The sequence below is a fragment of the Pseudomonas sp. COR18 genome (assembly GCF_048568395.1).
Classification (GTDB): Bacteria; Pseudomonadota; Gammaproteobacteria; order Pseudomonadales; family Pseudomonadaceae; genus Aquipseudomonas; species Aquipseudomonas fuscovaginae_B.
The window spans coordinates 2,389,843-2,440,000 of the sequence record NZ_CP183808.1; the positions used below are offsets into that span (position 1 = coordinate 2,389,843).

The following is a 50,158-nucleotide window of genomic DNA, read 5'->3' on the forward strand; positions in this document are numbered from 1 at the left end:
AGGCTGATGAGCCAGAACACCAGGGGGTACCAGATCACCCAGAACATGATCTTCCACAGGTCCCGTTCATAGCGGCGGTCGATCAGCACACTGACCGCGAACTGCCCCAGGCAGACCACCGCCAGCAGCAACCCGGTAAAGGCCGGGGCAGGATGCGCTGCACGTGGATCGCCTCCGGCAGTTCGATGAACAGGCCCAGGCAGTAGAAGATGATCGACAGCACGAAGGTGAACGCCCAGCCGGTGGACAGGCAGTACTCGAACAGCAGTGGCCACAGGTAGCGATGGCGCCAGTGCCAGATACCGCGCACGTTCTTGAACAGCACTTCCGCCCCGCCCCGGGCCCAGCGCAGCCGCTGCTTCCACAGCCCGCGCAGGGTTTCCGGCATGAGGATCCAGCACAGCGCCCGAGGCTCGTAGAACACGCTCCAGTGATCGAGCTGCAGCTTCCAGCTGATGTCGATGTCCTCGGTGATCATGTCCGGGCTCCAGTAGCCCACCCGGTCGAGCGCCGTGCGGCGGAAGGCGCAGACCACCCCGGAGACCGTGAAGATCCGCCCGAACACCCGTTGCGTGCGCTTGATCAGGCCGATGATCGAGGAGAACTCGCCGACCTGGACCCGCCCGACCAGGGTCGAGCGGGTGCGGATCCGCGGGTTGCCGGTGACCGCGCCCAGCCGCGGGTTCTGCAGCAACGGTGCGACCAGGTAGGCGGCGGTATGCGGCGCCAGCAGCGCGTCGCCATCGATGCACACCAGGTACTCGCTGCGAGCCGCCACCGCGCCCATGCTCAGGGCCACCGCCTTGCCCTGGTTCTGAGCCAGGTGAATGACCCGCAGGCGCGGGTCCTGCAGCGCCAGCTCGTCGAGCATCTGCCCGGTGTTGTCGCTGGAGCCGTCGTTGATGGCGATCACTTCGATGTTCGGGTAATGCTGGGCCAGTGCCGCGTCGATGGTCTCGGCAACATTGTCGCCCTCGTTGAAGCAGGGGATCAGGATCGAGATCAGCGGCTCGCCCGGCAACGGCGGCGGCAGGGTATCGGCCTCCCAGGGCCAGTGCCGCTCCCAGTGCAGCCAGAAGTACAGGCCGCCGGCCATCCACAGGCCCGACATGAACAACGGGTAGAAGAACACGAAGTCCATCAGGAATTGCCCGGTGACCAGGAAAATCACGCCCAGGGGAAAACCGAGGACGAGCGCCAGGACGATCAGTGCCACGATTCGATCCATCATGATCTTAAGGATTCCACTTGTTGGAAAGTGCCGGACGCACCACCTGCACGGCTGGGCGGCCATCGAGGAAGTTGTCCGGGTAGTAGCCGAAGCTGGTGGCGCCCTTGCGCTTGAGCTGGCCCATCCATTGCACCAACTGTTCGCCGTCCAGATCCTGCGCCGGCTGGCTGCGCCAGTCCCGCGCCTGCAGTTCGAACACCGTGCGCTTGAGGGCACCGGGGCGCTGCCCGACCTTTTCGACCACCGCCTGCAGCCAGTCGGCCGCGTGCCGCTCGCTCTGCCCTTCCATCAAGGGCATGGCCATCGGCGCGGTCCAGTCGTAGTTGGCGAGGAAGTCATCGAGATTCTGCGCGAACCAGGCCTCGCTCTGCGGGTTCAGTACCGGTTCGGCGAACAGGTTGCGCGCGGTCTGCACCTGCGGCCCGCGAATGGCCCGGACCTTGGCGGTCAGCTCATGGGTGAAGTCGATCAGGTAGCGGCTCTTGAAACGCGCCCAGCGTTGCAACGTGGCCGGATCGTCGCGCAAGGCACCGATACTGCCCGGCAGACCGGCGGCGGCATAGGTGCGCAGCGCCTGCGGGCTGGCATCCTCGAAGTCGGACAGCACGGCATCGTCGTGATAGAGGATGCCGTCGACCGAGGTCAGCCGGGCCAGGTCCTCGTAGATCTCGCCGACCACCCGGCGTACCTCGGGGTCGAACGGCGACAGGCGCCGATACTGTTGTGGATCGACCGCAACCTGCCCGGTGGCCGGGTCCCAGCGGCTGACCCGCGGCAGCTTTTCATCCAGGGCGAAGCTGAGCACCGGCATCCAGGCGAACACCTGGACATGGGCGCGGGTGCGCAACTGCCAGGCGACCCGGTCGAACAGGTCGGCACGCACCGGCAGGTGCCGGTTGGGGAAGTACAGTGAGCGGGCCAGGCCGTCGCCCGTCGGGTCGGCGAAGGCCTGCAGGAATACGGTGCTGGCGCCCAGGTCGGCGATGCGCTGCACCAGCCGGCCGAGGTTGGCTTCCTGCTGGCCCGGATCCGGGTCGTAGACGTTGTCCAGGTCGACATGCACCACCCGCATCGGCACGTGGTCCTGCATCGCCACGACGCTGCTGGCGAAGTGCACCAGGTCCGGGTCGGAAGACACCAGCAGGCGCGGGCTGCTCAGCAGTTGATCGAGGCTGTCGATACCGTCATCCAGGGTCAGGGCAACCTGGTAGCCCTGGCTTTCGATCACCTTCAGCGCCGTGCCATCGGCGACGCCGTAGGGCCAGACCCAGACCCGTGGCGAGTACCCGGTGGCCGCGCGGATCTTCGCCGAGATCGCCTGCACGTCGGCCCGCAGGCGCGCCTGGAACTCGGCCTCGCTTTCATAGCGGCCGGTCTTGGCGTCGTAGCGGCGGGTCGCCGCCGCCGGTTGCAGGTTGCCCTGGGGGTTGGCGAGCACGCCCTGGTGGCTGGCATTGGTGTGGGCGGCGATTTCCACCAGTCCGGAAGCCGCCACTTCGCGGATCTGGGCCCAGGTCAGGAACTGCGAGCGCGGGCGCAGTTGGCCGGCGAAATCCACCGGTTTGTCCGCCGGGGTGTCGATCCAGACGCCGACCGGCGCCAGCACCGCCGGCCAATGATAGCTGCGCAGCAGCGGCATCACCCGGGTGTAGAAGCTCGAGTAGCCATCGTCGAAGGTCAGCAGCACCGCCTTGGGCGGCAGCTCCGGGCCGCCGTTGCGCGCCGCCAGGATCTGATCCACGCTCACGGGCCGGTAGCCGTTCTCGCGCAACCAGGCCAACTGGTCGACCAGCCGTTCGGTGCGCACCGCGACGACTTCCTGGTCGGGGTCGCGGTCCTGGACATCGTGGTAGGTCAGGCTCAGGAAGTGGTTTTTCGGCCAAGGCGCCTCGTTGGCCGGCACCGGCCGCTGCGCCGGCGCGACGAACTCGGCCGGAGCCTGCGCGCAGGCTCCGGCCAGCAAGGCTCCCAGCAACAGGACGCAACGCGTGATCAGAAGCATCATCCACCTCGGCTAGAAGCGGTAGGTAAGGTCCAGGAGCAGGCGCACGTCGCGCTCGCGTTCACCGTCATAGGGTCTGCTGATCCAGCTGAGGTTGGCCCCGGCCTCCAGCACATCGTTCCAGATCACCCGCTGGCCATAGCCCAGCAGGGCAATCGCACCGGTGGAATGATCGCGCTGGCTGTAGCTGCCGGCGCCGACCTGGAACTGCTGGCTCCACTGGGTTTCGTAACGGTGGTACAGCACATGGTTGATATTCACCGTCGGCAGCACGCTGAAGTCGGACTTGGGATTGAAGTACGGCACGTCCTCGTTCTTGCTGTTGTGGCTGGCGCCGACTTCCAGGCCCAGGTCCACTTGCACGTGGGCGGTGCTGTAGAGGCCCTCGCGCCCGGTGAGCAGGTATTCGGTGCGATGGTTGCCGTCGCTGAAATGCGACGGGGTGATCGCCAGTTTCCATTCGCGGCTTTCATTGGCCCGCCAGCGCAGGAAGGCGCTGGCCGAATTGGCGCTGATGTCGTTCTTCAGGGCGCGCAGCGGTGTCGCCGCCGCCAGGCGTTCGAGGCTGCCGCCGTACTGCCAGTGATCGTCGATGTCGAAGGCGGCCGATAACCGGGCGCCGAGCTTGTTGCCATAGCCATAGGACTGGTTGGAGATCTCGGCCTGCAGGGTCATGTCGCGGGAGCGGTTTTCCACCCCCAGCCGCTGCCAGCGGCGCCGGGCATCACCTTCGGTGAAACGGCCGAAGGCATAGCCGGCGCCGGCGAACAGCCGCCAGTCTTCGTTGATCGGCGGGCTGTAGAGCACGCTCTCGATACCATAGTCGCGGCTGCCGGTGACCGCGCCGGCGCCACTGCTGCCACCCCCGAAACTCCGGCCGGTGTAGCCCTCGACCCGCAGTTCGGCCATGTCGTGGACCTCCCGCTGCCGTGCCAGGCGCTGGACCTGCTGGTTCTCCGGGAAACGCGCGACGACGTCATCGGTCAGCACATCGAGCTGGCGCCACTCCTGCAGCGCCAGGGCGGTATTGGCCTGGGACAGCTCGAGGCCCAAGTTGCGTGGCAGTACGCTTTCGGTCTCCTTGTTGAGGGCCTCGGCACGTCGTGGCCAGCCACGGGCCAGATAGGTGTCGGCCTGGGCAACCCGCACGCTGACGTTGCCCGGGGCCTTGCTCGCCAGGGCCTCCAGACCCTGCTCGCTGGCGGGCAGGTTACCGTTGTGCTGGCCCATCTGCGCCGCCAGTTGCTGGGCGTCGATCCACTCGTCATTGGGTACGCCGATGGGTTGGCCCTTGAGCTCGAGGCGGGCCTGGGTGGTCCTGGCCAGGTTTTCGGCGACCTCAAGGGCCTCTTCCGGCCGATCGCTTTCGATCAGTGCGTAGGCCAGTGCCGAGGTATCGTCCACCCGGTCGGCCGGATCGGCATCGGGTGACGCCAGCTCCTGACGGTACAGTTGCGCCGCGTTCTCCGGCTGCCTAAGCGCCAGGTAGGCCGCCGCCACCCAGCGCTGGGCGTAGGTCGGAAGCGTCACGCCGTCATCGAGCAGCTTTTGCTGCTCGGTCAGCACCTCGGCATTACGCGAACGGGCCTTGAGCGCCCCCAGACGGTCGATGCGCCAGCGCACCAGGTCGTCATGGGCCTGCGGGTCCGCCGACCAGGTGGCAAACAGCCGGTCGTAGTCGGCCAGGGCCCGATCGGCCACCTCAAAACGCTCCCGCTCGGTGCGGCTCGGCCGTTCCGCCAGGCGCACCCGCTCAGCGGCCAGTTCGCCTTCGAGACGACGAGTCGCGGCCGCGTCGAGCAGCCCGGGATGCCGCTCGGCCAAGCGCAGGGCCGGCTCCGGCAGGCGTGCCCGTTGCAGGGCGAATACGTATTCGCGCAATACCTGGGGCTTGTCTGGAGCGCGGGCAAAGGCCTGGTCGTATTCGAACAGGGCATCGCTGTCGGCGCCCGAGCGGGTCAGTGCATAACCCAGCGCCATGTGGCCCGACGGGTCGCCGGGGCGCCGTGCCACCTGCTCGCGGGCGCGGCGTATCGCGTCCTGGGGATTGCCGTCATCGGCCTCGGTCACCGCCAGCCCCAGTTGCAGGTCGACATTGCCCGGTTCGCGCTCCAGTGCCCGGCGATACAGGCGCTCGGCATCGTCCCAGCGTTTCAGGTTGCGATAGGCCCGGGCCACGGCGCCCAGGGCCTGGGAGGGCAGGACGCGCTGCACGCCCTGGGTTTCGTAGACGCTGACCACTTCGGTATCCAGCCCGGCCCAGCTGGCGATCTGCAGATGGTCGCTGACCTGCCCGGCCGATTGCCGGGTCGCCGGCAGTTGCCGCAGGAACGTCAGTGCCGGCGTATAACTGCCGTCACGGGCCTGGCGGATCAGTTGATCGTAGGAGGTATCGGCCTGCGCGGCGAGTGGCCACAGCAGTTGGCTGCACAGCGCCACACCGAGCAACGGGCGCAATCTGCCGCCTGGGCAGAACAGGGTATTACGCGGCATATCGTCCAATTCCCGAAGGCAGCCGGAGTCCAATGCTCCCGCCTGTTCCAGACGGGCAGGACGGGGCCTCATGACAGCAGGCGGAACCCATGGTTCCGCTGTCTTTCAGGAAGGGTAGACGAAAAAAACGGGGGCAGGATCCAGAGTGGAAGGGCATCGGCCAGGACGGCCGATGCCGCGTTCGAAACGTTACTCGGCCGCTTCCGCGCCGCCCAGGCCACCGGCCTTGGACATGATCAGGGCAATGAAGTCTTCCACCGGCATTTTCTGCCCGTTGAAGTCTACCTGGCCTGCGGCATAGTGCAGCTTGGACACGATATCCATGCCCTCGATGGTCGCCATCTCGGTGGACAACGCCATGGTTCCGGCCATCTCACTGGTCATCGACGCCTGCTGGGCGATCAGCTTGGGATCGGTCTGGCCTTCGAGCAGCGCCTGTACGCCGGCCAGGTCGGCGATCATCGGCTTGGACAGCGACAGCTTGGCGTCCAGCTGCGAAACCAGTTGCTTGCCCAGTTCCAGCGGCGGCAGTTGCGTGGACGACGGGTTGTCCAGATTCACCTGCAGGTTGAAGCGGCTTTCACCATTGGCGGTCTTGAACGACAGGTTCTCCACGGCGATCTGCGGCTTGCCGGCCAGCAGTTTCTTGATGTCGGCCTGGGCCTTGATCTGCTGCTCGGCGCTCAGCTCGGGCACCGCCGGGGCGTCTTCACCCTGGGTGGCGGCCTGTTGCATGGCCTTCAGTTCGGCCCGGTACATCTCGGTCAGCGAACGCACCGCCGGGATATCCAGGTTCTTCGCGCTCAGGTTCAGTTTGGCGCTGCCCACCGACTTGCCGTTGTAGCCGATGTCGCCGACGGTGTAGTCCAGACGACCGGACAGCACGTTGCCGTTGGCCTCCAGGTTGTCTTTCTGTTCGAAGTCCTTGACCGTCACCACCACCGGTTGCTCACCATAGGTGACCTTGGCACTGCTCAGTTCCAGGGTGTTGCCGCCCAGGTAGAAGCCGAAGTCGCTGCGGGTCAGGTCGCTGGCCACGGTGAAACCGCCGAGTTCGACCGACACCGGGCCGTCCTCTTCGGACTGGCCGGTAATCTTCACGCTGTCCATGTAGCCGTTGGCCTTGATCTTCGCACCCTTTGCGGTGCCGGCCACGTTCAGGTTGAGCCCGGAAAACTTCACCGTGCTCTTGTCGTCCGGGGCGAAATCCAGCGGGATCAGTTCGATGTTGCCGTCGACCGAACGGTCGTAGCCCAGCGCGACCATACCCTTGAGCGGTGCGGCGCCCTTGGCGGCATCGAACCATTTGGCGGTCAGGTCATTCTTCTCCAGCTCGTAGTTGCTGTTGAACATCACCGGCGCCAGCTTGAACGACTTCAGGCGCGACCACGGCAGCGGACCGTGCTCGATGTGATCGACGAACAGCAGCTCGATGTCCTGGTTCTCTTCGCTCAGTTGCAGGTTCTGCAGCTTGAGCCGGTAGTGCGCGGTGCTGGTGAACAGGTTGCGCTCCAGCGACACCAGTTCGATGCTCGCATTCGCCCCGCCGCTGTTCAGGGCTGTCTTGAGTTGGGCGTTGGCTTCCTGGATGGAGCTGTTCAGCGCTCCTTCCAGCTGATTGCCGGTGTACCAGGCACCGGCGGTGCTCAAGGCACCCACCACGACGACAACCCCCAACAGCAAGCCTGCTGATTTATTCATGAATGACCCGATCAGATATCCGTTGTGTTGAAAAATGCTGGTCTTCCCTGAACCCTTGACCGGGTTCGGCTCGACGGCGCCCCGAAAGCGCGCAGAGTAGCATTTGCACCAGGATGGACGCACCTGCCGACCTCGCCTCGGCATGTGACGCAGAAAGCAAAATGCACGCAAAGATGCCGCTCGCCCGGCGGACACGCCGGGCGACGGTGGATGAACCCCGGGCCCAAGACCCGGTGGCGGACAGGCGAAGACTCAGGAGTATTGCAGTTCCATCTCGTCCAACTGGTGATCGAAGGTTTTCAGCCGGGCGGTCCAAGTATACACCAGCACCTCGAAGTCGCGGTTGATCACCACCCCGTCCGGCGAGTCGTTACGCGGGTCGCAGACGTCCAGCTGATAGCGCTCACGGGCCATGGCACTGGCCACGTCCGCCAGCTCGCGGGCGTTTTTCAGCCAGTGGCGCTCGTCGTGGGCCACTTCCCGGTCGAGTTTCAGGCATTGGCTCTTGAGGGTCTCCAGGCTTTTCTCCAGCGGCGTGCCGGTCAGCTCGCCCATGACCTCCTGGAAAGTCCGCCCGGGCTGCCAGTAACTGCCCCAGAAATAGCGGTCGAACACGGTTTCGACCCGGCGCAGGGCAACCTTGGTGTCCCAGACCAGCACCAGGGTCTTGCTCTGCGACAACTGTCGCTTCCTGATCTGTTGGGTCTGGTAGCTGGCCCAGGCCACTACCACGATGGACATCACGGCGATCAGGGCACAGACGCTGTCGAGGAACACCAGCGCCTTGTCGATCTGGTGGGCGAGCATCACGCCATAGAAGTACGCCGCCGACAGCAGCACCAGGGCGACTACCGCACACCAGAAACCGGGAGCATAAGGGTTTTTCATTATTAGAATCCCCATCAGGCCACGCCGGCCGCGCCAGGGGATTCACCCGAAGCCCCGAACCAGCGGCGGCCAGCCGCTAATTCAGAGCATAGCAATGGACTTGGCGTATCGACGGGCGACCGACGCTCGTTCGTCCGAAGTTCTTCTACCGGGCCGGAAGTGGGTTCATGCACACACGGGGATGAGAACTTTCTGCGTGTTCTCATTGCTCGCGGCGTCTTTCATGACGAACTCCAGCTCATGTTCGTGGCCGGAATCGGCAGGTATCAGCACCTGGCAGTGCATGTACTTGGCAGACGTCCCATCAACCGGAATCACCTTCCCTCCCGACCGGACAAGAACCCCCTGGGGGACCGGGAAGTTGATCCCGTCATCATCGACCCGGAATAGCACTCCAACCGTCTGGCCCGCCTTGATCACGCGCGAATCGAGACGCAGCTCACCCAGCCGGGGGATATCCGATTGCGCGGCAGGTCGCGGTGGAGTCAGGTCCAGCACGTCTTCAGAGGCAAAGAATCCTGGATGGCGCTCCGTCATCAGCAGGTCTTCCACCTGCTCCTTGATGTGATGCCCCAGCCACTCCTGCATTTCGAGCATCCGGGTCTGCATATCCTGCTGATTTCGCAGCAACGCGGTGCGCAAGGCGTTCAACTGCTGGAGCTCCAGTCCCCGCTCGATCCGCTGGCTGTCCAGCGCCGAGATCGTCTCCTTCATTTCCCCATCACGCTTCTGGATGAGATAGACGCACCAGGCGATAACACCGGAGGCGATGATGCTGATGACCGTACAAACTACCGAAAGAGTATCGGAATCCATGTTCTGCTGATTTCCCGAGAGTGGCTGACCCGACAACGATTATACGGGGTCGTCATACCGGATCCCGATTCACTTGCCAGCGGTTGCGGATGTACTTTCCCACCCCCCGCCCAGCGCCAGGAACAGCTCGATCTGACTCATCGCCACCTGGGTGTTGGCAGAGGCCAGTTGCGCGCGCATGTCGGTGTAGGTGCGGGTGGCCTGCAGGTCGGCGAGGAACGACGCGCGGCCGGCGGTGAAGAAGCGGTGCGTCTGCTCCGCGGCCAGCTTGGCCGACTGCTCGGCATCGGCCAGGGCATCGCGGCGGTCGAGTTGCGCGGTGTACTGGGCCAGGCTGGTCTGGGTCTCGCGGATGGCGTTGAGCACCACCCCGTCGAAATGCGCCAGCACACCTTGAGTGGTCGCCTCGGCTTCGCGGATACGGGCCCTGGCACCATTGGTCGGTACCGTCCAACTGATCGCCGGGCCGAACCCCCAGCGGTTGGTCGAGGGTTCGCCAAGGTCCTTGGCGAAGCCGACCGTGCCAAGGGTGGCGCCAATGCTGATGTTCGGATACAGCTCACCCGTGGCGACGCCAATCCCGGCGGTCGCCGCCGCCAGCCGGCGTTCGGCCTGGCGGATGTCCGGACGGCGCTTGAGCAGTTCGGCACCGTCGCCTACCGGCAGCAACTGGGCGATATGCGGCAACTGGGCGCAATCGGCGACACCGGCCGGCAACTGATCGACGGGTTTGGCCAGCAGCATCGACAAGCGGTACAGGCCGGCCTGGCGCGCCGCCGTGTAGCGCGGCAATTCGGCGCGCAGGGACTTGAACTGGGTCTGCGAGCGGGTGACCTGGGTTTCGTCGCCGCGCCCGGCATCGCGCAGGCGCTTGGTCAGCTCGGTGCTCTGGGCCTGCAGATCGAGGGAGTGTTCGGCGATCTCACGCTCCTCGTTGGCCGCGCAGATCTGCGTATAGGAACGCACCACGTCGGCCACCAGGGTGATCCGCGCCACGTCGCCCGCCGCCTGGGTGGCATCGGCATTGGCCTTGGCCGCCTCGATGCCACGCTGCAGGGTGCCCCACAGGTCGAACTGGTAGGAAGCGGACAGCGAGATATCCGCGACGTTCGCCACCGGCACCTTCTCCGCCAACAGGAAGGCCTGCCCGGATTCCTGCAGGCGTTGCGCGCCGGCCTTGATGCCGGCACTGAAACCACCGGCGGCCTCGGCCTCATCCACCTGGGCCCGAGCCCGCGCCAGGCTGGCCGCGGCGACCCGCAGGTCGGTGTTGGAAGCCAGCGCCTGGCGAACCAGCTCGTTCAATCGCGGGTCCTGGTAGAGCCGCCACCAGTCGGCAGGTACCGGCGCCGAAACGACGTTGTCGCTCTCACCGGCGATCGAACCTTGCAAGTCCTTGCGCTGCATCGCCGCGTCAGCCGGCAGGTGATAGTCCGGGCCGACCATCGAGCACGCCGACAGCAACAGGCCCAGGCCCAGGGTCGTTACCTTTGCCAGCGGTTTCATTTCGAGGCCTCTGGCTTGGCCGAGTCCTTCGCGGCGTCGTCGATGATCGATACGGTCGCCGTCCGTCCGGCGATCATGCGGAAGTCCTCCGGTACCTCGTCGAAGGCGATCCGCACCGGGATACGCTGGGCCAGGCGCACCCAACTGAAGGCCGGGTTGACGTTGGGCAGCAGATTCGAGCCACTGGTGCGGTCACGGTCCTCGATGCCGGCGACGATGCTCTCGACATGACCGCGCAGGCGGGCATTGTCGCCGATCACGCGGATATCCACGCTCTGGCCGACATGAATGCCGTCGAGCTTGGTTTCCTCGAAATAGCCGTCGATATGGAACGAGGCGCTGTCGACCACCGACAGCACCGGACGGCCGGCGGTGACGAATTCCTGCTCGCGCGGCGCGCGATCGTTGACGTAACCGTCCACCGGGCTGCGGACCACCGAACGGTCGAGGTTCAGTTGCGCGGCATCCACCGCAACCCGGGCTTCGGCCAGGGCCGACTCGGCCCGCGCCACTCGGGACTGGCTTTCTTCCAGTTGCTCGCCGGGTACCAGGTTGCCCAGGCCACGGTTGCGCTTGTTCTCGCGCTGCGCCTGGGCCAGGGTCTCCTGGCGATCGGCGACAGCCGCCTGGGCCTGGCGCAGGGCCAGCCTGAAGCGGTCCTGGTCGATGCTGAACAGCACCTGGCCACGCTTGACCGGCTGGTTGTCGCGCACCTGGACCTGCTGGATCAGCCCGGAGACATCCGGGGCGATCTGCACGATATCGGCGCGGATATGCCCGTCGCGGGTCCAGGGGGCGAACATGTAGTACATCACCATGCGCCAGATCACGAGACAGGCGAAGGCCACCACGAGCAAGGTCAGGACCACGCGGCCGATGGTCAATATAGGTTTTTTCATGTCATCAGGTATCGACTGAACGAATCCACAACGCCCAGCAACAAAGCGTAGAGACCGACGTTGAACAAGGCCCGGTGCCAGACCAGGCGATAGAAGTGGATGCGCGTCAACAACTCGTGCACCACGAGGTACAAGCCATAGGTGATGCCCATCAGCACCAGTAGCGTGGGCAGGAACACCCCGCTGATATCCACGTCACCGATCATAACGGCACTCCATTGATCCCATAGGGCACGTTGTCCGGCTGATCGCCACTGTCGACGAACTCCACGCCGGGCAGCAGCGCCAGGCGCAGTCCGCTCAGGGCGTGCAGCAGGTGTCGACGGGTTTCGCCGTCGTCCAGCCCCTGGGAACTCAGGGCCCGACGCGTGCGGTCCAGCGTCATCAGCAAGGGCGCGGGCGCCGGCAGGCGCTCGCGAGCCTTGAGGCAGGCGCGGAAATACTCACCGACCTCCTCCACCACCTGCTTGAGCAACACGTTGCCCACACCGAGCACCCGCGGGGTGTAGGCCAGCAGGTCGAGCAGGTTGAGCGCGACCCGCAACTCGCGCAGCGCGGCCCCGGTGTCCTGGCCGGTCAGGGCCAGGCGCGGCAGGTGCTGCATCAGCCGGTCGAGCATCTTCACCCCCATGTGCCGGTGTTCGGCCAGGGTCGCAGGCTCGGTCAGACGGACGATGTCGCGCCAGCTGAAACGGGTCAGGCGCTTGCTCGCCAACTCGGCGCCGAAGGGCCGGACCACCAGGGTCCAGACGAAGGCGAACAGCAGGCCCACCGGCCCCGCCAGGTTGGCGTTGGTGAAGTTCAGGAAGTCCGCGTCATAGGCACCGGAAATGCTGATGAAGGACGAGGTGTTGACGATGGTCAGCAGGGTCCCGAGGTAGAACGCCGGCTGCAGCGTCAGGGTGCCGACGCAGATGAACGGCACGGCGAACGCCAGCACCAGCATCGGGAAATCGTGCAGATTGGGCAGCACCACGAACAGGTAGAGGCTGGCGAAGATCACCGACATCGCGGTCCAGAAGAAGAACCGGTAGATCTGCGGTGCAGGGTCGTCCATCGCGGCGAAGAAACTGCAGGCCACCGCGGCGAGGATCACCGCACTGGCACCGTCGCTCCAACCGGTCAGGATCCACAGCACCGAGGCGACGGCGATCGCCAGTACGGCGGTGCCGGCCGAATAGAGCATCAGGCCACGGTCGATGAACGGCGACAGCCGCGCCAGCCGCCAGTGACGGTAGACCGCACGCCAGTTGTCCTGGCTGTCGCACTGGATGGCCTCCTGCAGGCTGCGCAGGTCCTGCCAGAGGTCGATCCACTCGCCAAGGCGATAGAGGGCGTTGGAGAACAGCAGTTGTCGGCGGTCATCGAGTTCGACAGCGCTCGGCTGCAGGCTGTCGACCTGGGCGCGCAGGGCCTGCCAGTGTTCGTGCGGTGCGCCCCGGGCGGTGCTCTCCAGCCAGGCCTGGGCCGCCGCCAGCAACGGCTGGAACCGTGCGACCAGTTCCGGCGTGCGCCGCTCCAGGGCATACAGTGCATCGTCGAGGGCATCGACCACCGGCAACAGGTGGATCATACGCCCGCGCAGTTCCTTGGCATTGCGCACCATCTGCGGCCGGGCGCCCTCGTGGCGCAACTGGCCGATCATCAGTTCCAGGCTGTTGAAGGTCGCGACCATGGCCGAGCGCAGGGCGCTGACTTCATCGGTCTGCACGTTGCGCGCGAGGAACTTCTGGCTGTAGCTGGAGGCCGAGCCGAAACACTTGCCGGCGGCATCGAGCAGCACCGGCGCCAGCCGACGCGGCCAGAACAGGCTGCCGACCACTGCGGCGACGACGATGCCGAGGAAGATTTCCTCGGTCCGCGACACGGCGATGTCGAACACGTTCAGCGGGTTGTCCACCACCGGCAGGGCGATCATCGGCATGGTATAGCCGGCCAGCATCAGCGCGTAGCTGTTGGCGGTGCGCAGGTGCAGCGAGAGGAACAGCAGGGTGCCGGTCCAGAGCGCGACCACGATGGCCAGCAGGAACGGGGTCTGCACGAACAGCGGCACGAACAGCACCGCCGCCGCCGCGCCGAGGAAGGTCCCGACCGCCCGGTACAGCGCCTTGGAACTGGTGGGGCCGACGAAGGGGCTGGAAACGATGTACACCGTCGCCATCGCCCAATAGGGCCGCGGCAATTCCATCAGCAGCGCGATGTACAGCGCGATCATCGACGCCGCGAAGGTCCGCACACCATAGAACCAGTCGCGGGCCGGCGGCATGCCTGTCCAGAAACCTTTCAAGAGTCTGCCACTCCCGACGCCTGCCCGGCGGCCTCGAAGGCGCGAATCACCCGCAGCGCGGCTTCCAGGTCGGCCAGGGGCAGGTCGCCCAGCACCTCATGGCGCAGGCGGACCAGCTGCTTTTCGATGTCGTGGAACAGGCTTTGGCCGGCCTCGGTCAGGCCGAGGGTCTTGGCCCGCCGGTCGCTGGGGTCCTCGGTACGCTGCACATAGCCGGCACCGCACAGTTGATCGAGCAGGCGCACCAGCGACGGACTCTCCATCCCGGCGATCTGCGCCACGGTGACCTGGCGCACGCCGGGGCCCATGCGGCCGATGATCAGCAGCGGCATGGCGCAGGCCTCGGAGATGCCATAGTTGGCCAACGTGGTCTGGCAGACCCGCCGCCAGTGGCGCGAGGCGAGCACCATGCCGGTGCAGATAGTCTGCTGAAGCTGTTCGAGGGGCTTGGACACAGGAGGATTCGCATAATGTTAGTTTGCTAACTATCAATATCGCGCATCGATCAGGATTTCGTCAAGCTTTGAAACAAATTTGTGATTTCAGCCGCCGCGCCCCTTCCTCAGCAGCACATTCAACTGATCGATCACTTCGGCCCAATCGGCGTCCTTCAGCACTTCGTTGCGCAGGAAGTCGGCCTGGGCCTGGCTCCAGAAAAACGCATCGGCCAAGTGCAGCTCCGGCTTGAGGGGGGAATGGGCGGCGATGAATTGGTCGATGCTCACCGCGTCGCTGGGCAGGCCCAGTTGCTCGAACAGGGCGGTGAGGCTGTGGGTCGGGGAATCCATGGACATCTCCAGTTGTCGGGAGGAAGTATCGGGCACGGCGTTGCGACAGGCCCGCACCCATCAATGGAGGGGACCAGAAACGCAAAGGTTCAGTGGCCTGTCTTGAGCGCCGGGGAACAGGGCGCCATGGCCAGCCATGAATAGAAGTCTAGGCCGTCCGGCGCCGGGTGCATCTGAAACCGGATCGGGGCAGGCGCGCTTGTGTCCTTGAGCGGACTTTCGAGGGGATTCGTACCGCAGATCAGGCCAGGCGCAGCCGCTCCAGGGCCTGGTAGGGCGCATCGGCCCAGAAGGACACGCGTTGCCTGAGCCGCTCGGAAGCCTCCCGGTGCTTGTCCTGGCTGTCGGGCACGAAGGCCTGGTCCGGTTGCTTGGCATGCTGCCCGGTCACGGCAAACACCCGGCGGCGCTCCCGGGCATCGAGTCCGAAGAACTCGCCCAGATACCCCTCCAGCGCCAACGGCAGTTCGCGGTAGTTGACCGGCAGCCCGCCCAGGGCCTGGCAATGCTGCGCCGCCCACTGGAACATCCGCCCCAGGCGCGCGGCGATGTAGTCCTCCCGCGAGTCGTCCTGGCCGGACGTCTCCAGGCAGCTTGCGCCAATCATCCCCGGCACCATGTGCATGCCTGCCCGGCGCCAGTGGGAGACGGCAATTTCCAGGGGGTCGCGGTACACGAACAGCCACGGCGTCTGGGGAAAACACTCGCGCAGCAGCGGCAGTTCGCCGATGTTCCAGGCATCGAGCTTGATCACCAGCGCCCGCTCGTCGCCATGCCGACGCTGCCCATAGGCCGCCAGCAGGCCACGCAGTGCCGCACGACGCTCCTCGGCATCGAGTTGGCCACGCAACAGGCTGTCCAGCGGCGGCGGTTCGCTGACCACGATGTGCTCGTCAAGCTGCGCCAGCATCTGGCAGAGCAGGGTCGAGCCGCAGCGCGAGGCGTGGTAGATGAAGGCCGTCGGCGCGACAGCCGGCATCCGCCATTCGCTGAGCGCCGCCAACGGGGTTTCCCGACGGAATGCCTGGTTGAACGGCAACCGCAACGCCTCGTCCACCGCATCACGAAAGAACGGCTGGGTCAGCCTGCGCTCACCGAACCAGCACCAGTCCACCCGCCAGTCGCCGGCCTGCTGCCAGATTCGGATCGGCAGCCAGTGCTTCAGAAGCTCCATTGTCGACTCCAGGCGTTACGCCCCTGGCGCATCGCCGCGCGCAGGTCCGCGCGGCCGAAACGCAAGCCGCGTTCGGCCGCCAGTGCCAGTGTGCAGGCGATGAAGGCTTCGGTGTCTTCCAGGCCCTGCAAGGCCTCGCACAGCGCCGGCTCGCTCTCCAGCAAGGCCCGGAACCGCGCAAGGTCGCCGGCCGCCCGGCCAATTCCGGCGGCCGGCGTGGTCGCGAGGCCGGCGGCGATCTGCTGATCCAGCCAGGCCTCGGGGCGACAGTCGAGCACCAGGTGAATGCGTTCGCCTTCCCCCCAGTTATCGACGCTGTGGGGCCGGGCCAAGTCGAGGAACCAGCACTCGCCGGCATTCATCGGGATACGTTGCCCGTCGAGCATGAAATCCACGCCGGGCGGACTGAGCAACGGAATATGCAGGCGCCGGTCCGCGTCCGGTGCGCCCAGGTCGTAGTCGCGATGCTCATGGATGCGCCCACCCGGCCCGAGCCGCAGCAAGCGGGCCGAGCGAATCGACAGCGGCAGATCGAGGGCGCAGGCCCAAGTCGCATCCCGCAGCCAGGGTTCGCGCTCGACCGCCACACCGGCTCCGTGGCTCAGTTCGCCCCGCGCGTCAGCCGGGGAAATCAGCGCCACGCCGCTCCAGTCGCCGTCGTAGTAACCGGTATTGAAGTGCGGTTTCCAGGCCGCCTCGGGAATACGCGCAAGCGCCTGCAGCAACGGCGGCAGGGCCAGCGTGACCGGCAGGCGGGAGAAGGCTGGCAGGCTCAGGACATCACCCCGGCGCGATGCCCTTGAAGGCCCTCGCGCAGAAGACGATGGGGGCTCTTCCGTGGCACCAGCAAGTTACTGCTGCACCTTGGCATCGGGCGCTGGCGTGCTGATGTTCCCGGCTGCCCACTGCGACTCGCGGGTGGCCAGGGCACTGGCAATCGCCTGAACCTTGGTCGAGGAGACTTCCGGTGGCAACGGGTCCAGGCCCGCACTGGCGAAGATCTGCCCGTAGGCGTTACGCAGGTCGGCATAGGCCAGGTCGCGGCGCAGGTCGGCCTGCAGGTTGTTCAGTTCGCCCTGGATCAGCTCCAGCTCGCCGATGCCCGCGGCCTGGTGGCGGTTACGCAACTGGCCGACGATCTGCCCGTCGATGCTGGACAGTTTCTGGCTGGTCTTGAACTGGCGCAGCGCCTCGCGGTAGTTGGCGTTGGCCACGTAGAGCTGGGCCAGTACGGCGATGGACATCGCCTGGCGCCGGGCACCGGCGACTTCCTCGCCGGCCTTGGCCACGTCGATGGCGGCTGGGGCGGAGATCACGTTGAACAGGTTCCAGGTGACCTTGACGCCGTAGTCGGCCCACTTGTCGTTGACCAGGAACGAGTTGCTGTCGTAGTGCCCGCCGGCCGAGAACTCCAGCCCCGGCAGCAGGCGCAGCATGGCCTTGCGGGTCTCGTTGGCGCTGATACGGGTCTGGTAATCCTGCTCGCGCAGCTCGGGACGGCTGGCCAGGGCCTCCTGCTCGAGCTTGGCCATGTCGACCTTGAGCTCGGGAATCGCATAGTCGTCGGTGGTCGCCAGGGTCAGGTTGGTGCCCAGCGGCAGGTTGATCAGGGTCGCCAGTTCGGTCTTGGCCAGGGTCAGCGCCTTGCGCTGTTCTTCCAGCTGGCGGGTCGCCTCGATCAGCGCGCGCTGGTAGCCGAGGGCCTGGATCGGGTCGCCGATGCGCTGGTCGCTCATCTGCTGGCTGTTGTTCTGTGCCGCCTCGACCCGCGCCATCAGGCTGTCGATCTGCTTGAGCAGACGCTCGGCCGCCACCGCCCGCCAATAGGCCGAACGCACGTCCTGGACGATGGTGTTGATCACCTTGCGCCGACGTTCCTGGACGATCAGGCGCTGGTCACCCTGCTGCTTGGCATTGATGTAGCTGACGCCGAAGTCGAGCACGTTCCAGACCATGGTCAGGTCGGCGACGCGGCGATCGCGGTCCTGGGAGGTCGACGGTTCCAGGGATTGGCTACCGGTCTCGACACTGCGGCTACTGGAAGCACTGACATTGTTGCGCCCGGCATAACCGGCCGACAGCGCCATGCGCGGCAGCATGTCGAAGCTGGCGAGGTCCAGCTGACGCTTGGCCAGGGCCTCCTCCATGATCTTCAGACGGCCTTCGAGGTTGTACTTCACCGCGCGAGCCATGGCTTCGTGCAGGGTCAGCGGGCCACTGAGCGGCTCCTGATCCTTGTACATGTTCTGCAGATCGCTTTTCGCCCGTTGCTCGCTGACGCTGCGATCGATCGGTTGGCTGGTGACGGCACAACCGCTGACTACCAGCGCCAGCAGGCTGACGCTGAACAACTTCTGACTTCTTCTCATCCCTAGCATCGCCCCTGACTGCCGCTTTTTTCTTTATGGGCGCCGACGCGTGTCGGCGCGGATTGCCAATGATTTTCAGGCCGGTATTGCGCTGACACCGACCTGTTCCAACGCCCAGGCTAGCTCATGCAGTTGTTTCTGCTCGCTGTCCTTGAGTTGCTGCAACTGCTGACCGAGGGTCGGCGCACCGAAAACGCCGCGCAGGCCCTGGGCCGGATCGCCCAGGCTCTTGCTGCCCTGGCGCTCGAAGGCCTTGGCACCACCGTTGTCACCGCCCGACGACTCACGGTTGAACAGACCTGCCACGGTGCTGCTGCCGAACACCCCGCCATCGCCGCCGCCAAAGCCGAGGAAACCGTTGCCCGTGCCATTACCGCCGCTGTCGCTGGAGCTGAAGACCTGGGCGATGAAGCTCGGCGCCAATGCCCCGTTGTTGATGAAGATGCTGCCGGTGGGTGGCAGCCCGGCGCCCATGTCACGCTGCTCGAACAGCGGCGGGAAACCCAGGGGCGAACCGAGGTTGCCGCTGGGTGGTCCGAAGATGGTCGGTTGCAGTGGCTGGTTCGGCTGACTGATGACCGGACCGCTCGGGCCGCTGACACGGAATTGTGGATCGCCGCCCTGGGCCACCGTGTTGATCGCATAGTTGTTCGAGTTGGCGAAACCGACGCCGGCGTTACCGGCCAGGTCGGTCACCAGGCTGGTATCGAGGGTGATGAAGTTGCTCGGGTCGTTCAGGTTCGCCGTCGGCGTCAGGGTCGCGGTCCAGGTCTTGCCGCCATCGCTGCTGGCCAGGTTGGACAGCGTACCGCTGGCCACGCTGAGGTCGTCCAGGCTGAAGCCGGTGACCTTCTCGCTGAAGGTGAAGGTCACGGTGGTGCTCTGGCCGGCAGTCAGGTTCGGGTTGGCGACCACGATGGTCGCGGTCGGCCGGTCGCCGTCGATCACGTAGTTGTTGGAGATGGCGATATCGGCTCCGGCGTTGCCGGCGTTGTCATTGACCAGCGCGGTATCGAGCACGATCAGGTTGCTCGGGTCGGTGATCGCCGCGGTGGGCGTCAGGGTCGCGGTCCAGGTCTTGCCGCCGTCGCTGCTGGCCAGGTTGGACAGTACGCCGTTGGCCACGCTGAGATCGGCCAGGCTGAAACCGCTCACCACTTCGCTGAAGGCGATGGTCACGGTGGTGGTCTGGCCGATGCCCAGGTTGGGATTGGCCACGGTGATGGTCGCTGTTGGCCGTTGGGTGTCGATTGCGTAGTTGTTGGACGTGGTGGTGCCGCTGCCGGCGTTGCCCGACGCGTTCTGCACGCCGCTGTTGTCCAGGGTGATGACGTTGGTGGTGTCGGCGATGTTCACCGAAGGCGTGAAGGTGGCCGTCCAGGTCACGCCACCGTCGCTGCTGCTCACCGCGCTGAGGGTACCCTGCTCCACCGTCAGGTCGGCATTGGTGAAACCACTGACCGCCTCGCTGAAGGTGATGGTCACCTGCGAAGTGGAGCCGGCATTCAAGGTCGGGCTGGACACCACGATAGTCGCCGTCGGGCGCACGGTGTCGATGGTGAAGTTGGCCGAGTTGGTCACACCGACACCGGTGTTGCCGGCCAGGTCGGTATAGCCGGTGTTGTTCAGGGTAAGCACGTTGCTGGTGTCGCGAACATTGGCATTCGGGGTGAAGGTGCCGGTCCAGGTGAGGCCACCATCGCTGCTGGTGAGCGTGCTCAGGGTACCGTTGGGCACGCTCAGGTCGCTATTGTCGAGACCGGTCACCGCCTCGCTGAAGGTGATGGTCACGGTGGTGCTCTCGCCAGCCGACAGCGTTGCGTCGCCTATCACGATGGTCGCCGTCGGCCGCACGCTGTCCACTGCGTAGGCATTCGAGGCGGTGGCGCCTGAGCCTGCGTTACCGGCAACGTCTGTCACGCCGGTGTTATCCAGGCTGACATGGTTGTTGCTCGCGTTCACACCCGCTGCCGGGGTCAGGGTGGCGGTCCAGGTGATGTTGTCGCTGGTGCTCAGGTTGCTCAGGGTGCCGTTGGACGCCGTCAGGTCGGCCAGGGAGAAACCGGTGACCGCCTCGCTGAAGGTGATGGTCACCTGCGAACTGCCGCCAATGCCCAGCTGGTTGTCCGCCACGACGATGGTCGCGGTCGGCCGCTGGGTATCGATCACGTAGTTGTTGGACGTGGTCAGGCCCGTGCCGGCGTTACCCGAGGAGACCGCGTTGACGCCGCTGTTGTCCAGGGTGATGTGGTTGGCCGCGTTGCTGATGTTGCCGGCCGGGGTGAAGGTCGCCGTCCAGGTGATACCGCCGTCGGCGCTGCTCACCGCGCTCAGGGTACCGCCCACCACCGTCAGGTCGGCATTGGTGAAGCCGGACACCGCCTGGCTGAAGGTGATGGTCACCTGCGAGGTGTCGCCGATCTTCAGCGCCGGGTTGGCCACCACGATGGTCGCGGTGGGACGCACGGTGTCGATGGTGTAGTTCACCGAACTGGTAGTGCCGGTGCCGCTGTTGCCGGCGATATCGGTCACTCCGGTATTGGCCAGGGTGATGACGTTGGTCCCGCTGCTGGTATTGGCATTCGGGGTGAAGGTCGCGGTCCAGGTGATGCCGCCGTCGCTGCTGCTGAGGTTGCTCAGGGTACCGTTGCCGGCGTTCAGGTCGCCCAGGGTGAAGCCGGTCACCGCTTCGCTGAAGGTGATGGTCACCTGCGAGGTCTCACCGGCGCTCAGGGTCGGGTCCGACATGACGATGGTGGCGGTCGGGCGCTGGGTGTCGATCGCGTAGTTGTTCGACACGCTGGTGCCGGTTCCGGCGTTGCCGGCCGTATCGGTGTAGCCGGTGTTATCCAGGGTGATGACGTTGCTGGCGTTGGTGATGTTCCCGGTCGGGGTGAAGGTGGCGGTCCAGGTGATGCCGCCATCGCTGCTGCTCACCGCGCTGAGGCTGCCGCCCGACACCGTCAGGTCGCTGTTGGAGAAGTTGGTCACCGCCTCGCTGAAGGTGATGGTCACCTGCGCGGTCTGGCCGATGATCAGCGAGCTCTTGTCGATGGCCACGGTCGCGGTCGGCCGCACGCCATCGATGGCATAGTTGTTGGACGTGGTGGTGCCGCTGCCGGCGTTGCCCGCTCCGTCGACCACGCCGCTGTTGTCCAGGGTCACGTGGTTGCTCGCACTGTCGACACCCGCTGTCGGGGTGAAGGTGGCGGTCCAGGTGACGCCGCCGTCGCTGCTGGTCACCGTACTCAGGGTACCGTTGGTCACGGTCAGGTCATCGTTGGTGAAGCCGCTCACCGCTTCGCTGAAGGTGATGGTCACCTGCGACGTCTGGCCGATGCCGATGTTCGGGTTGGCGAACACGATGGTCGCGGTCGGCCGTTGGGTGTCGACCGAGTAGGTGTTGGAGTTGGTGGTGCCGGTACCGGCGTTGCCCACCAAGTCGGTGACCCCGGAGTTGGTCAGGGTGACCACATCGCCGCTGTGGGTGACACCGTTGGTCGGGGTCAGGGTCGCGGTCCAGGTGATGTTGTCGCTGGAGGTCAGGTTGCTCAGGGTGCCGTTGGACGCCGTCAGGTCGGCCAGGGAGAAACCGCTCACCGCCTCGCTGAAGGTGATGGTCACCAGGCTGCTGCCGCCGATGTTCAACGTATTGTTGCTGACCACGATCGTCGCGGTCGGCCGCTGGGTATCGACCGCGTAGAGGTTGGACAGGGCCACGCCGGCGCCGGTGTTGCCCGAGGCATCGGTATAGAGGCTGTTGTCCAGAAGGACGTAGTTGTTGTTGCTGGTATTGCCAGCGTTCGGCGTCAGGGTCGCGGTCCAGTGGATGTTGTCGCTGGTGCTCAGGTTGCTCAGGGTGCCATTGGTCGCCGTCATGTCGGCCAGGCTGAAACCGCTCACCGCCTCGCTGAAGGTGATGTTCACCGTCGACGTGTTGTTGGTGGTCAGCGTGGCGCTGGCAACCGTGATGGTCGCGGTTGGCCGTACGGTGTCGACCGAGTAGTTGTTGGACGTGGTGGTGCCGCTGCCCGCCGTACCGGTCGAGGCGCTGTTGACGCCGGTGTTGTCCAGTGTGATGACGTTGCTGGCACTGCTGACGCTTGAACTTGGCGTGAAGGTCGCGGTCCAGGTAGTGCCGCCATCACTGGAACTCACGGCGCTCAGGGTACCGTTGGAGACCGTCAGGTCGGCGTTGCTGAAGTTGGTCACCGCCTGGTTGAAGGTGATGGTCACCAGTGAGGTGCTACCGATGTGCTGGGTCGTGTTGCTGACCACGATGGTCGCGGTCGGTGCCGGGTTGTAGGCGGTGTTCAGGAAACCACCGTCGTTGTAGATACCGTCCACCGACGACGGACTGCTCGCCGCAACACCCCCAGGCCCATTGCCCCCGACACCGCTGGCCGCCTTGTTGTTACCGTTGCCCAGTGCGGTGAAGTTGGCTGCGGTGATCAGCAGGGTACCCCGGTTCCAGATCGCCCCGACGCCCTTGCCGCCTGCACCACCCGGATCCGAAGAAGCGCCTGCGCCACTGCCGCCGCCACCACCGCCGCCGCCACCGGCCGCGACGTTGTTGGAGATGACCGAGGTACCGACGATCGTCAGGGTGCCTGTAGTGCCGTTATAAATACCGCCGCTGGCTGCGCCACCGGCACGTCCGGTGCTGTCCCAGCCGGAACCGCCACCGCCGCCACCGATGGAAAGAGTGCCGTTGTTCGCTGTGCCACCACCGCCACCATTGCTGTAGCCGAAGGCGCCCTGGCCGCCGGCACCGCCGAGGTTGCTGCCGCCGCGGCCGCCCATGACGGAAGGATTGTAGCCACCGCCGTTGCCGCCGGTATTGGCCGTACCCGCCTTGCCAGCGTAGTAGCCCTGACCGTTGCCGGCATCACCGCCACGGCCACCGGCCTGCCCGCCAAGGGCACCGCCACCACCGCCGCCGCCGCCCACGGTGCCGCCCCTGACACCGCCACCACCACCACCGCCGGAAGCGGCGTTGGCGGTCACCGTGACGTTGTTGAGGGTCAGGTTGCCGAGGTTGACGATACCGCCGCCCATGGACGCGGAGGCGTCCGAACCGGCGTTGGCCCCCTGGCCGACGGCCAGGCCCTTGGTAATGACCAGCCCGTCGAGGGTCGCGGTGACCCCGGCATTGACCCGCAGCACCTGGGTCTTGTACTGCCCGCTCACGGTCACGTCGGCGGTGCCGTCGTTGTTCAGGTCGCCATCGACGGTGAGGTTCTTGGTGATGACCAGTTGCGAGTTCAGGTTGACCGTCATCGCGCTGTTGAACGTGACGATATCGCCGGCCACCGCATCGCTCAGCGCCTGGCGCAGGGAGCCGGCGCCCGTGTCATTGCTGTTGGTCACGGTGATGGTCGCCAGGCCGTACTGGTAGGCGGCCATGGCATCGGCCGAGAGCACGTTGTGGCTTTCGATGGTGCCGGTGGCGATTTCCAGGGTCCAGTCGCCGCCCAGGCCGGTGCGGTTGGTGGACGCGGCGATATCCCGCCCGGTGTACTGGGCCAGGGAGTCGACGAAACTGATGCCCTTGTCGCCGGCGGCGGTGTTGCAGGCGTAGATCAGGATGTCGCCGCCGACGTTCATGTCGCTGCCGATGCGCGCCAGCACGTCGGCCCGCGCCGCCACGTTGTCGGCCGACAGGTAGGTGTTGCCCAGCCACAGGTCTCCGGAGTTGCCGTGGGCGAGGATTTCCACGGTGCTGATGCCCTGGTGGGTGTCCAGGTAGTCGGCGATCTGCTGCAGGCCGTCCTTGCTGGCGTCGAGCACCACCACCTGGGTGCCGGGGGCGACGCCCTTGAGCAGGCTGTCGAAATCCTTCACCCGCGAATCGACGAACACCACCGACTGGCCGGGCACCGCTGTCGGCGTGGCGGCTGGAGTGGCGTCGGACTGCGCATGGGTGTCGCTGCTGGCCGCCGCGTGATCGCTGGTGGGCGCCTTGGCCGCGTCGGTGCTGGCGGTGGCGTGGTCGGTCGGCTGCGCGGCCTCGGCCACGGTCGCGGCCACGGCGCCGTCGAACAGCATGCGTGGTTCAAGCGGGATGATCATGGGTGAAGCCAGGGTTCTCACGCCTTCAGCCCGCGCTTTCGGTTTGCTCCACCACATGCTTCACCTGCACTTGAGCGTTCATGCGCCCAAAGAATTTTTCTGTTGAGATTAAAAAACCGCGATCAGTTGACCGCGGTGTTGGTTTTCATGCGAATCACATTCGCGGCGCTGGCCGTTCCATCGTTCCAGAACGACAGCTCTGCATATTTCTCGAACAGGTCCGGCGGCAGGATGGTGCGCCGTGACTCCAGCGCCACCTTCGGCTTGACCTTGTGCAGGCCGGCGACACCGAGGGCCTGGTCGAACTCGGGCGCGTCGTACGCCAGGTTGTCGAAATCGTGCTCGAACCAGGGCTCGCCAATGAAGTCGTAGACCAGCCGCAACACCCGCTCCGGCGCCTGGGACAGCAGGTCGTAGTCAACCAGCAGCAGGGAGTCGGCGTGTTCGCCGTAATAGGCTTCCTTCAGCGCGGTCCAGGCGTAGCCCACCAGGCGATTGCGCTGGGCCAGGGTTTCGCAGCGGCTGTAGACCGTGTTGCGCTCGACATCGTCAGTGAACAGCTTGGTGTTCTCGAAGGGGTTAGCGCGGTACAGCCGCTCCAGGCTGTCCATGACCCAGGCCACGTTACGCACGCAGACGATGACCTTGGAACGGGGAAACAGGTCCTGCAGCGCCGGCAGGCGCGCGGACCACTGCCGATTGGTATCGAAGATGACGGACTGGCTGGTCTTGTCGGCGTAGTAGGAGTCGAACAGCCCACGCAACAGGCGGCGGCGGGTGTCAGTGTCGATCACCGCGCCGAATTCGCTGCCGGCGCTGCAGTTTTCCAGCACGCCGTTGAACAACGTGCCAACCGGGCTGCTCATGCCGGCATGAAACCGCGGGTTCTGCAGGAGAATGGCGGACAGCAGGGTCGAGCCTGAGCGCGGCAAACCGGAGATAAAATGGAAACTGCGCAATCCCTTCACCCTAGACGTAAGTCCCTTTGTAGGACAAAGCCTAGCGTAAGGAAGTGTTTCAGACTAGTAGTGTTTTGATATCAATCATCCGTACCTTAAGCCGGAAAAGGCCCATGAACACGGGACTTCACCCGTTTCCACAGCTCTTGAGAATGTTCTGATTGAGCTATATCAAGCCTTTGGCGGTTAGTGTTCACTACATGAAGGATGGCAGGTCTCATATAAAACCGCCTGCGTATCGCCCCCCGCGTGCTGGTCGATTTTCCGCCAGCCGGTCGGAATCGACGGGAACTCATCCGGTGCAACCCGGCTCATCACCAGCCAGACCCGCCCATTGCCCGCCGGCAGATCCTCCAGGTGATCGAGATAAACCCCGGCCTTTTCGTCGATCAGCGTGCCGAATCCGTAGCGATTGGGCCGGGTTGATTCGCCCTTGGCGGTCGGCGGCGTATACAGCCGCGGCGCAGTGGCGCTTCTGTCGTAGTAGCCCCAGGTCAGGTACCAGAACATGTCGCCCAGCACCACCTGATCACCCGCCTGGTTGTGCTGGTTCATGTATTCGACCATGTGGTTGAACTGGTCGCCGGCATCCACTGTGTAGTTGTTCCTCAGCCCCACCCCTTCCGCAGCCAGCACCGCCAACAGCAACAGCCCGGCCAGGGCCTTGCGGCCTCGCGCGAGGCGGTCGATGGCCAGGGCCAGGAGGATCGGCAGGCCCAGCGCCGGCACCGTCAGGTAACGCTCGATGAAGACCGGTGAAATGAACGACACCGCGAACACCAGCAACAGCGGCAGGGCGCTGTAGATGACCAGCAGCGTTTCCAGGTGGAAGCGGCTGCGATCGCCGCAGACAATGAACACCATCACCAGCACCATGGCACTCGGCAAACTGGCGAACAACCACAGCGGCATGCCCACGCCATCGTCCTGGGCCAGCACCTGCCAGATCATCGACGGCAACGAGCCCAGGGTCACCGGGGGTTCCCAGCCGACATCACCGCCGGCCTTCAGCTCGTCCATGTGCAGGACGAGATCGATCAGGCCGGGCAACCAGGGCAGGAACAGCAGCACGATCGCCACGTTGGCCAGCCACCAGTCGCGGCAGGCGATGGGGCGTTGCCCACTCTCGGGATGGCGACGCAGCAACAGCAGCCAGCACCAGTGCGACAGCACGCACAGTGCGGTGAAGTAGTGGGTGTAGAAGCCGGCGGCCATCAACAGCACGTAGGCCACCAGGTAGCGCTTGCGCTGCGGGTTGTGCACCCAGTAGACCAGCGCCAGGGTCGCGCCCAGCAGCCACACGCCCATCAGCGAATACATGCGGATTTCCTGGCTGTAGCGCACCGCCGTGGGCAGCAGCGCCAGTAGCAGACCGGCCAGGATCGTCGCCCGACGACCGGCGGCGACCAGGTGCGCCAGCCAGATGCCCAGGAACACCACCACGACCCCGGGCAAGGCGCTGGCCAGGCGGATCGAGAAAATCGAGTCGCCGAACAGGCTGATCCAACCGCGCAACAGGGCGAAATACAAGGGCGGGTGAACATCACGGGCGGCATGAGTCCACAGCTCGGTCAGCGGGTATTGCGCCAGCAGCAGGCTGGAACCTTCGTCGCCCCAGATCGCCGCAGCTGTCAGCTGATAGAGGCGCAATGCCAGGGCCAGCGCCAGCAGCGGTACCAGCCAGGGTTCGCGAAGCAGTTGCACAAGGGGTTGCAGGGGTATGACAGGCTGATCGTAAAGCCGCTTTATCGTTTCATGACTACCGGGAACGCCCATTACCACCCTCAACAAGTCAACGACTGCCTCCCCGGGAGGCATGACGCGGTGAATTGTAGGCTAGAACGACATCGGCTTGCCCAGCTGTTCCATTCGCGACTTTTGTCCGACAAAAAAAACCTAAACGTCAAAGACAAAGGCTACTCTGTCACCCGGTGCACTACAGACTCGGGATAGCCGGGCGCAGCACCTCACTCAACACAGCTGAAGGAAATGGATCCATGGAAGTTTTTGTCGGTACTATCCAGATGTTCGGATTCAACTACGCCCCTCGGGGCTGGGCACTCTGCGCCGGGCAGTTGATGAACCTTTCGCAGCAACAGGTGCTGTTCGCCCTGATCGGCACCTACTACGGAGGCAACGGCACCACCAACTTTGCCCTCCCCAACCTGCAGAGCCGCCTGCCCGTCGGCCAGGGCACCGGACCCGGCTTGTCCTCGCGCACCATCGGCCAGAGCGCTGGCACCGAGAACGTCACCCTGCTGAGCACCAACGTGCCAGCCCAGCAGATCTCCACCGCCGGGCTGACCGTCACCACCACCATCGGCCTGGCGAGCGCACCCAGCAATGCGGTCACCGCACCAACGGCGACCAACTGCTACATCGGCGCCTCCGCACCGTCGGGCCCACCCTCGGCCGGCATCTTCTCCGACCAGTTGGGAACGGCCGTTCCGCTCAAGGGCGTGGGCAGCACCATCGGCGGCACGTTGAACACCGTCGGTGGCAGCCAACCGGTCAGCCTGCTCAACCCGTACCTGGCGGTGAACTTCAGCATCGCCCTGGAAGGGCTCTACCCTTCGCGCAACTGATAGAGCCCGTGGGAGCCGGCTGCCCGGCTCCCACACAAACGGAGAGCATCAATGCTGCAACATGTTTCAAGCGAACACTTCCAGCCCCTGGTGGATCAGTCCTGCCCGCTCTACCTGCCCGACGGCAGCCCGTTACAAGTCCGGATCGAGTCCATAGCGCTGCGCTCGCAGGCACAGTTGCCGGAAATGACACGTACGCCGTTCATCGTCCAGTTGCACAGCCTGCAACCGACGGATTTCGTCGATGGCCTGTGCAGCCTGGAGTTGCCAGGCCTGGGGCGGCTGGAGGAGGTGTTCGTGTCACGGGAACCGGCGTTGGGCCGTGATCCGGCCCTGGGCTACTTCAACATCGTCTTCAACTGAAACCCGGATACCACACCAGCCGCTCGGCCCCCGGTGTGCTCTCTTCGACCTGGAACCCCAGCGCCAGGTAATGCTGGCGCGCCTGGGGATTGCTCGCCCAGACCGTCGTCGCGACCGGGCAGCGCACCTGGGTGGCGGCCTTCTGCACGTCCTGCAGCACCATCCGACCGAAACCCTTGCCCCGTGCCGCCGGAATGAACGCCAGGTACAGGACGCGGATTTCATTGGGCCCGAAGTCGGCGCTGAGCACGCCGATGGGCGTATCGAGCTTCTCCACCACATAGTGCAGGGCATTGGGGAAATGCTCGCCGATACCCTGTTCCTGAACCTGGAACTGCTGGGCGATCACCTGCTCGATCAACTCCGGCTCGGCATCGATCAACTGCAATTCCGGACGGGCCGACTGGTAGAGACTCTGCAGAAAGGGCGCATCGGTGGGCCGCGCGGGCCGCATGGACAAACCGGCAGCCGACGAACTGTTCAACATCGGAATATTTCCCTGAACCTGGTTAATGGTCAAAAACCGCTTTCACGCACGCCCAGCGCCGCCATCCGGCGCCAGGCGATGCCCAGCAGCGACTCGCTGCGTCCCTGCAACACCGCCACGCCGCGCAGCGGATGACTGGGTGTCGGCACTTCTTCGAGCAGCTTCAGCCGCGCGCCATACTGCGCCTGCACCGGCTCCGGCCGGCGGTTCTCGTCACGGCGCACGGCAATCGGCCCGTGGTGGTCGGACGTCAGCGCCTCCTGGTCGATGACGGATACACCGTTGGCATCGACATCCAGCAGCTCCACCGGCCAGGCCGGGCGCATCGGGTCATCGGCGACGAAACGACCGCTCGCACCGGGCGCGACCCGCCACAGGTCCTCCTCGGCCAGATAGCCGCGCAGGCGCGTGCCGTCCTCGACGATCCGCGCCAGCGGGTCACGGGTCGAAACCCAGCGTCCGGCACGCAATTGCGGCATCAGGTCACGCACCTGGCCGGCCTGGGGCGCCCGCAACAGCAGGCGTTCACGCCGGGCCTGCAGGCCACGGTACTCGGCCACCGATTCGGCCAGCCGCTGTTCGAGAATGCCGACATCCGCCGCGGTTTCGCTGCGACCGGCCTGGCGCCGCAGCTGCAATTGCAGGATATCGATCTCGCGCCGGACGATGATCGAGCGCGATTCGATATCCGGCGACTCCAGTTCCACCAGCACTGCGCCCTGCTCGACCCGCTGGCCATCCTCCACATTGACCTGGCGGACCCGCGCCGCCACCGGCGCATGCAACGCCGTGACCCGCCCGGCCTCGAGCATCGCCGGCACTTCCACGCTGCTGCGCCAGGGCACCGCCACCAGCAACAGCAGGCCCAGCAGGCCCAGGCCGCTGAGCAGCACCCGCGGGGTGTGCGCCTGTTCGCGGCGTGCCCACCATTCGCGGGTCTCCTTGAAGATCGGCAGGAAGATGAACCAGCCCAGCTCCACCAGCATCAGGAAGATACCCAGCAGCTTGAAGAACAGGTGATAGACCGCCAGGGCGATCCCGAAAAACAGCGCCGCCCGCCACAGCCAGGACATGAAGCCCCAGCCCAGCAGCCGCCGGCGCATGCTGGCCGACCAGGGCTCGGGGGCCGGCTCGCCGTAGCCGAACAGCGCCTCGCGCAAGCGCCAGCGACACAGGGCGAAGGCCCGGCCCTGGAGGTTGTCGACCTCCCAGAAATCGCTGAGCAGAAAATAGCCATCGAAGCGCATGAACGGGTTGAGGTTGACCGCCAGGGTCGTCAGCCAGGTGGCACTGGCGAGCATGAACGCCGCCGTGCGCGCCGCGCCGTCCGGCAGCAGCGACCAGGCCAGCAGGGCGATGCAGGCCAGCAGCATTTCCGCCAGCACCCCACCGGCGCCGATCAGCAGCCGTGCCTTGCGGTCGTTGACCCGCCAGGCATCGCTGACGTCGGTATAGAACAGCGGCAGCAGCACCATGAACGCCACGCCCATGCTCTGCACCCGGCAGCCGGCGCGCTTGGCCATGAAGGCATGGCCGAATTCGTGACAGAGCTTGGCGAAGAACAGCGCCACGCCAAAGGCCATCGCCCCGCCCAGGCTGAACAGGTGGGGAAAGGTCGCGAGAAAGCGCTCCCAGTCCCGCGAGACCAGGAACACCCCGAGGCCCAGGGTCAGCGGCAGGCCGTAGCGCAGCAACCGCGGGCCGAACCGCGCCAGCCATGGCCAGGCGCGGTTGAGAAAGGCATCCGGACGCCACAGCGGAATACGGAAGAACAGGTACTGGTGCAGCGCCATCTGCCACAGGCTCTGGCGCGAGGCGGCGGCCTTCCAGGCGTAGCTGGCGCGCTGTTGCGGATCGAGTGCGGCGATCAGGTCGTGGCTGCGCAGGAAGACCAGCATCTGTTCCAGTTCCGGCTCGCCCAACGGCAGACCCGGTTCATCGTTCGCCGCCTGCAGCACCCGCGCCGGGTCACCCAGCGACCAGTGCCGCAGCAGTCGAATGGCCTGGGCGCCCAGCTTGAAATAGCGCCCGCGCACCGGATCGGCCAGGGTCCAGCGTGGCGAGCCGTCGAGGGCCGCCGAGGCGGGTGTGAGTTGCAGGTCCGCGCGCAGGCTGGGCAGGTTCATTACAGGCCGACGCTCTGGCGCAGCCCGGCCAGCGGCCGGCGCAGCAGGTACAGGGCCAGCGGTGCGCGCTGGCCGAAGATTTTCGCGGTGCCGCGCAGGCCGATACGCGGTGGCGGCGAGTCGCTGAAGCCGGCGTCCAGGCGATAGGCCAACTGGCCGGCCGGCGTGGTCTGCGCCTCATAGGCCACCCGCTCGAGCCTGGCCGAATGGCGCTGCAGCGGATCGCTGTCGAGGAACAGCGCCACTTCAGCGTTCGGTTCGAGGGCGATGGCGTCACCCACCGCCAGCTCGATGCGCAGTTCGGCCTGGCTCGGGTCGGCCAGCTCCATCAGGCGCTCACCGGTCTGCACCGGCTTGCCGGTCCAACGCTCGGCATCGGCGAATACCGCGATGCCGTCGCGCTCGGCGCGCACCTCGCTGCGCTTGAGCAGTTCGGCGGCGTAGTCACGCTCGGCGCGCTTCTGCTCGACCCGGGCCGCCAGCAGGTCGAGTTTCGCACTCGATTCGGCATCGGCGAAGGCCCGCTGGGCGTTGGCCTTCAATTCGGCCTCGGCCACCCCGAGTGCCCGCTGGGCCACATCGGCCTGGGCCTTGAGGGTGGTGCTTTCGAAACGGACCAGCAAATCGCCGGTCTTCACCGTCTGGTTGGGCTTGACCAGGAACTCGGCGACCACCCCGTCCAGCGGCGCCGCCACCACCCGCCCGGCCAGCGGCACAACCTCGGCCGGCGCCAGTACCGACTGGCGCACCGGAATCAGCAGGCTCAGCAGCGCCAGGGCCAGCAGCAGCACCTGGCGCTTGCGGGTCAGGCGCAGCCGCCATGGCCGACGCGGCTGCAGGGCCAGCCAGGCATGGCTGTAGGTGTCGCCCAGTTGTGCCAGCAACACCTGTTCGGAAGGACTCCAGGGATTGTCGCGGGCCAGCCAGAGGCCGCCGAACACCTCGCCCTTGTGGTCCAGCAGCGGCAGCCAGAACACCTGCGACGCCGACAGGCTCTGCCAGTCTTCGACCACCGACGCACTGAAAGCCTCCATCGGTACCACGGTGGCGGGCTTGGCCCGTTCCAGCTTGAACAGTTGCGCCACGGCGTGTTCGACGAAGGCTACGAACGGCGCATTCGGCTCCACCGCGCTGACCCCGGTCACCGCGCGCACCTTGCCGGCGATCAGCAGCGCGGCATGGCGAAAGCCGAACAGCGCCTGGCCGTCATTGACCAGGCTGTAGGCCAACTGCTCGGTGGTGCGGGCGGCCCGGGTCAGCCGCTCCAGGTCGAGGAACTGGGCAAAGACCCGCTCCACCGCTCCCGCCACCGGTGCGTTCATTTCAGCTCCGCGAAATGCGCCGTGCCGCTCATGCCCGCCAGCAGGCCTTCGGCCTTGGGCAGGCTGGCCACCAGCAGCAGGGTCTGGCTGCCTTCGTCGATCCGCGCGCCGAGGCGCTTGATGGTGGCGGTCAGCGGCTGGCCGGTTTCATCCGGGACGAAGCTGAAGGTCTGTCCGGGCTTGAGCTTGCCCATCCAGCGCGACGGCACCAGCAGGTGGATTTCCAGGGTACGGTTGTCGACGATCTCCAGCATCGGCGAGCCGACCGAGACACTTTCGTAGCGCTGGACCTTGCGCTGCACGATCTGGCCGTCATAGGGCGCGATCACGCTGCAACGCTTGACCTGAACCTGATAGACCTGGGCCTGGGCCTGGGTTTCGGCGACCTTGGCCTCGGCCCGGGCCACCTCGAAACGACCGACCGAATTGAGCGAGGCGAGCTGGCGGTTGTGGGCCAGTTCCTCGTTGGCACCGCGGCCGGCGGCCTGGGCCGCATTGAGCTGGGCCTGGTAGGCCGAGCAGTCGAAACGCGCCAGGGTATCGCCCTGCTTGAAGGCTTCGCCTTCGCTGAACGGCAGCTCGACGATGCGCCCGGACAACTCGCTGGCGAGCATTGCCTGGTCCCGCGCGCGCAACACGCCACGGGCCTCGCTGGCGGCGGTCGCATGGGCCGCCGGTGCGGCCGTGTCCAACAGCGGGTCGGTCTCGGCAGCCTGGGCCTGAGCCACGTACGCCACACAGGACAACCCGAAAACCACACCCCAAAAACGCTGCATAACAGTGACTCCTTGTCGGACAATCGCGAGTCTACGGTAGCCAGGGTGAGCGTCAAGCAAATTGCCAGTATGGAGCCCCGGTTCACCGATGTGCGGCAGGTCACAGCCTGCGTTGCCTGGCCCCGTACAAGCATAGGTGTACATCCCGGGCTTCGGTATGATGAGCACCCTCCCGGCCTCGGCGCCGCACGTTTACGGATTAAGGACAATTCATGCGTATCGCTCTTCTGACATCCCTGGCGCTGGGCGTCGCCTTCTCGTCCCAGGCCCAGGCGAGCTCCGATGATTTCTGCTATCCACGCTGGTCGATGATGCAGTACGGCCTGGACCGTTGCAGCAACCTGGCCTTCCTCGCCCCCGGTAACGACAGCCGGGTCAACCTGCGCCTGCTGCTGGCGGACCAGGGCAAGCTGCCGCTGGCACCCAACGAACTGAGCGAAGACGACCTCGCCGAAGGCTACGGCCCGGTGCCGTTCGCCAACACCCGGCTGCAATCGAGTGTGCCGGACGCCAGCGGCGAGGTGAGCAACGCCGAAAGCGTCGAGCTGGACGAGACCCTGGAAAAGCTCGGCATCAAGCGCGGCGAAGAGGCACCGGCCGGCGACGCCTTCCTTTCCGGCGAAGGCAGCCGCTGCCGCAGCAACTCGGAGGAAAGCACCAGCGCCTTCATCGAGGCCCTGCTCGGCACTGGCGAGCTGTCCGAAACCGAACGTCAGGCCCTGGCCCGCTCGCGGGTCCAGATGCTCACCGCCTGCAACTGGGACCCGGCACAGCAGGCGGCGTTGCTGCCCACCGATGTGCAGTCCGCGCCAGGCCAGGCGTTCGTCGCCTACCTGCGGGCCGCCAGCGACTTCTACAGCGGCCGGTTCAGCGAGGCCGCCAGCGGTTTCGCCAGCCTGGCGCAGAACAGCCAGCCCTGGCTGAAGGAAACCGCGCACTACATGCAGGCGCGTACCGCCCTGAACATCGCCCAGCAGAACAGCTTCGATGCCGAGGGCATGCCGACCGACAAGGAGGCCGACCCGGCGCAGTTGAAACAGGCCGAGGACGGCTTCAATGCCTACCTCAAGGCTTATCCACAGGGCGTCTACGCCACTTCCGCCCGCGGCCTGTTGCGCCGGGTCTACTGGCTGGCGGGTGACAGCGACAAGCAGGCGGCCGAATACCTCTGGCAATTCAGCCTGCCCGAAGACGCCCCGCGCAACGTTTCCTCGGACAGCCTGGTGCAGGAAATCGACAGCAAGCTGGTGTTCGGCGTCGGCGAAATCAAGGACCCGCTGTTCCAGGCCGTCAACGACCTGATGGCGATGCGCACGACGGGCGACTACGAAACCAGGAAACAGCTGACACTGGAAACCCTGCAGGCCCACAAATCGATCTTCGCGGCCCAGCCGGCGCTGCATGACTACCTGCTGGCGGTGTTCCACCTGTATGTCGAGAAAAACCCGGAAGCGGCGCTCAAGAGTCTGCCCGGCGAGATCCCGTCGAAACTCGACTACTTCGCCTTCAGCCAGCAGGTGCTGCGCGGTCTGGCGCTGGAGGCCAGGCAGGACTGGCCGGCGGCCGAGACCCTCTGGCTGCAATTGCTGGCCCAGGCGAAGCAGCCGTTGCAACGTGAACAACTGGAACTGGCGCTGGCCAACCACTACGAGCGCAGCCAGCAGGTGGCCAAGGTGTTCGCCGCCGACTCGCCGATCAAGACCGCCCAGGTGCGCGCCATCCTGCTGCGCCACGTGGCCGATGCCGAACTGCTGCGCCAGCAGGTCAAGCAGGGCGCGGATGCCAGCGAACGCGACAGCGCGCTGTTCGTGCTGCTGTACAAGGACCTGCGCCTGGGTCACTACCAGGACTTCAGCGAAGACCTGAAGCAACTGCCCGCCGAACCGGCCGACACCAAGCTGGGCAGCAGCCTGGGCTACGTCTACAGCGGTGGCCAGTCGCTGAAGCTGTTCCGCTGGAATGGCGCCAAGGCCGAATCCGGCTACGTTTGCCCGACCATCGCCGAGACCGTTGCCAGCCTGCAGGCCGATGCCAAGGCACCGGCGGCGCTGAACTGCCTGGGCGAATTCATCCTGCGCAACGGCCTGGACGGCATGCCGCTGGACAGCCAGCGCAACAAGGACGAACTGGGCGGCACCCCATCGCTGTTCAAGGGCCCGCTGTACTCGCGCCTCGACGGCTACCAACTGGTCCTGGCCGACGCCAAGGCCTCGCGCACGGACAAGGCCTACGCGCTGTTCCGGGCCATCAACTGCTACGCCCCGGCCGGCTACAACAGCTGCGGCGGCAAGGAGGTCGAGCCGGCACAACGCAAGGCCTGGTTCAAGCAGTTGAAGGGCAGCTACGCCGACACCCAGTGGGGCAAGTCGCTGCAGTACTACTGGTAAGTGTCGATGGGCCGTGGGTGCTGGCTGCTGCTGGCCGCCTGGCTGAGTGCCGGCCAGGCGCTGGCGGCGGTCGATGCGCGTGAGCATGATGCGTTCTGGCTGTGGAGCGGGGTCGCGCCACAGCCGGTGCTGGCCCAGGCGCGCAGCCTGTACGTGCTGCAAGGGCAGATCAGCCGGTCACGCCAACAGGGTGTCCGTTTCATCGCCCAGGGCATCGCGATTCCGCGCCTGACCCGGGGCGAGGTCTGGGTGGTCTATCGCGCCCACACCCTGCGCTGGCCGGAATCGGTCTATCGCCAGTTGCTCGGCCAGGTGAAACGCTGGCAGCAGGCGGGCAACCCGGTGGTGGGCATCCAGATCGACTTCGATGCCCGCACCCGCTACCTCGACGAGTACGCCGACTTCCTGCGCGACCTGCGCAAGCGGCTGCCGACTGACTTGCGCCTGAGCATCACCGGGCTGATGGACTGGAGCAGCAACGCCGACCCGACGGCCATCGGCCAGTTGCGGGGAGTGGTGGATGAAGTGGTGGTACAGACCTACCAGGGCCGCCGCAGCATTCCCGACTATGCCGCATACCTGCCGCGAATGAACCGGCTGGGGTTGCCGTTCAAGGTCGGCCTGATCCAGGGTGGGGAGTGGCAGGAGCCCTCGTATCTCAAGGACAGCGAGTGGTTTCGCGGGTATGTGGTGTTTTTGCAGAACCCTTGAGTCAGGCGGTGCCTGGGCCTATGTCTTCGCGGGCAAGCCCGGCTCCTACAGGGCCGCGTCGAACACAGAGGTTATGTACCACATGATTCTGTAGGAGCCGGGCTTGCCCGCGAAGGTGTCAGATCGAACCACACCGCTTAGCGCTGCATGCCCCAGCGCTTCACCGTCACCCGCTCCAGGCTGTCGAACACCAGGTTCTCCACCAGCAGGCCGATCAGGATCACCACCGCCAACCCGGCGAACACCTTGTCGGTGTACAGCTCGTTGCGGTTCTGGAAGATATACCAGCCCAGCCCGCCCTTGCCGCTGGTGGCACCGAACACCAGTTCCGCCGCGATCAGGGTGCGCCAGGCGAATGCCCAGCCGATCTTCAACCCGGCGAGGATCGACGGCAGCGCCGCCGGGATCAGGATGAACAGCACGAAGCGCAGGCCCCTGAGGCCATAGTTGCGCCCGGCCATGCGCAGGGTCTCCGACACGCCGAGAAAGCCGGCGTAGGTATTGAGCGCCAGCGCCCAGAGCACCGAGTGCACCAGCACGAAGATCAGGCTGTTCTGCCCCAACCCGAACCACAGCAGCGCCAGCGGCAACAGGGCGATGGCCGGCAGCGGGTTGAACATCGAGGTCAGGGTGCCGAGCAGGTCGCGGCCGAAGCGGCTCGACACCGCCAGGGTGGTCAGGCCGAACGCCAGCACCACGCCCAGCACATAGCCCTTGAGCAGCACCTGTAGGGAAATCCATACCTTGCCCAGCAGCTCGCCACTGAGCAGGCCGTCGTACAGGGCACTGGCGGTCTGCAGGAAGGTTGGCAGGAGCAGGTCGTTGTCCTGGTAACGCGCCACCGCCTCCCAGAGTACCGCCAGCAGCACCAGGATCAGGCTCTTGCGCAGCCAGCCCTGTTGCCACAGCCGTTGCGCAAGCGACAGTTCGCGCTCCAGCGGCACTTCGAGCAGCGGCTCCAGGATGACTTCATATTCTTCACGCACGGGGGATGAAAGACTCATCGGCAACTCTCCAGCCGCTCAATAGGCAATGCGGATATCGGCAAAATCCAGTTCGGTTTCGGCCTGCGGGGTTTCGTCGAACAGCAGCCGATGGATGCGCCGCGCCGAGGCCTGGAAGTCCGCACCGCCCAGGCTGTGCAGGTCGTACTGATGGCTGTGGATCTGCGCCCGCACCCGCCCCGGATGGGGCGACAGCAGCAGGATACGGTTACCCACCACCAGCGCCTCTTCGATCGAGTGGGTGACGAACAACAGGGTGAAGCGCACCTCTTCCCAGAGTTGCAGCAGCTCTTCCTGCATCTTGCGCCGGGTCAGGGCGTCGAGGGCGGCGAACGGTTCGTCCATCAGCAGGATTTTCGGCTGCATCGCCAGGGCGCGGGCGATCGACACCCGGGCCTTCATGCCGCCGGACAGGGTGTGCGGATAGGCTTCGGCAAAGGCCGCCAGGCCGACCTTCTCCAGGTAGTGCAGGGCGCGCTCCTCGGCCTCGCGGCGCTTGAGGGTGCCGGAGGCGAGCAGCGGGAACATGACGTTCTGCTTGACCGTCTTCCACGGCGGCAACTGGTCGAACTCCTGGAACACCACGATACGGTCCGGGCCCGGCTCGGTGACCACCTGGCCCTGCAGGCGGATTTCGCCCTCACAGGGCCGGATGAACCCGGCCGCCGCCTTGAGCAGGGTCGACTTGCCGCAGCCCGAGGGCCCGAGCAGGACGAAGCGGTCCTGCTGGTCGACTTCGAAACTGACCCGGTGCGTGGCCCGCACCACCCGCTGCGGGGTGCGGTACTCCAGACTGACCTGGTCGACCGCCAGCAACGCGGGGGTGGTAGCGGTCGGTTTGCTGGCCGTGTGGCCTTGCAAGGGGGCATTCATGACGGTCAGCTCCCCTGCAGCGGCTTGGCGTCCTGGAAGAAGTAGTCCTTCCACGACTCGGGTTTGTGCTTGATGGCGCCCACGCGATAGAGGAATTCGGCCAACGGGTAGGTGTTCTTCGGCGTCACGGTGAATTCGAACTGCGGGTTGTCGATGATCTTGAGCAACGCCGCCCGGTCGATCTTGGCCTTGGTCACCCGCAGGTAGGTGTCCGCTGCCGCGCCCTTGTCCTTCTGGGCGAAATCGGCGGCCTCGGCCAGGGCTTCGACGAAGGCCTTGTAGGTCTTGGGGTTGTCGTTGCGGAACTTCTCGGTGGCGAACAGCACGGTCGGCGAGTTCGGCCCGAACAGGTCATAACTGTTGAGCACCACGTGGACGTTGGGGTTCTCCAGTGCCTGCTCCTGGAACGGCGGGTTGGAGAAGTGCCCGGTCAGTTCGGTGCCGCCGGCCAGCAGGGCCGCGGTGGCGTCCGGGTGCGGGACGGCGACGGTGTACTTGTCCAGCCGGTTGAATTCCTTGTCGCCCCACAGCTTGGCCGCCGCGTACTGCAGGTAGCGCGACTGCACCGAGACGCCCACCGCCGGCAGGGCGATGCGGTCCTGTTCGGTGAAGTCGGCAATGGTCTTGACCTTGGGGTTGTTGCTCACCAGGTAATAGGGGAAGTTGCCCAGCGACGCCACGGCCTTGACGTTCTGTCGGCCGTAGGTGCGGTCCCAGATGGTCAGCAGCGGGCCGACGCCAGCGCCGGCGATGTCCACCGAACCGGAGAGCAGCGCGTCGTTGATCGCCGAGCCGCCGGACAGTTGGGTCCAGTCCACCTTGATGTCGATGCCTTCGGCCTTGCCGTGCTTCTCGATCAGGTGCTGGTCGCGAACCACGTTGAGCAGCAGGTAGACGATGCCGAACTGTTCGGCGATGCGGATCTCGCCTTCGGCGTGAGCGCTGGCCGGTGCCAGCAGGCTACCGGCCAGCAGGCTGAGGCTCAGACCGAGGGTGGTGGTGAGGCGGCCGAGTTTCGGCAGCAGCGCAAAGGGTGCAGGCATGACGATGCTCCTTCAAGCGATCAGGTCAGAATGGGGCATCGCCCTGGATGGTGGTGCGGTAGAGCTTGCGGCGCAGATGGTTCGGGCAGCCGGCAGCCAGATGAATCAGCGAGCGGTTGTCCCAGAACACCAGGTCGTGGGGCTGCCACTGATGGCGGTAGATGTTTTCCGGGAGCACGCTGTGGGCGTAAAGCTCGGCGAGAATCTGCCGGCTCTCGTCGTCCGGCAGGCCGACGATGCGGGTGGTGAAACCTTCGCTGACGAACAGCGCCTTGCGGCCGGTCTCCGGGTGGGTGCGGACGATCGGGTGCACCACCTCGGCGACCTGGGCCAGTTGTTCCGGAGTCAGGGTCGGGCGCCAGTTGCCCTCGAATTTGCTCTCGCTGTAGCGTGCGGTATACGAATGTGCCGCCGAGCGGCCTTCGACCGCCTTGCGCAGCCCTTCGGGCAGGCTGTCCCAGGCCTTGTGCTGGTCGGCGAACAGGGTGTCGCCACCTTCGGCCGGCAACTCCTGGGCATGCAGCATTGAACCGAGGCTCGGCAGTTCCTTGTAGGAAAGATCCGAGTGCCAGAACTTGCCGGCATCGCCCAGACCGATGTTCTGACCGTTCTCGACGATGTTGGAGACAATCAGGATCTCCGGGTGCCCGGCCAGCAGAAATTGCTTGAGTACATGGATCTGCAACACGCCGAAACGACGACTGAAGGCGATCTGCTGCTCGGGGCTGATACGCTGGTCACGAAACACCAGCACATGGTGATCCAGGTGCGCACGGTGGATGCGGGAGAAGTCCTCTTCGTTGACCGGCTGGCGCAGGTCCAGGCCGATGATTTCGGCGCCTGTCGCGCCGACGAAAGGGCGGATCTCGAAGGATTGGGACGCCGCCACCGGCGCCGGGGAAACCGCAGAAACCAAAGACATGTATTCACTCCCACGCAGAGCACGCCCGACAGCGCGCCTCGATCAGAAACTCACGGTGGTCCCGTGTTGGTTCAGTTCGTGCGGCGCACCGATTGGTCGGTGGGTACGCAGTGGGACGACAATATAGTCATAAGAGAAATAATTTAAATATCATTTGGGAATATGCATAGGACACTGGCGGACTTCGATCCGGGGCAACGCCCGACGGTGTGCAAAATGCCTCGCCGCTGCAAAGTAAAACGTACTTACAAAATGACGGAGACCTACACTTATCAGGGAAACGATTGATAGTTCCGCAGGCTTTGCTGGAAGAAAATGGCACCTTGCAATTATCGCTGTGGAAGGACCCCGGCAGCGGTTTGACCAGCGTCCGGGTGACGGCAGGCATTGCGTCGAATTCGATTTCAGCTGCCCATCGAGCAGCAGGTGGTCTGAACGTGGCAAAAAAACCGAACCCTCTGGGCAGCATCCTCGTCAGCGGCCCGATTCCCGCCTACCTCGCCCGGGCGGTGATCGAGGAAACCTTGCGCGGCGCCATTCTCGACGGGCGATTGCCCTGCGGCACGGCCTTGCGCCAACAGGAACTGGCCACGCTGTTCGGCGTCAGTCGCATGCCGGTCCGCGAGGCGTTGCGCCAACTCGAGGCGCAGTCGCTGCTGCATGTCGTACAGTACAAGGGCGCGGTGGTGGCGCCGCTGATCGACGATACCTCGACGGAAAACTACGACCTGCGCATCCTGCTGGAGTCCCAGGCCCTGCGCCTGTCGGTGCCACTGCTCAGCGCAGAAGACCTGGAGCGCAGTGCCGCATATGTCGACGAGCTGGAAGCGCAGACCGACTACACCCACGTGGGGCGGCTCAATCGCCTGTTCCACATGAGCCTCTATTGCAAGGCACCCAACCAAAAGCTGCTGGCGCTGATCGAACAGGGCCTGGTGGAGGAGGAACGCTTCCTGCGCTTCAATCTGTCGGCCATGGGCCTGGGGAAACTCTCCCAGGACGATCACCGGGAACTGCTCCAGGCGGCCCGTGCCGGCCAGGTCGATGCCTGCGTGGCGCATCTGCAACAGCACTTGCGACGAGGCATCGAAGTCATCCAGCGCTACCTTGGCAAGTCCTGATCCGCCCGCCGGCGCACGGGTGCCGGTCAATCGCGGCATCGCCCCGAGCGCTCTCATGAGGCCTGCCCCGCGTCACCCTGGCTGACGCGGGATGACCAGGCCCGGTCGAGGCGTCGGACGTGCTGCGCCTCCTCAGGCGATAGCCGAGCCGCGCATTTGGGCACACCCTTGCCAATCGACGCGGTACGAACCCGCCACGCGATACCCGGATAGGAGACTCACCAGAAGGAGCTTTGCCACAGGCCGCAAGGCACGGAGCAAGCGTGTCCCGGCCCTGCCGACCCAAACCATCGTTCAACCGTTTGAAGAGTGGCCCGAGTGAGGCATTCACTCATTGTTTTAATTCTGCCGGTTATTGGGCGGAAAAGGCACTCTTACGCCCAATAAAACAAAATTGAATTGTTTTATAAGCACCGCTCATTCCTTATAAAAGTGGAAACTTCAATAAACTTAAAAACAACTTGATCGAAACTTGTCTTGTGTACTAGGTTTGAATAACCGGAAACACGCACCCCAGCCCTGCCCTCGCAGCGCTGTGGCGCATGGCTCAGACCGGTCATCCATGCTGCTGCCTCAGGCCTCTCGACTTTCAATTACCGATTGAGGCCTTCGTTCGCCTGTTATTCAGCCCATGGCAGCAATGTATGGAATCGGCTGTTTATCGCCATCCAACTTACCAACCACCAAGGTGGCCAATGAATATTTATGAAAAACGCCTCGAATATGAACAGGCACAATTACTTGAGCATCCTGTTTTCAGTGAAGTCGATTCACTGAAACGACTTATGCGCTTCATGGAAAGCCATGTCTTCGCGGTGTGGGACGCCGTGCTCCTGAAACTGCGGGCCGAGCCCATCGGAGTCGCCTCATGAACGCCGCCGACTACAGCGCCTTCGTCGAGGCCTGGGAAAACCGCGCCAGCATCCGTACCCGTCCGCGGCGCCTGCTGGAGGACGATGACCGGCTGATCTACCCGCTCAGCCGCCAACCCCTGGCCAACAGTGGCACCCTGCTCGCCCACTGCCCCGAGCAGCGCGACTTCGTGCTGACCCAGAGCCTCTACAAGTTCATCAACGATGTGGTGATTTTCGAGACCGAGATCGTCGACCGTACCGCACGGCGCATTGCCAAGGACCGCTTCCCGATCCGCTTCCCGCTGGCCTGCCGCTATGCCGCCATGACGGTGGTGGTGGATGAGGATTACCACGCCCTGGCGGCAATGGACTTCATGCAGCAGACCATCGCCCTCACCGGCATCCAGCCGCTGGCGATGCCCGGCGAGATCGAGCTGAGCCGCGCGATACCGGCAGCCCTGGGCATGGCGCCGGAACACTTGCGCGGCGCCGTCGAGCTGATCTGCGTGGCGATGGCGGAAAACACCGTGACCAACGATGTTGCAGCCTTCGCCCAGGAGGGGTCGGTCAAGGCTTCGGTCAAGGGGCTGATGGCCGACCACCTGCTCGACGAAGGCCGTCATGCCGGGTTCTGGACCCGCCTGGTACAGCTTTACTGGCAGGGTGCGAGCGAGGCGGATCGTGAAGCGCTTGCCGAGATCCTGCCGGTGTTCATCGTCCATTACCTGACCAACGACCTGCAGAAAGCCTTCGACTTCACTGTCATCGAACACCTGCCGGTCGGCGAGCCGATCCGCCAGGCCCTCAGGAGCGAAGCCGCCAGCCTGGCCTACCCGCTCAATCGGCATCACCCGCTGGTGATCAATATCGTGCGCTTCCTGCGCAACAGTTCGCTGCTGGACTCTGCCTGCGTGCAGGAGACGCTGGGTGACTATCTGCTCCAGCCCGGGAGCACATCATGAGACGCCTCGACATCCTCCTGGTCGGGCACAGCCAGGTGCTGGATGACCTGAAGAGGGAGCTGGAGCAGCAGGGTCATGTGATCCGGCACCAGAGCGGCGACGCAAGCCGGCCTTGGGCTGCCGACCTGCTGATCGAGGATGGCAGCCAGCCGCTGCCGGTGGCGGGCGGCAACGCGCCGCGGCTTGGCTTGCGCCTGGAGTACGGCCCGCTGGCGCCCGGCCCGCTGCCGGCGCTGGCCCTGCGCTGCTGGCAGGACGGACGACTGATCCGGCGCCAACCGCTAGCCCGGGACGACAGCGGCAATGGCCAGGTCCTGCGGCTGGCAGCAAGTCGTGAGCTGGTGGAACTGGGTGCGCTGCTGGTCAGCCGTTTCGCCCGTGAGCGTGGCTATTTTCTTGAAGTCCCCTCCATCACCCCACCGCCCGGTGGCGTCGAGCATCCGCTGTCGGCCCTGGAGTCACTGGCCTTCGAACACCGCCTCAACCACACGGCCCGGCCCGAACTGCTGGCCCTGGCAGCCGTGCCGGTGATCCAGCGGATCGAAGACAGTCTGCGGCAGTTCGCCGAACGTCCGGCCCTGAATGTGGCCGGCGCGGTGACCCGTTACCGCCAGTTGCATGCCCACGGCCTGGCGATCCAGGAGCGCCTGCTGGCAGCCCTCGCCCGACTGGACAGCCGTGAAGAGCCCGCCGTGATCGGCCTGTGCCTGGCGAAGACACCGACCTTCTACGCCAGCCTGCTGGCCATTCTCGGCTGTGGCGCGGTCTACCTGCCCCTGGACCCGAATCAGCCACTGCAGCGCCAGCAGTTCATCCTGGCGGACGCCGGGGCCGCCCTGCTGCTGCATGATGGCCGGCACCCGCTGGGTGAGCGCCTGCCCTCGCTGGATGTCTCCACCGTGCGTAGCGACGACGGCTCATTGGGCGCATCCCTGGTACGCCGTGCCCTCACCGCGCAAATGCCGTGTCTGGCGCTCTATACCTCGGGCACCACCGGCCAGCCCAAGGGCATCCTGCTCAGCCAGGCCAACCTCGCCCATTTCTGCGCGTGGTATGCCGATTACGTGGAACTCGAAGCCCGACACCGGGTGCTGCAGTTCTCGACACCGGGCTTCGATGCGTCACTGATCGATATCTTCCCCAGCCTGATCCAGGGCGCCGAACTGGTGGTCGCCAGCGAGGATCAGCGACGCGATCCCGCACAGCTCGCCCGACTGATCCGCGGGCAACGGATCAGCCATGCCTTCCTGCCGCCGATGCTGCTCGGCCTCCTGCCGCTGGAGCCGCCGCTGGGCCTGAGCCATCTGCTGACCGGCGGTGATGTCTGCGAGCCGTGGATCATCGAACGCCTCGCCGGGCAGACGAATTTCCATAACCTCTACGGCCCTGCCGAGGCGACGGTGCTGATCACCGCGCGGCAGTGGCGCACCGACACCGGCCACCGCAGCCTGGGCGGACCGATCGCCAACAGCCAGGTGTTCATTCTCGATGAATGCGGCCAGCCGGTAGTCGAGCAGACGGTCGGCGAATTGCATATCGTCGGGCCGGGTGTCAGCCTGGGGTACCTGAACGCTGCGGACCGGAGCGCCGGGCGCTTCATCGAACTGCGCCCCGGCGGCGGCCCGGCACTGCGGGCGTATCGTACCGGCGACCTGGCCAGGTGGACCGCCGAGGGGATCGAGTTCTGCGGGCGTCGGGACCACCAGGTGAAGATCCGCGGCTTTCGGGTCGAGCCGCAGGAAATCGAGCGCTGCCTGCGCGACAGCCGCTTGTACCGCCAGGTGGCGGTGGTTATCGACAGCCGTCGGCAGGTCCGCGCCTACCTGGCCCAGCCGACCAGTGCCGACCGCCACCGCGAAGCCCTCAGGCAGTATGTCGAGCGCTACCTGCCGGACTACATGCACCCGGCCGCCTATGTCGAACTGGCAGCGTTGCCGATGGCTGCCAATGGCAAGGTCGACCGCCGGGCGCTGCTGGCCTTGCCGGTCCGGCTGGGTGGCAGTCCAGGCCTGCGGCAGCCGGCCAATGCCGACGAGGCCTGGTTGCAGGGGCTTTGGGCCAGTTTGCTGGGATTGCCGGCCGAGGGGATCGCCACCGATGAAAGTTTCTTCAACCTGGGCGGGCATTCGATCCTGCTGTCGAAGATGCTGCTGGGCATTCGCGCCCGTTACGGGCATGGCATCTCCATCAACCGCTTCATTGAGGAGCCGACACTGTGTCGGCTGGCGGTGCTGGTCAGGGGCGAGTCGGCCGCTGGGGCACTGAGCCCGCGGATACGGGTCGATGCCGAACGCGGGCTGGACTGGCAGGCGTTGCCGGCGCAGCGTGCCGGTGACCGCGGCAAGGTGCTGCTGACCGGTGCCAACAGCTTCGTCGGCGTGCACCTCGTCGAGGCCCTGCTGGCTGAGGGCGTCAGCGAGATCGCCTGCCTGGTCCGCGACAGCGCCAGCGAGCCGGCCGCCGCGCGTTTTGCCCGGGCCCTGCGCGACAACCGCCTGGAGCACCTGAACCTGGAGCGTGTGCGGGTCTACCCTGCGGATATCCGCCAGCCGCACCTGGGGCTGGCCGACGATGTGTACGAACGCATCGACCGCGAGTTCGGGGTACTGATCCACAACGCCGCCCACGTCAATCACGTGCTCGACTACGAGGCGCTGGCACCCGACAACGTCGCTCCGCTGTTCGAGTGCCTGCGCCTGTGCGAGGGGCGCAGCAAGAAGATCTTCAACTTCATCTCCAGTCTGTCCGCCTGCAGCCGGGTCAGCGACCAGGGCCGGGTGCTGGAACAACCGCCGGCCGAGACGCCGCCGATCTACATCCGCAATGGCTACAACCTGTCCAAGTGGGTCGGAGAACGGATTGCCCAGCGGGCTCGCGAGCAAGGCGCGTGGGTCAATCTCTTCCGTCCCGGCAACATCGCCTTCAACAGTCGCAACGGCGTCTGCCAGCCGCACCGCAATCGCCTGCTGCTGATGCTCAAGGGCTCACTGCAACTGGGCCAGGTGCCGGCCCTGGCGCTCAATTTCGACCTGATGCCGGTGGACTTCCTCGCCCGCTTCATTGCCGCCCACAGCCGACGCCTGCCGGACAGCACCGGTGTCTTCAACCTGCACAACCCGCAACCGCTGAGCTGGAACGACTACGTCGCGGCGTTCCGCGAGGCCGGGCACGCGTTCCGGCTGGTCAGCGTCGCCGAGTGGCAGCGGCAACTGCAGCGGGTCGAGCGCGATAACGCGCTGTTCGAGGTGCTGGGTTTCTACCTCAACGGTTTCGAAGAAGACATCGGCGACATCTCGACGATCGAGCACAGCCAGGCCGAGGCCGGCGTGCGGCGCATGGGGGCGACCTATCCGGTCAAGAGTGCGGCGCTGCTGCGCAAGGGCTGCGACTACCTCAGGCAGATCCGATTCATCTGATTCACCACAACCACCTGGAGCACATCATGATGCACTCCCTGCAACCCGATACCCTGATCCGCAACCCTCGAGGCGAGGCCGTGACGTCCACGGTCGAGCTCCCCACCAACGCCGCCAGCGCCTGGGCCATGGTCGGCGACTTTGCCGGCTTCGCCGTGTTCGTCACGGCGCTTTCGCATATCGAGATGATTGGCGAAGGCGTGGGCGCGCTGCGCAAGAAGTCGTTCAAGGACGGCCACGTGGTGGTCGAACAGCTCAACAGCCGTGACGAACAGGGAATGCGCATGACCTGGACCACGCTCTACAACACGCTTGGGGTTGGCCAACTGTGGGCGATGATGAGCGTCGAACCGTTGGCGCAGGAGCGCTGCCGGGCGACCTGGACCATCATCGCCGAACCGGCGGCGGCCAGCGCCCAGGGGACGCCGGGGTTTCGGCGTTTCATCCAGGAGTTCGCCGATGAGGCGATGGGGAATGTGCGGACGTTATTGAGCTGAGGACGCTGGTGTTCCTGTTCGCGGGCAAGCCCGCGAACAGCTTTTTACTGACGCCGCCCCTACCCTTTCGCAGGAGCGGACTATCGGCCGGAATCAGATCTTGAAGCTGTCCACCAACTGCTTCAGGCGACCCGCCTGCTGTGCCAGCGCATCGCAGTCCTTCAACGTCTCGTTGAGGTTGGCCACGCCCTGCTGGTTGAGCAGGTTGATCTGGGTGATGTCGAGGTTGAGAGCCTCGACCACCGCCGTCTGCTCTTCGGTCGCGGCCGCCACCGACTGGTTCATGCCATCGATCTCGCCGATCCGCTGGGTCACGCTGATCAGTCGCGCACCGGCCTGGTTGGCGACTTCGACGCTCTCCTCGCTGGAGGCCTGGCTGGCATTCATGGTGGTCACCGCCTCGCGGGAGCCGACCTGCAACGAGGTGATCATCTTGTGGATCTCCTCCGCCGATTCCTGGGTACGGTGCGCCAGGTTGCGCACTTCGTCGGCGACCACGGCAAAACCCCGTCCGGCCTCACCGGCACGGGCCGCTTCAATGGCGGCGTTGAGGGCCAGCAGGTTGGTCTGCTGGGAAATGCCCTTGATCACGTCGAGGATGTGCCCGATGTTGTCGGTGCTGGCGTTCAGGGTCTCGATCTGGGTGCAGGACAGACTGATCTTCTGCGACAGCTCGGTCATCGACTGGATGGTGCGTTCCACCACTTGGCGGCCATCGTCGGCCTGCTCGCTCGCACCGCTGGCGTGCTGCGAGGCATCGGCGGCATTGCGAGCGATTTCCTGCGTGGCCGCACCCAACTGGTTGATGGCGGCGGCGACACTGTTGGTCCGCGCGCTTTGTTCATCGGAGCCGATGATCGAGGCGTTCGAGGAGTTCATCACCCGCTGGGACAGGTCGTGTACGTGGCGCGTGGCCGAGGACACTTCGGCGATCGAGGCATGAATCCGCTCGACGAACTGGTTGAAGGAGCCGGCCAATTCGCCGAACTCGTCCTTGTGAACGATGTGCAGGCGACGGGTCAGATCACCCTCACCCTGGGCGATATCCTGCATGGCCCGGCCCATGGTGGTCAGCGGACGCATCAGCACCTGGATCAGCAGGCTCAGCAATACCGCGATGGCGGCCACCGCGATGAACATCGCGATCAGTGCCGAGGTGCGGAACTTGCTCAGTGGCGCGTAGGCCTTGTCCTTGTCGATGGACAGGCCGATGTACCAGTCAGCCGACGGCAGGCCCACCACCGGGGTGAACGACAGGATGCGCTCCTGGCCGTTCAGGGTGACCTCCTGGATGCCCTTGGCGATACGAGGGGCCGAACCCGGGTAGATGTCCTTGAGGTTCTTCATCACCTGGTCCTTGTCGGGGCTGACGATCACCTGACCGTCACCGCTGACCAGGAAGGCGTGGCCGATCCCGCCGAAATCCACCGAGTTGATGATCTTCACCAGGGTTTCCAGGCTCAGGTCGCCACCGACCACCCCCAGCAGTTGCCCGCTGCCTTTCACCGGCATGGCGATGGTCACCACCAGCCCGCCGACCGAGGCCATGTAAGGCGGGGTGAGCATGGTCTTGTCGGCCGCTACGGCGGCCTTGTACCAGGGACGCTGACGTGGATCGTAGCCATCCGGCATCTTCGCGTCGGGACGCTGGGTGAAGGTGCCGTCGGTCTGGCCGACGTAGGTGAACTGGAAGTTCGAGGTGAAGGCCGGTTGGTCCACCAGGCCTGGGTAATCGGCCTTGCTGCCCTGGTGCGCGATGTTCTGCGCGAGGTTTTCCAGCACCAGGATCCGCCCGCTCAGCCAGTTCTGCACACTGCTGGCGGTAAGGTCGCCCGCTTGCTCGACCGATGATTCGAGGTTCTGCCTGATGGTGCTGCGTTGCAGGTAATCGTTGTAGAGGGTGAACAGCGCAAAGGCCAGAACCACGACACCGGAAGCGGCCAGCAGGATTTTATGGCTGAATTTAAGATTCATTTCACGGAACTTCTCATGCCGAAGATTGGGGGTGCGTACACGATGCGACAGTCCCTTCAGTAGCGCAGATGACCGTCCATGGGTGCTCTACTTTGGTGCACGCACGGCTCTTCCTCTTGTCGGCATCATCGGCAGAAAACTTAATGGCCTTATCGCAAATGTCGCGGTTCGCCGACGAGAGGGCAGATAGCCCGTGCTGATTCGTGCTCCCAGGTCAGGGGGAAAATACGGGGGTGAGACGGACGGTGTCCAGAGAGAGTAGCCGGAAAAAACAAAACCCCTACCTGCCTGCGCAGATAGGGGTTTCGGAATTCAATCTTGACGATGACCTACTCTCACATGGGGAAACCCCACACTACCATCGGCGATGCATCGTTTCACTTCTGAGTTCGGGATGGGATCAGGTGGTTCCAATGCTCTATGATCGTCAAGAAATTCTGTGGCCGGTTCGTTGCTCGTGCAACGCCCCAGCAAAATGAGGAACTTCTACAAAAAGACAAAACCCCTACCTGCCTGCGCAGATAGGGGTTTTGGAATTTAATCTTGACGATGACCTACTCTCACATGGGGAAACCCCACACTACCATCGGCGATGCATCGTTTCACTTCTGAGTTCGGGATGGGATCAGGTGGTTCCAATGCTCTATGGTCGTCAAGAAATTCGGTAGCCAGCTCGTTGCCTGGGCAACGCTCCAGCGAATCGGGTACGTGACAGTCTTTGGTGCTTTGTGCGTGGCAAACTTTCGGTTCACTTCGTCTTCATACACCGCAATCTGCTCATTCGACGCAAATTGCTTGGGTGTTATATGGTCAAGCCTCACGGGCAATTAGTATGGGTTAGCTCAACGCCTCACAGCGCTTACACACCCCACCTATCAACGTCGTAGTCTTCGACGGCCCTTCAGGGAACTCAAGGTTCCAGTGAGATCTCATCTTGAGGCAAGTTTCCCGCTTAGATGCTTTCAGCGGTTATCTTTTCCGAACATAGCTACCCGGCAATGCCACTGGCGTGACAACCGGAACACCAGAGGTTCGTCCACTCCGGTCCTCTCGTACTAGGAGCAGCCCCTCTCAAATCTCAAACGTCCACGGCAGATAGGGACCGAACTGTCTCACGACGTTCTAAACCCAGCTCGCGTACCACTTTAAATGGCGAACAGCCATACCCTTGGGACCGGCTTCAGCCCCAGGATGTGATGAGCCGACATCGAGGTGCCAAACACCGCCGTCGATATGAACTCTTGGGCGGTATCAGCCTGTTATCCCCGGAGTACCTTTTATCCGTTGAGCGATGGCCCTTCCATACAGAACCACCGGATCACTAAGACCTACTTTCGTACCTGCTCGACGTGTCTGTCTCGCAGTCAAGCGCGCTTTTGCCTTTATACTCTGCGACCGATTTCCGACCGGTCTGAGCGCACCTTCGTACTCCTCCGTTACTCTTTAGGAGGAGACCGCCCCAGTCAAACTACCCACCATACACTGTCCTCGATCCGGATAACGGACCTGAGTTAGAACCTCAAAGTTGCCAGGGTGGTATTTCAAGAATG

Annotated in this window: 35 protein-coding genes, 3 rRNA genes and 1 pseudogene (2 of these 39 running past the window's edge); 9 read left to right on the top strand and 30 right to left on the bottom strand. The window is 65.0% G+C overall.

Annotation, left to right across the window (positions count from 1 at the left end; genetic code table 11):
- The 18 genes and pseudogenes from pgaC to ACM62G_RS11075 all read right to left on the bottom strand — a co-directional run.
- A pseudogene (gene pgaC / locus ACM62G_RS10990) lies at positions 1–1,231 on the bottom strand (poly-beta-1,6-N-acetyl-D-glucosamine synthase); it reaches 118 nt to the left of the window's first position.
- Positions 1,232–1,235: 4 nt separating this feature from the next.
- Positions 1,236–3,233 (bottom strand): poly-beta-1,6-N-acetyl-D-glucosamine N-deacetylase PgaB, encoded by a 1,998-nt coding sequence (gene pgaB / locus ACM62G_RS10995; protein WP_419737157.1) that lies wholly within the window; start codon positions 3,231–3,233, stop codon positions 1,236–1,238.
- 12 nt (positions 3,234–3,245) lie between these two features.
- Positions 3,246–5,726 carry a poly-beta-1,6 N-acetyl-D-glucosamine export porin PgaA gene (gene pgaA / locus ACM62G_RS11000; protein ID WP_273825317.1) on the bottom strand — a complete coding sequence of 827 codons (2,481 nt, stop codon included), beginning with the start codon at positions 5,724–5,726 and terminating at the stop codon, positions 3,246–3,248.
- 189 nt (positions 5,727–5,915) lie between these two features.
- Positions 5,916–7,427 (bottom strand): YdgA family protein, encoded by a 1,512-nt coding sequence (locus tag ACM62G_RS11005; RefSeq protein ID WP_419737158.1) that lies wholly within the window; start codon positions 7,425–7,427, stop codon positions 5,916–5,918.
- 252 nt (positions 7,428–7,679) lie between these two features.
- A complete protein-coding gene (locus ACM62G_RS11010) occupies positions 7,680–8,315 on the bottom strand; it encodes a hypothetical protein (protein WP_054057377.1) in 636 nt (211 codons plus the stop codon).
- A 165-nt stretch (positions 8,316–8,480) separates the two neighbouring features.
- Positions 8,481–9,131, bottom strand: a complete 651-nt coding sequence (locus ACM62G_RS11015; RefSeq protein ID WP_054057376.1) for a hypothetical protein — start codon at positions 9,129–9,131, stop codon at positions 8,481–8,483.
- A 69-nt stretch (positions 9,132–9,200) separates the two neighbouring features.
- Positions 9,201–10,637 carry an efflux transporter outer membrane subunit gene (locus ACM62G_RS11020; protein WP_054061966.1) on the bottom strand — a complete coding sequence of 479 codons (1,437 nt, stop codon included), beginning with the start codon at positions 10,635–10,637 and terminating at the stop codon, positions 9,201–9,203.
- Positions 10,634–11,536, bottom strand: a complete 903-nt coding sequence (locus tag ACM62G_RS11025) for an efflux RND transporter periplasmic adaptor subunit (protein ID WP_419737159.1) — start codon at positions 11,534–11,536, stop codon at positions 10,634–10,636. Before ACM62G_RS11025 ends, ACM62G_RS11020 begins: the two co-directional genes overlap by 4 nt.
- Positions 11,533–11,742: a DUF1656 domain-containing protein gene (locus ACM62G_RS11030; protein ID WP_054057374.1), complete on the bottom strand. Its 210-nt coding sequence runs from the start codon at positions 11,740–11,742 to the stop codon at positions 11,533–11,535. The genes ACM62G_RS11025 and ACM62G_RS11030 overlap by 4 nt, the downstream gene beginning before the upstream one ends.
- Positions 11,739–13,823, bottom strand: coding sequence for an FUSC family protein (locus ACM62G_RS11035; protein ID WP_419737160.1), 2,085 nt, complete (start codon positions 13,821–13,823; stop codon positions 11,739–11,741). Before ACM62G_RS11035 ends, ACM62G_RS11030 begins: the two co-directional genes overlap by 4 nt.
- Complete coding sequence (locus tag ACM62G_RS11040) at positions 13,820–14,233, bottom strand: MarR family winged helix-turn-helix transcriptional regulator (protein WP_054059117.1); 414 nt, start codon at positions 14,231–14,233, stop codon at positions 13,820–13,822. The genes ACM62G_RS11035 and ACM62G_RS11040 overlap by 4 nt, the downstream gene beginning before the upstream one ends.
- Before the next feature lie 132 nt (positions 14,234–14,365).
- Complete coding sequence (locus tag ACM62G_RS11045; protein WP_054059116.1) at positions 14,366–14,611, bottom strand: DUF2789 domain-containing protein; 246 nt, start codon at positions 14,609–14,611, stop codon at positions 14,366–14,368.
- Positions 14,612–14,852: 241 nt separating this feature from the next.
- Entirely contained in the window at positions 14,853–15,785 is a 933-nt protein-coding gene (locus ACM62G_RS11050) for a sulfotransferase family protein (RefSeq protein WP_273825310.1), read from the bottom strand.
- Positions 15,773–16,561 (bottom strand): aspartyl/asparaginyl beta-hydroxylase domain-containing protein, encoded by a 789-nt coding sequence (locus ACM62G_RS11055; RefSeq protein ID WP_419737510.1) that lies wholly within the window; start codon positions 16,559–16,561, stop codon positions 15,773–15,775. The genes ACM62G_RS11050 and ACM62G_RS11055 overlap by 13 nt, the downstream gene beginning before the upstream one ends.
- Before the next feature lie 75 nt (positions 16,562–16,636).
- On the bottom strand, positions 16,637–18,154 hold the full coding sequence (locus ACM62G_RS11060; protein ID WP_054060932.1) for a TolC family protein: 1,518 nt from the start codon (positions 18,152–18,154) through the stop codon (positions 16,637–16,639).
- A gap of 75 nt (positions 18,155–18,229) precedes the next feature.
- Positions 18,230–24,226, bottom strand: a complete 5,997-nt coding sequence (locus ACM62G_RS11065) for an Ig-like domain-containing protein (protein ID WP_419737161.1) — start codon at positions 24,224–24,226, stop codon at positions 18,230–18,232.
- Between the two features lie 122 nt (positions 24,227–24,348).
- A complete protein-coding gene (locus ACM62G_RS11070; RefSeq protein WP_192842830.1) occupies positions 24,349–25,194 on the bottom strand; it encodes a sulfotransferase family protein in 846 nt (281 codons plus the stop codon).
- A 177-nt stretch (positions 25,195–25,371) separates the two neighbouring features.
- Positions 25,372–26,961: a glycosyltransferase family 39 protein gene (locus ACM62G_RS11075; RefSeq protein ID WP_419737162.1), complete on the bottom strand. Its 1,590-nt coding sequence runs from the start codon at positions 26,959–26,961 to the stop codon at positions 25,372–25,374.
- Positions 26,962–27,182: 221 nt separating this feature from the next.
- On the opposite strand from ACM62G_RS11075, the gene ACM62G_RS11080 reads away from it, so the two are divergent.
- Together ACM62G_RS11080 and ACM62G_RS11085 are read left to right on the top strand one after the other, a co-directional pair.
- Positions 27,183–27,770 carry a phage tail protein gene (locus tag ACM62G_RS11080; RefSeq protein WP_054061355.1) on the top strand — a complete coding sequence of 196 codons (588 nt, stop codon included), beginning with the start codon at positions 27,183–27,185 and terminating at the stop codon, positions 27,768–27,770.
- A gap of 51 nt (positions 27,771–27,821) precedes the next feature.
- Entirely contained in the window at positions 27,822–28,133 is a 312-nt protein-coding gene (locus tag ACM62G_RS11085; RefSeq protein WP_054061356.1) for a DUF6916 family protein, read from the top strand.
- Here ACM62G_RS11085 and ACM62G_RS11090 read toward each other — a convergent pair.
- From ACM62G_RS11090 to ACM62G_RS11105, 4 genes are read right to left on the bottom strand one after another with little or no spacing between them, the layout of a single operon-like run.
- The gene (locus ACM62G_RS11090; RefSeq protein ID WP_054061357.1) at positions 28,126–28,620 is read right to left on the bottom strand and encodes a GNAT family N-acetyltransferase; all 495 of its coding nucleotides are present in this window, start codon (positions 28,618–28,620) and stop codon (positions 28,126–28,128) included. The genes ACM62G_RS11085 and ACM62G_RS11090 overlap by 8 nt on opposite strands.
- Before the next feature lie 29 nt (positions 28,621–28,649).
- Positions 28,650–30,746, bottom strand: coding sequence for an HlyD family efflux transporter periplasmic adaptor subunit (locus tag ACM62G_RS11095; RefSeq protein WP_419737163.1), 2,097 nt, complete (start codon positions 30,744–30,746; stop codon positions 28,650–28,652).
- Complete coding sequence (locus ACM62G_RS11100) at positions 30,746–32,068, bottom strand: efflux RND transporter periplasmic adaptor subunit (protein WP_273825305.1); 1,323 nt, start codon at positions 32,066–32,068, stop codon at positions 30,746–30,748. The genes ACM62G_RS11095 and ACM62G_RS11100 overlap by 1 nt, the downstream gene beginning before the upstream one ends.
- Entirely contained in the window at positions 32,065–32,844 is a 780-nt protein-coding gene (locus ACM62G_RS11105; protein WP_054061285.1) for an efflux RND transporter periplasmic adaptor subunit, read from the bottom strand. The genes ACM62G_RS11100 and ACM62G_RS11105 overlap by 4 nt, the downstream gene beginning before the upstream one ends.
- A 212-nt stretch (positions 32,845–33,056) precedes the next feature.
- Here ACM62G_RS11105 and ACM62G_RS11110 point away from each other — a divergent pair, with 212 nt between their 5' ends.
- Together ACM62G_RS11110 and ACM62G_RS11115 are read left to right on the top strand one after the other, a co-directional pair.
- Positions 33,057–35,231 (top strand): outer membrane assembly lipoprotein YfiO, encoded by a 2,175-nt coding sequence (locus tag ACM62G_RS11110; RefSeq protein ID WP_419737164.1) that lies wholly within the window; start codon positions 33,057–33,059, stop codon positions 35,229–35,231.
- Between the two features lie 6 nt (positions 35,232–35,237).
- Entirely contained in the window at positions 35,238–35,942 is a 705-nt protein-coding gene (locus ACM62G_RS11115) for a DUF3142 domain-containing protein (protein WP_419737165.1), read from the top strand.
- A 137-nt stretch (positions 35,943–36,079) separates the two neighbouring features.
- On the opposite strand, the gene ACM62G_RS11120 is transcribed toward ACM62G_RS11115, so the two are convergent.
- Genes ACM62G_RS11120 through ACM62G_RS11135 form a run of 4 tightly spaced genes read right to left on the bottom strand, consistent with a single transcriptional unit; the run spans position 36,080 to position 39,784 of the window.
- The gene (locus ACM62G_RS11120) at positions 36,080–36,946 is read right to left on the bottom strand and encodes an ABC transporter permease (RefSeq protein ID WP_054061288.1); all 867 of its coding nucleotides are present in this window, start codon (positions 36,944–36,946) and stop codon (positions 36,080–36,082) included.
- 18 nt (positions 36,947–36,964) lie between these two features.
- Positions 36,965–37,819, bottom strand: a complete 855-nt coding sequence (locus ACM62G_RS11125) for an ABC transporter ATP-binding protein (protein ID WP_054061289.1) — start codon at positions 37,817–37,819, stop codon at positions 36,965–36,967.
- Positions 37,820–37,824: 5 nt separating this feature from the next.
- Positions 37,825–38,862: an ABC transporter substrate-binding protein gene (locus ACM62G_RS11130; RefSeq protein WP_054061290.1), complete on the bottom strand. Its 1,038-nt coding sequence runs from the start codon at positions 38,860–38,862 to the stop codon at positions 37,825–37,827.
- A gap of 25 nt (positions 38,863–38,887) precedes the next feature.
- Positions 38,888–39,784, bottom strand: coding sequence for a TauD/TfdA dioxygenase family protein (locus ACM62G_RS11135; protein ID WP_054061291.1), 897 nt, complete (start codon positions 39,782–39,784; stop codon positions 38,888–38,890).
- Positions 39,785–40,221: 437 nt separating this feature from the next.
- On the opposite strand from ACM62G_RS11135, the gene ACM62G_RS11140 reads away from it, so the two are divergent.
- The 5 genes from ACM62G_RS11140 (at position 40,222) to ACM62G_RS11160 (ending at position 46,634) form a co-directional block, all read left to right on the top strand.
- Positions 40,222–40,905, top strand: a complete 684-nt coding sequence (locus ACM62G_RS11140) for a GntR family transcriptional regulator (RefSeq protein WP_054061292.1) — start codon at positions 40,222–40,224, stop codon at positions 40,903–40,905.
- A 695-nt stretch (positions 40,906–41,600) separates the two neighbouring features.
- A complete protein-coding gene (locus tag ACM62G_RS11145) occupies positions 41,601–41,777 on the top strand; it encodes a DUF3050 domain-containing protein (RefSeq protein WP_239688152.1) in 177 nt (58 codons plus the stop codon).
- Complete coding sequence (locus ACM62G_RS11150) at positions 41,774–42,721, top strand: diiron oxygenase (RefSeq protein WP_419737166.1); 948 nt, start codon at positions 41,774–41,776, stop codon at positions 42,719–42,721. The genes ACM62G_RS11145 and ACM62G_RS11150 overlap by 4 nt, the downstream gene beginning before the upstream one ends.
- Positions 42,718–46,137, top strand: coding sequence for an amino acid adenylation domain-containing protein (locus ACM62G_RS11155; RefSeq protein ID WP_419737167.1), 3,420 nt, complete (start codon positions 42,718–42,720; stop codon positions 46,135–46,137). The genes ACM62G_RS11150 and ACM62G_RS11155 overlap by 4 nt, the downstream gene beginning before the upstream one ends.
- Before the next feature lie 29 nt (positions 46,138–46,166).
- The gene (locus ACM62G_RS11160; protein ID WP_273825404.1) at positions 46,167–46,634 is read left to right on the top strand and encodes an SRPBCC family protein; all 468 of its coding nucleotides are present in this window, start codon (positions 46,167–46,169) and stop codon (positions 46,632–46,634) included.
- Positions 46,635–46,727: 93 nt separating this feature from the next.
- Here ACM62G_RS11160 and ACM62G_RS11165 read toward each other — a convergent pair whose 3' ends face one another.
- From ACM62G_RS11165 to ACM62G_RS11180, 4 genes are all read right to left on the bottom strand, one after another.
- Positions 46,728–48,608, bottom strand: a complete 1,881-nt coding sequence (locus tag ACM62G_RS11165; RefSeq protein ID WP_273825292.1) for a methyl-accepting chemotaxis protein — start codon at positions 48,606–48,608, stop codon at positions 46,728–46,730.
- 316 nt (positions 48,609–48,924) lie between these two features.
- Positions 48,925–49,040: ribosomal RNA gene (gene rrf, locus ACM62G_RS11170) — 5S ribosomal RNA — on the bottom strand.
- Positions 49,041–49,149: 109 nt separating this feature from the next.
- Positions 49,150–49,265 (bottom strand): 5S ribosomal RNA (gene rrf / locus ACM62G_RS11175).
- 149 nt (positions 49,266–49,414) lie between these two features.
- Positions 49,415–50,158, bottom strand: a 23S ribosomal RNA gene (locus tag ACM62G_RS11180) (it continues 2,147 nt past the right edge of the window).

Coding starts and splice junctions, on each gene's coding strand:
- pgaB (WP_419737157.1), bottom strand. CDS start 3,233: ATGCTTCTGATCACGCGTTGCGTCCTGTTGCTGGGAGCCTTGCTGGCC.
- pgaA (WP_273825317.1), bottom strand. CDS start 5,726: ATGCCGCGTAATACCCTGTTCTGCCCAGGCGGCAGATTGCGCCCGTTG.
- ACM62G_RS11005 (WP_419737158.1), bottom strand. CDS start 7,427: ATGAATAAATCAGCAGGCTTGCTGTTGGGGGTTGTCGTCGTGGTGGGT.
- ACM62G_RS11010 (WP_054057377.1), bottom strand. CDS start 8,315: ATGAAAAACCCTTATGCTCCCGGTTTCTGGTGTGCGGTAGTCGCCCTG.
- ACM62G_RS11015 (WP_054057376.1), bottom strand. CDS start 9,131: ATGGATTCCGATACTCTTTCGGTAGTTTGTACGGTCATCAGCATCATC.
- ACM62G_RS11020 (WP_054061966.1), bottom strand. CDS start 10,637: ATGAAACCGCTGGCAAAGGTAACGACCCTGGGCCTGGGCCTGTTGCTG.
- ACM62G_RS11025 (WP_419737159.1), bottom strand. CDS start 11,536: ATGAAAAAACCTATATTGACCATCGGCCGCGTGGTCCTGACCTTGCTC.
- ACM62G_RS11030 (WP_054057374.1), bottom strand. CDS start 11,742: ATGATCGGTGACGTGGATATCAGCGGGGTGTTCCTGCCCACGCTACTG.
- ACM62G_RS11040 (WP_054059117.1), bottom strand. CDS start 14,233: ATGGTGCTCGCCTCGCGCCACTGGCGGCGGGTCTGCCAGACCACGTTG.
- ACM62G_RS11045 (WP_054059116.1), bottom strand. CDS start 14,611: ATGGATTCCCCGACCCACAGCCTCACCGCCCTGTTCGAGCAACTGGGC.
- ACM62G_RS11050 (WP_273825310.1), bottom strand. CDS start 15,785: ATGGAGCTTCTGAAGCACTGGCTGCCGATCCGAATCTGGCAGCAGGCC.
- ACM62G_RS11060 (WP_054060932.1), bottom strand. CDS start 18,154: ATGAGAAGAAGTCAGAAGTTGTTCAGCGTCAGCCTGCTGGCGCTGGTA.
- ACM62G_RS11065 (WP_419737161.1), bottom strand. CDS start 24,226: ATGATCATCCCGCTTGAACCACGCATGCTGTTCGACGGCGCCGTGGCC.
- ACM62G_RS11075 (WP_419737162.1), bottom strand. CDS start 26,961: ATGGGCGTTCCCGGTAGTCATGAAACGATAAAGCGGCTTTACGATCAG.
- ACM62G_RS11080 (WP_054061355.1), top strand. CDS start 27,183: ATGGAAGTTTTTGTCGGTACTATCCAGATGTTCGGATTCAACTACGCC.
- ACM62G_RS11085 (WP_054061356.1), top strand. CDS start 27,822: ATGCTGCAACATGTTTCAAGCGAACACTTCCAGCCCCTGGTGGATCAG.
- ACM62G_RS11090 (WP_054061357.1), bottom strand. CDS start 28,620: ATGTTGAACAGTTCGTCGGCTGCCGGTTTGTCCATGCGGCCCGCGCGG.
- ACM62G_RS11095 (WP_419737163.1), bottom strand. CDS start 30,746: ATGAACCTGCCCAGCCTGCGCGCGGACCTGCAACTCACACCCGCCTCG.
- ACM62G_RS11100 (WP_273825305.1), bottom strand. CDS start 32,068: ATGAACGCACCGGTGGCGGGAGCGGTGGAGCGGGTCTTTGCCCAGTTC.
- ACM62G_RS11105 (WP_054061285.1), bottom strand. CDS start 32,844: ATGCAGCGTTTTTGGGGTGTGGTTTTCGGGTTGTCCTGTGTGGCGTAC.
- ACM62G_RS11110 (WP_419737164.1), top strand. CDS start 33,057: ATGCGTATCGCTCTTCTGACATCCCTGGCGCTGGGCGTCGCCTTCTCG.
- ACM62G_RS11115 (WP_419737165.1), top strand. CDS start 35,238: ATGGGCCGTGGGTGCTGGCTGCTGCTGGCCGCCTGGCTGAGTGCCGGC.
- ACM62G_RS11120 (WP_054061288.1), bottom strand. CDS start 36,946: ATGAGTCTTTCATCCCCCGTGCGTGAAGAATATGAAGTCATCCTGGAG.
- ACM62G_RS11125 (WP_054061289.1), bottom strand. CDS start 37,819: ATGAATGCCCCCTTGCAAGGCCACACGGCCAGCAAACCGACCGCTACC.
- ACM62G_RS11130 (WP_054061290.1), bottom strand. CDS start 38,862: ATGCCTGCACCCTTTGCGCTGCTGCCGAAACTCGGCCGCCTCACCACC.
- ACM62G_RS11135 (WP_054061291.1), bottom strand. CDS start 39,784: ATGTCTTTGGTTTCTGCGGTTTCCCCGGCGCCGGTGGCGGCGTCCCAA.
- ACM62G_RS11145 (WP_239688152.1), top strand. CDS start 41,601: ATGAATATTTATGAAAAACGCCTCGAATATGAACAGGCACAATTACTT.
- ACM62G_RS11150 (WP_419737166.1), top strand. CDS start 41,774: ATGAACGCCGCCGACTACAGCGCCTTCGTCGAGGCCTGGGAAAACCGC.
- ACM62G_RS11155 (WP_419737167.1), top strand. CDS start 42,718: ATGAGACGCCTCGACATCCTCCTGGTCGGGCACAGCCAGGTGCTGGAT.
- ACM62G_RS11160 (WP_273825404.1), top strand. CDS start 46,167: ATGCACTCCCTGCAACCCGATACCCTGATCCGCAACCCTCGAGGCGAG.
- ACM62G_RS11165 (WP_273825292.1), bottom strand. CDS start 48,608: ATGAATCTTAAATTCAGCCATAAAATCCTGCTGGCCGCTTCCGGTGTC.